Source organism: Azospirillum sp. TSH64, from assembly GCF_003116035.1.
Taxonomy (GTDB): Bacteria; Pseudomonadota; Alphaproteobacteria; order Azospirillales; family Azospirillaceae; genus Azospirillum.
Map to the genome: position 1 here is coordinate 4966238 of NZ_LGQW01000015.1, position 56739 is coordinate 5022976.

A 56739-nucleotide genomic window follows, 5' to 3' on the forward strand; every position below is an offset into this window, starting at 1 on the left:
TCGACGTAGGTCGCCGCCGGGCCGTCCGCCGCCGACAGCGCATCGGAATAGACCCGCCCGCCGATGCGCGCACCGGTCTCCCGCGTGATCTGCTCCAGCAGGCGCGGATCGGCGATGGTCTCGACGAAGACCGCCTTGATCTTCTCCGCCTTGATCTGGCGGATCAGCTTGGCGATGTCGCCGGCCGCCGCCTCGGATTCGGTCGACATGCCGACGGGGGCGAGGAAGGTGACGCCGTATGCCTTGCCGTAATAGCCGAAGGCGTCGTGCGAGGTGACGATCTTGCGGTCCTTGCGCGGGATCGGCTTCAGCGCGGCCTTGATCTCCGACTCCACCGCGTCGAGCTTCGCTTTGAACGCGGCGTGGTTGGCGCGCAGGGTGGCGGCCTTGTCGGGAGCGGCGGCGACAAGGCCCTTGAGGATGTTGTCGGCATAGATCCTGGCGTTGGCGACCGACTGCCAGGCGTGCGGGTCGTGGGCGCCGTGATCGTGGCCGTGATCGTGGCCGTGATCATGGGCCTGGCCCTCATGGCCGGCCTCGTCATGCTCCTCCTCGCCGGCGATGGGCTTGACGCCGGTGCTGGTGACGGTGACCGGACCCTTGTAGCCGGACGCCTTGACCAGCCTGTCGATCCAGCCCTCCATGCCCAGGCCGTTGACGACGACAAGCTTGGCGTTGCCAAGTGCACGCGCATCGGCGGGGGTCGGTTCATAGACATGGGCGTCGCCGTCGGGGCCGACCAGCGTCGTCACCGCGACCTCGTCGCCGCCGATCTGGCGGACCATGTCGCCGAGAATGGTGAAGGTGGCGACCACCTTCACCGGTTCGGCCAGAGCGGGAAGCGCGAAAAGCACCATCGCCATCGCCAGGGAAGCGGCGAATGAACGGTTCATCGGGAATACTCCTTGGAAGGAAGCACGGAAATCACGCCTCCAGATGCCGGCCGGGAAACCAGCGCGTCCGCAGGCTGCCGACCGGCCCCAGCGCCAGCGACAGCAGATAGCCCGCACCGGCGACCAGGACGATGGACGGCCCGGACGGCAGATTGAGGTGGAAGGACAGCAGAAGCCCGCCGATGCCGGACGCGAAGGCGAGCGCCATGGCGGTCAGCGCCAGCGTGGCGATGCCCTCGGCCCAGAAGCGCGCCGAGGCGGCCGGCAGCATCATCAGCCCCACCGCCATCAGCGTGCCCAGCGCCTGGAAGCCGCCAACGAGGTTGAGGACCACCAGCACCAGGAAGACGAGATGGCACAGCGCGCCCAGCCGCCCTCCCGTGCCGCCGACCGCGCGCAGGAATCCGGGATCGAAGCATTCCACGACGAGCGGGCGGTAGAGCAGGGCCAGCGTCAGCAGCGTGACGGTGGCGATGCCGGCGACCAGCAGCAGACCGGCATCGTCCACCGCCAGGATGGTGCCGAACAGCACATGCATCAGGTCGACGTTGCTGCCGCGCAGCGAGACGATCAGCACCCCGCCGGCCAGCGAGATCAGGTAGAAGGCGGCGAAGCTGGCATCCTCGCGCAAGGCTGTCACCCGCGACACCAACCCGGCGAGCAGCGCCACCGCCAGCCCGGCGAGAAAGCCGCCGATGCTCATCGTCCACAAGGACAGGCCGGCGGCGAGAAAGCCGATGGCGGCGCCGGGCAGCACGGCATGGGACATGGCGTCGCCCATCAGGCTCATCCGCCGCAGCACCAGCAGAACCCCCACCGGGCCGCATCCGAGCGACAGCGCCAGACAGGCGGCAAGCGCCCGCCGCATGAAGCCGAACTCCAGGAAGGGGGCGGCGGCGAAGTCATAGAGGGTCATGGCGCGGACCTCCGGCAAAGCGCGGCCTTGTCGTCCCAGCCTTCCGCCATCGCACGGGCGCGGAAGAGGTTGGCGGGAGCCAGTGCGTCGGCGGTTCGGCCCCAGGCGATCGGCTCGCGCGCCAGCAGAAGCGTGTCGGGGAAATGGCTGCGGACCTGCTCCAGGTCGTGCAGCACGGCGACCACGGTGCGCCGCTCGCCATGCCAGCGCCGCACGACCTCGAGCAGATCGGCGGTCGTCCTGGCGTCGATGGCGGTGAAGGGCTCGTCAAGCAGGATCAGGCGGGCGTCCTGCAGCAGCAGGCGGGCGAACAGCACGCGCTGGAACTGGCCGACCGACAGGGCGGCGATGGGGCGCCGCTCGAAGCCGGACAGGCCGACAGCGGCCAGCGCCTCCCCGGCCTGGCGCGTCAGGGCAGGCCCGATGGAGCGGAACAGACCGACCCGCCGCCAATGTCCGAGCAGGACGGTGTCGAGCACATCGATGGGAAAATCGCGTTCGATCTCGGCCTGCTGCGGCAGATAGGCGATGTCGGCGGCCGTCAGTCCGTGCAGCGTCACCCGGCCGTCGAGGGGGCGCAGCGCGCCGACGATCGCCTTGAGCAGGGTGCTCTTGCCGGCACCGTTCGGGCCGACCACGGCGGTGAGCGAACCCTCCCGGAAGCCGCCGGACAGGTGGTGGACCGCCGGATGCCGCCGGTATCCCAGAGTGAGGTCGGTCAGGCGGATGAGCGGATCTGCCAGTGCGTCAGCGAGGGTTGGTGCCATGTCAGATCATCCAATCCAATGGCCAATCCAGCGCCCAGGCGACCGTCAGCCACAGAAGGACGCACAGAAGAGCGGCTGCGGCGATCCGGCACGGCGCGGAGGCGGCCAACGGCGAGCGCGAGCGGTCAGTGATCATCATGGTCCAGGCAGAGCAGCAGACGGCGCGCACCGGACGGGTCGGCCGGCGGCGAGCGATGGACGAGGCCGCGCCCGCGGTTGCCGGGCCATGCCTCTCCCTTCAGCAGGGCGACATGGCCGGCACGGAGCATCCGGATGCGGCGCGGGTCGGCCAGCACGGCATCGTTGTCGCCACGGCCCAGCGCCGGGCGGGTGACCGCCCCATCGGGCAGCCACTGCGTGCCGGCACCCCGGTAGGTGCAGAGCAGGCGGAGGCCGACATGATCGACATGGAAAAACCGGCAGCCGTCACCGGACATGCTGTCCAGGCGAAGCCGGATCGCGTCGCATCCGAGGATGCCCGCATACACCGTCACCAGTTGGACGATGTCGTCGAACAGCGGCCCCGCATTCCAGCGTGACGGCAGGGCGGCGGCCAGATCGCCGGTCACCTCATCCGGTGTCGTCGCGAGTTGGAAGGACGGCCAGTCCCGTTCCGCGAGCTGGGCGCATTGTGCGGAGATCCCGGCCGGCAACCGGCGGCGCCAGACAGCGAGGTTCACGTCGGAGCGCCGGATGACCGATAAGGCATTGGCCGTACGGCACCGGGCGGGCTGGCCATGTCCCTTCCGACTGGCGGACGGCCGGGTGGCGATGGGGGCCAGGGAATTGGGAAGGCTTTGCATGCGGCCTCGGCGGAAAACGGCGACAGATCAGTAATGTTATATCATTACATATATTGCAAGCGCGCTCTTGCCCCGCTTGGCCCTTTAAAGCCTGACCGTGCGGAACGCCGGAGGTCGGAAGGCCATGCAGAAGACAGGTTCAGCCGGACCGGCGGACGGTCGGGCAGGGCACCGGGCGTCGCAGACGCCCAATCCAGGGCCGTCTCCCCCCTTCGGAAAGCCTGGGGTTTGAAAGTTATGATTTTGTAGAAAATATATATTTATTCCCAATGATCACTGGATTTTGTTTTGCAGCGGAGCGGTTGTGGCGACGGCTATCCAACTATCCAGCCGACTATGCAAAAGGCATCAATTGACAGCGATGTACTTTTTACCGGCTATATGAAAACCGTTGGCGCCAAGTAAAACACAACCGGCGCTAATAAGAACTGTTCTCAACGAAGCCTCTCCATGATCTTTGAAAGCGTCGAAAGTGCCCACAATTTTTGTAAGAGAACCCGCGTTTTGAACACCCTCCCATTGTCCGGACTCACCGTCCTCATCATTGAGGATGAGCCTTTGATTGCGCTGAGTCTGGAAGATGTCCTGACCGACAACGGTGCAGTCTGCGTTGGCCCCATCGGATCGATCGGCAGTGCGCTGAAAACGATTGCAACGCGGCGCGCCGACATCGCTCTGGTCGACATCAACCTGCGTGGCGAGCGGATCGATCCGGTGGCCGACCGCTTGTCTGCCATGGGGATCCCCTTCCTCTTCACCACCGGCTACGGCGAAGAAGCCCGTCCCAAGGCGCATCGTCATCGTCCGGTGATCGCCAAGCCCTACAGCGATGCCGAGGTCATCGACGCTCTGCTGCAACATCGTCCGCAGACGGGTGGGTGATCCTGATGAGCGCTATGCCCCATGTCCTGATCGCCGAGGACGAAAATCTGGTCGCCCTGGCCATGGCCTTCGTCCTGGAGTCCGAGGGATACCGGGTCACGGTCGCCTGCAACGGTGCGGAAGCGGTCGAGTCCGACGTCGACGATCCGGCCGACATCCTGATCACCGACATGCGCATGCCGGTGATGGATGGCGCGGCTCTGATCCGAGCCATCCGGGCGCGGCGTCCGGACCTGCCGATCATCGTGGTGAGTGGGTTCAGCGAGCATCTTCCACGGCCGGAACCGGGGCGGCTGGTGGTCATGCGCAAACCCTACGACGTGGCCACGATGGCGCCGACGATTGCCACGCTGTTATCCGGTGAAGCCGGATCCGCTGGCTGATGCCGGATCCGTGGCCGCACGCAGCGGACCGTCTGCCGCCGGCAGTTCACCCTTTCGGCGTAGGCATCGCATCCAACCGGCCGGTTTTCCGGATATTATGTATGCGTCAATTGACCGTTTTGGCCGCCGGGTCTGTTATGGGGGACCGGCGATACGCTGGGGAACCGGGCACAGAGCGGGCGATCCGAACCATGAGTCACACTTTATTTCGCTCGGCTCGCGGAAATATGGCAAGTCCAGCCGAAATGGCGGGACGGGAAGCGGCTCGGGCCGACCGGTCCTTTGCCGGCCTCACGGTCCTGATCGTCGAGGATGAGATCCTGATCGCGATGGACCTGGAGGACCTGCTCACCGACCATGGTGCGACCTGCCTCGATCCGGTCGGCTCAATCGGAAAGGCATTGACGACGATTGCGGGACACCATGTCGACATGGCGATTCTGGACGTCAACCTGCGCGGCGAGCTGATCGATCCGGTGGCGGACCGTCTGGCGGCGGCTGGCACGCCCTTCCTCTTCACCACCAGCTACGGTGTGGACGCGATTCCCCCGGCACACCGCCACCGTCCGATGATCGCCAAGCCCTATGGCGAGTCGGCGATCATTCGGGCCTTTGCCGAGCATTGCCCGACCTGACACGCCGCTTCGACGGTCATCGCCGACCGGACAGGTCTTCGTGCTTCATCCTAGAACCGGAAATCCAATGACGAACGGCACGCCTATCCTGCTGGTGGAGGGCGATCGCAGAGACCGCGACCTGTTTCTGGAGGCCTGCCGGGAGGCGGGGCTTGGCCAAGCCCCGGTGGTGGTCCGGGATGGGGAGGAAGCGCTCCGGCTGCTGTCTCCGCCGCTGGCGTCGGCCGCACCGCTGCATCCCGCCGTCGTCGTATTTGCCCTGCCGGCGTCTGGCGGGATAGAGGAACTGCACCGGTTCAAGGCGGCGGCCCCGGACACCCGGCCGATTCCGGTGGTGGTGTTCTCGGCTGCGCGGAACCGGGAGGATGTCGGTCCGTGCTACGCGGCCGGGGCCAATGCCTATGTCGCGAAGCCGGAGGCGTTTTCCGAACTGGTGCAAGCCGTGCGGGCGATCGACCGGTTCTGGTGCGAATTGAACCGGCTCCCGTCCCGTCAGAAGCTTGCCTCCGTCCCGGTGCGGCGCTCTGGCGTCAACGGAGCGGGCAACCGTCCGGCTGCCACCATGAGCGGTCCGTGACGGGATAGTGACGGGACCATGCCGGCGTGGTCGCCGGCCTCTGCACCCGGCGGGCTACCGTGCCGTCACGTCCTGCCGTGCGACGACGAAGGGTGACAGCATGTCGGCATTCAGATCGAAGCCGAAACCCGGCCCGTCCGGCACCGTGACGGTCCCGTCGTTGTTGACGGCGGGACGGCCGCAGAGATCCAGCAGGGGGTTGGGGCCGGCATCGAATTCGAGGAACGGATAGCCTCCGGCCGCGGCGCCGCTGCGCAGCGCGGGCAGGGTCGCGGTCAAATGCAGGGCCGCCTGGAAGTTGACGATGCCGCCCCAGACATGGGGAACGACCGGCCGGTCGTACAGCTCCGCCAAAGCCGCCACCCGTCCGACGCCGGTCAGCCCGCCGCAGACGGCGATGTCCGGTTGCAGCACATCCATGCAGCCGGCCTCCAGGAAGGGGCGGAAGGCACGGGCCTCAGTGAAGGTCTCCCCGCCGGCCAATGCTGGCGTCATCAGGCCGGACAGCATGCGGTATCCTTGCAGGTCGCCCGGAACCGTCGGCTCCTCCACCCAGAGCAGGCCGGCCTCCCGCATGTTCGATACGGCGGCCAAGGCCGCCCGCGGCGCGTAGGACTGGTTGAAATCCAGCATCAGCGTGCCGTCCGGCCCCATCATCTGCCGGACGGTATTGACGATGGCCGCATCGTCCGCCGGGGCGAAGCCGCTGCGCAGCTTGATCGCCTTGAAGCCCGCCCGGAGATAGCCCTCCACCTCGCGCTCGAACTCGCGGTAGGGATGGCCGCCGGGCTTGAAGAAGGGGCCGCTGGCATAGGCGGCGACCCGGTGGCGCAGGGCGCCGCCCAGCAGCGTGCTGACCGGAATGCCGCGCTGGCGCGCCGCAAGATCGTGCAGCGCCATGTCGATGGCGGCGACGGCCCCCATCGCCCCGCCGGCGGCCTCGCGCATCTCCTGCCAGAGCCGGCCGATCTGCTGGGGATCCTGCCCGAGCAGGCGGGGGGCAAGACGCGAGGCGATGGTGGTGCGGTCGGCGGCAGGGGTGTGCCAGGCCTCGCCCCAGCCGGATCGGCCGTCGCGGTCGACGATCTCGACGAACAGGGTCTCGCGTCGGTCGAAAGACACCAGCGCGTTGCCGATGACCTCGGGCAGCGGGGCGACCAGATGATGAAGGCGGACTGCGGCGATGCTCATGCCTTGCTTTCCTGTGCGTTGTCCTGGGCGGACCGCGATGCGGGCACGACGCCGCCGCGCATCAGGTCGCGCATCAGATGGCCGAGCAGCAGGATCGCGCAGGCCGTCAGCGCCATGGCGCCGGCGAGGACCAGCTGCGCACCGGCGAAGCCGCCGGTGGCGTCCCGCACCCAGCCGATGATGGTGGGGCCGAAGAAGCCGCCGGTGCTGCCGACCGAGTTGATCAGCGCGATGCCGGCCGCGGCGGCGGTGCCGGTCAGGAGGGTGGTCGGGAAGATCCAGATGTTGGGCGAAGCGCCGCCGATGCCGGCCGCCCCGATGGTCAACCCGGCCAGCCCGATCAGCGGATCGCTGCTGAGGGCTGCGAGGACGAAGCCGGCGGCGCTGACCAGGAACGGCCCGGCCGCATGCCAGACCCGCTCGCCGGTGCGGTCGGCATGGCGGCCGACCAGCAGCATGGCCAGCGCCATGAAGGCGGAGGGGATGGCGGCGACGAAGCCGGTCTGCACGGTGCTGAGGCCGAAGGCCTTGACGAACTGAGGCATCCAGATGGCGATGCCCGTGGTGCCCATGACGAGCCCGACCGCGATCAGGCACATCAGCAGGACGCGGGGATCGCGGACGGCGCGGCCGACGGTGAAGCGTTCCGTCCTCTCCTGGGCCGCGCGCTCGGCCTCCAGCCGGGCGGACAGCCAGCGGCGCTCGTCCTCGGCCAGGAAGCCGGCCTTCTCCGGCGAGGACGGCAGGAAGAGGGCGACGACCACACCCATGACCATGGCGGGCATGGCTTCCAGGATGAACATCCACTGCCAGCCGGCCAGACCGTTCCAGCCGTTCAGATGTTCGATGATCAGGCCGGAGACCGGTGCGCCGATGACCGACGACAGCGGCACGGCGATGTTGAAGGTTCCGAACATGCGGGCGCGGTATTCCCGCGGGAACCACAGGGTCATGTAGAAGATCATGCCCGGAAAGAAGCCGGCTTCGGCGGCGCCCAGCAGGATGCGCACCAGATAGAAGCTGCCGGGGCTCCAGACCAGCGCGGTCGCCGCCGAGAGCAGCCCCCAGGTGATCAGGATGCGGGCGATCCACAGCCGCGCGCCGTAGCGCACCAGCAGCAGGTTGCTGGGAACCTCGCACAGCACATAGCCGAGGAAGAAGATGCCGGCGCCGAAGCCGAAAGCGGACGCCGAGAAGCCCAGATCCTGGTTCATGGTCAACGCGGCGAAGCCGATGTTCACCCGGTCGAGAAAGGCCGCGAAATAGCAGACCATCAAAATCGGCAGGATTCGCCATCCCACCTTGGCGATGACGTCGGATCGCTCATTCATCCTGGTTTCCTCCGGATTGCGCGGACTTCGCCACGCTTTGCGCCACATTTTGCTTTGATGGCCAACAGTGTCCGTTCATTGACATTGATAATCAAATAGGATGTTCTTAACATCTGATATTGGGAAAACTGATATTAGAAACCGGCCATGCGGATCACCGTCGCACAGTTGGAGGCCTTTTTCTGGACAGCACAGTTGGGCTCTGCGCAGCGGGCGGCCGAGCACCTCAACCTCGCACAGCCCACCCTGTCGCTGCGCCTGAAGGATCTGCGGGATGCGCTCGGAAGCGACGTGTTTGAACGGACGGGCCGCGGCCTGCGGCTGACGCCGGAAGGGCGCCTGCTGCTGCCGCGGGTCTCCGCGATCATGACGGAGCTGCGGGCCATCGGCGGACAGGACGAATCCCGCACCGTCGCCGGCCGCGTCCGGGTTGGGCTGGCCGAGGGTTTCGCCGTCACCTGCCTCTCGCCGCTGCTGGCCGGGCTTCAGGAGGATCATCCGGCGCTGCAGCCGGACTGGGTGGTGTCCACCAGCACCACGCTGGAGAGCGCCCTGCTGCGCGATGCGCTGGACGTGGCGGTCCTGCTCAACCCGATCGGCGACGAGCAGCTCCACCTCCAGCCGCTCGGCGCCCAGCCGACGAGCTGGGTCGTTCCGAAATCCTGGGAGCAGGCCGGTCCGCTGACGCCGCGGGACCTGTGGGCGCAGCCTGTCTTCTCCAACCCTCCGCCGTCGGCCATGCACCGGCAGATCAGCGGCTGGTTCGCGACGGCGGGCCTTTTTCCCAGCCGTCTCAGCACCTGCACCAGCGTCGCGGTGATCGCCGAACTGGTGGCCGGCGGGGTCGGCGCCGGGCTGCTTCCCATCCCGATGGCGCAGCGGTTCCTGGCGCTGGGCCAAGTCGAGCTGGTGGCGTCCGATCCCCCGGTGGAGAACGGACGGCTTTTCATCTGCTATCGGACCGGCGTCAACGATCCCAAGGTGGCGGCGGTCGCGCGGTCCATCGCCCAGGTGATGCGGCGGATCGATTACGTCGACCTCTGACCGGCGACGGCTCCGCGCGACGATCTCGCCGCCAGACAAGCATGCCGTCCACCATCGACGCCCCGACCGCGGCGGCGGGCGCTGCTTGCGTGGCATTGGAAAGGCGTCCAACCGGCATGCACTGCCCTGAGTCCGTCGGGCTTATGCGACGCCGCATAACGCAAGAAGCCGATGCGCGTCGGCTGCCGACCGCGGGCTGACACTTCTATGCTGCGAGGGACTGACAGTTTCACATTGCGCTTACACGCGCGCGGAATCAAGATAAGGCACATAACCGTTATTATGGAAATTTAAATTGGCTTTATCTCAATGCGCATAACTCCCACGGAAGTCAACAAGCTCCGCCTGACCGCCGGCCGGCACGGCAAGCCAGCCCGATGAAAGGCCCGACTAACCGGCTTTACGAGTACGGCTCCGTGATCGCACCGCCGATCCGGCATTCGGGGAATGGCCGTCGGTCTTCGGCAACGCCAAGGAGCGCGGCATCTTCGGCCGCCAAACATCCGGGCAGCGCCAGAACATCCTTTCACGGACGTGTCCGCGGGGAGTCTTCGGAAGAACCCTTTGAGGGGCCCGCGCTAACCTCGGCCGGCACTCCTGCACGATCTGAAAGGATGCAAGATGCTGAGGATGGATCGTTTATCCACGACGCTGGTCCGGCTGACCATGGACAGGCCACCCGCCAACGCACTCTCCTTCGACCTGATCCAGGCGCTGGCGGACGATCTCGACCGCTTCGGGGCTGAGGCCGACGCACCGGCCGTGATCCTGACCGGGGCCGGCGAGCGCTTCTTCAGTGCCGGCGGCGACATTCGCGAAATCGTCGCCAGGGCGGACGCCGCAGTTCCAAGGATGCGTGCCTTCCACCGGCTGCTCGTCGCGCTCGAAGGCTACCGCTGTCCGCTGCTGTGCGCGGTCAACGGCTATGCGGTGGGCGGGGCGTTGGAGCTGGTTCTGTTCGCGGACCATGTCGTGGCGAGCGAGGGGGCCAAATTCGGCTTTCCCGAAATCAACCATGGGCTGCTTCCCGCCGCGAAGGGCATGCGGCAGGCGATGGACCGTCTCGGGCGCCGGACTGCCGAGCGTCTCCTCTATTCCGGGGATCTCGTTTCGGCGCAGGAGGCGAAGGCGATGGGCCTTGTCGATGAAATCGTCGGTTTCAGCGATTTGCAGGACCGGACCCGTGCCGTCGCCGAGACGCTTCGGCGCAAGGACATGCATCTGTTCTCGGCGATCAAACGGACCTTCGCCGATGCGCCGCGGATGACCGACGGGGAGCTGGAAGCGCGCACGCTCGGCGACATGCAGGATTACCTGAACCGCGGCGAGACGGCCGCGGCGCGTGACCGTTTCCTCCAGCGCAAAACGGGGCAGCAGCATGGCTGACGGCGATCATCTCCGGCTTGAGTTCATGACCTCGCCCGAGGTTGCTCTCGCCATTGCAGGCGGCACCCGGACCATCGTCATCCCCTGCGGGGCGGTGGAGCAGCATGGACCGCACCTGCCCCTCAGCGTCGATGCCGACCATGCGGAGCATCTCGGTATCCTGGTGGCGAAGGGCGTTGGGCGCGCACTGGTGGCGCCGACCATCAGGGTCGGCTGTTCGTCCCACCATCTGGCATTTCCCGGCACGATCTCGTTGCAGGACAGCACATTGGAAATGATCTGCCGGGATTACTGCACCAGCCTGGCGCGGCATGGGTTCGAGCGCATTCTCATCTTCTCCGCCCATGTCGGCAATTCCCCGCCCTTGGCCAGGATGCTGCCGCGCTTGCGGTCGGCCGTGCCCGCCTCCTGCCGCGTCTTTGCCTTCACCGATGCGAAGGCGTGGCTGGAGTGCTGGCGCGATGCGGTGAGCGAGGCGGGCGGCGAGCCGATCAGGGTCGGCGGCCATGCCGATATCGCCGAAACCTCGCTGATGCTCGACATCCACCCCGGACGGGTGCGCATGGAGCGCTATGAGGCCGGAAGGCTGGGGCTGCTTTCGCAAGGCGATCTGGAGCTGATGTGGCGCGACGGGCTTGCGGCCGTCAGCGCCAACGGCATTCTTGGCGACCCCTCCGGCTCCTCGACGGCCATCGGCAGCCATTGCATCGAGCGCATCGCCTCGCTTCTCGTCGATGCTTTTTCCCAGGACGATCCGGCCTGACGGCGCGCTACCCTGCGATCCGACCGATCATTCCTACACAAAATAATGTTCTGAGCGCGCAGTCAGTGCAACCGATCTTCGGCAGGTTCTGCCGCCGGCTTCATGACAAGCTTTCAATCACCGAAGAGGCATCACAAACAAACCCGAGAGGGCATCCAAATGGCAGTCAAGTTCGGCTTCTGGTCCGAGCAGGAAACTCTGGTCGGACAAAGCTATTCGCGCCGGCTTCATGAGCTTGTCGAAGAGGCGGTGTTTGCCGAAAAGATGGGTTTCGACATCGTCAGCCTGTCCGAACAGCATGTCGCCTTGGGCGGGATCTCCAGCTCGGCCCCCGAAGTCGTGTATGGCTACCTCGCGGCGGTCACGTCCCGCATCCGGTTGAGACCGGCGGTTTCGCTGATGCCCAAGAAGATCAACCATGCGCTGCGCACGGCGGAACGTGCCGCCGTCACCGACATCCTGTCCAACGGCCGCATGGAGCTGTATTGCGGCCGCGCCAACACCACCATCGCCATGCGCGCCTTCAATGTGGAGCCCGCGGAAACGCTCGAGCAGATGGAAGAAGGGATCGCGCTGATCCGGGAAGCCTTCAGCAAGGACATCTTCACCTTCGAGGGCAAGCATTACCAGGTTCCGCCGCGCATGCTGGTGCCGAAACCATTGCAGAAGCCCTACCCGCTCATGGGCATCGCGGCGACCAGCGAGCGCAGCCATGTCTGGGCGGCCCGCCAGGGGCTCGCCGTCCTCAGCCACACGCTCTACCAGGGCTGGGACGCCCAGGCGAAGATGGTCGAGGCCTACCGGTCGAACTGGCAGCGGGATCCGAACGGCCCGCTCGACCGTCCGCGTCTCGGCATGCCGGTGTTCCTCGGGATCGCCGAAACCGATCGGGCGGCGAAGGACATCTATGCCGAGCCGCTGATGCAGTACGCCCGCATCTCGACCGATGCCTATCCGCGGCTGGCGAAGATCGCCGACGACTACGCCTACATGGGGGAAGGGCTGGAGGCGCTCCAGCGCGCGGCCACCGACTGGGATTATCTCCTGAACGACTCCGCCAGCCTGGTCTGCGGCAGCCCGGATACGGTCATCCGCCAGTTGGAACGCTTCATCGAAACCGGGGCCGAGGAAATCCTGTTCCACATCGACTCTGTTTCGCACGCCGAGATCATGAAGGCCATCGAACTGGTCGGGCGCCACGTCATCCCGCATTTCAACGACCGCAACAATGTGGTGCGTCCGACCGACGAGATCCTCGACCAGATCCGCAGGATGCGGACGGTGAGCGCTTCGGCCTGATCCCCTCTCGACCGATCTGAAGAGAGCCTCCCATGACCGACAAGACCTATAGGGGCCTGCTCGTCGAGAAGCGCGCGAGCGGCGTGGCCATCGTCACCCTGAACCGGCCGGAAATCCTCAACGCCATCGACTGGCCGATGCATGCCGCGCTGGAAGAGCTGTTCGTGGACCTCGACAACGACCGGGCGGTCAAGGCTGTCGTCCTGACCGGTGCCGGCCGCGGTTTCTGCTCCGGCGGCGATCAGAATGCGCTCGACGACGATCTCGGGCCGATTTCGCCGACCCGTTCCGGGCGTCATCTCATCCGCAACATGCTCGAGCTGGAATGCCCGCTGATCGCCGCGGTCAACGGCGTCGCCGTCGGGCTGGGTGCCACGCTCGCCCTGTTCTGCGACGTCGTCTTCGCCGAGCCCGCGGCCCGCTTCGCCGACACCCATGTGACGGCCGGCGTCGTCGCCGGCGACGGCGGTGCTGTGATCTGGCCGCTGCTTCTGGGGCCGGTGCGGGCCAAGCATTACCTGATGACCGGGGACTTCATTTCGGCGGAGGAGGCGGCGGCGGCCGGCATGATCAACAGGGTCGTGCCGGAAGGAACCGTCGTCGAGCATGCGGTCCGCTACGCCGAGATGCTCGCATCCGGTCCCCGCGACGCCATCGTCTGGACCAAATACGCCGTCAACACGCTGATCAAGGAGCAGGTGCATTTGAATCTCGACACCGCCGGCGCGCTCGAGATGCTCACCTTCCACAGCCCGGAGCGCAAGGAGGCCGTCGCCGCCTTCCGCGAGAAGCGCAAGCGCTTTGCAGAAGGCGGCAATTGAGATGGGCGGGCCGCATTCCGTTTTCCCGCCCGTCCTGCCCTCAACCGCCTCATCCGCCATCGACCCTCCACCAACCGCGCATGAGGACGCGACGTTGCCGTCGCTGCTGCGCGACCGCCGGGACGGCAGGGGCGAGGCCGTGGCGTTCTTCCAGAAGCGTGCCGGCACATGGCACGCCACGACCTGGGGGGAGTTCGCCAGGGACGTTGCGGCACTTTCGCGTGCCCTCCTCGATCATGGTCTGGAGAAGGGGGACCATGTCGCCATCATGGGCGACATCTCGCAGGACTGGGTGGTCGCCTACATGGCGACGGTCTGCGCCGGCGGCGTGGCGGTCGGGATCTATTTCACCTCTTCGACCGAGGAGGTGGAATATTTCCTGGAGGATTCGGGAAGCAAATTCGCCTTCGTCGCCGGAGAGAAGGAACTCGCCGTCCTTCTCCGCAGCCGGCAGGCGGAGAGCTTGAAGAAGATCGTGGTCTTCGATCCGGCGGTTCAGTCGTCGAAAAACGTCGTCTCGCTGCCGCGCTTTTCCGCCTCATCGTCCTCCGATTGTGCGTCGCTGCTCGACGAGCAGGCCGGCAAGGCGCGGGCGGAAGACAATGCCAGCATCGTCTACACCTCCGGCACGACCGGCAATCCCAAGGGCGCGATCCTCACCCACCGGTCGCTGATCGAGGGGCTGATGACCACCCGAGGCTTTTGCCCGGCGCTTTTCCGCGAACCCCAGCGGGTGGTCGTCCATCTCCCCCTCTCCCATGTCGTCGGGCTCGGGCAGGGCATCGTTCTTCCTCTCATCAGCGAGGTCACGCCCTATTTCGGCGAGACCGGAGCGGATTTCGCGACGACGATCCGCGACGTGAGGCCGACCTATTGGATGGCGCCGCCGCGCTTCTATCAACGCTATGCCGCCGAACTGGTCAGCAGGATCAATGCGTCGGCCACGGTCGGCAGGAAATCCTATCGCTTCGCGATGTCCATCGCCCAGAAGGCGCTGGCGGACCGGCAGGCGGACGGCCCGGACGATCCGTTTCTCCAGGCGCTTTTCGCGACCTGCCGCGACCGGGTCTTCCTGCCGCTCCTGGCGGAGATCGGGCTCGATCAGCTGAGATACCCGTACACCGCCTCCGCGCCGATGCCGCCGGACGTCGTGAAGCTGTGGCAGACCTGGGGGTTGAACCTCAAGGAGGTCTATGGCCAGACCGAACTGGTCGGTGCGAACACCGGGCAGATGCGGGACTGGTCGAAGCCCGGCACCATCGGCGTTCCGATTGCCGATCCGCGCTGGAAGACCAGGATCGCCGGCGATGGCGAAATGCTGGTGACGGGGCCCGGCCTGTTCACGGGCTACCTGAACAAGCCCGACGACACGCTGGAGGCTCTGCGCGACGGATGGCTCCACACCGGCGATATCGTCGAGGTCCGGCCCGATGGCCAACTGGCGATCATCGACCGGAAAAAGGAGATCATCAACACCTCCGGCGGCAAGTCGATCAGTCCGGCACAGATCGAGAACGAGCTGCGGCGAAGCCCCTACATCTCGGAGGCCGCGGTCTGCGGCGACGGGCGGAAATACCTCGTGGCGCTGATCGAGGTCGACCGCATCGCGATGATGGACTGGGTGAAGGGGCGGAACGAAACGATCAATGATTACGCGGATTTCTGTTCGTCGGAAGCGGTGATCCACCTGATCGAGGGGGAGGTCGCCAGGGCGAACCAGAGGCTGGCGCCCGTCGAGCAGATAAAGTCGTTCCGCATCCTTCCCGAAGAGCTGTCGGCGGAAAACGGCGTCATGACGGCGACCCGGAAAAAGCGGCGCAAGGTGCTGAACGAGCGGTACGCGGCGCTGATCGATTCGCTCTACGACGACTCCGAGGATTCGCTGATCCGTCAGGCGCTGTCCAACCTGTGATGCGGTGATCGGAGGAAGATCATGACGATGCTGCCCTGCCCCCCACGCCATCCATTTCTGTCCTCGACGGCGGAGATCATCGAAGAGGCCCGCAACGGCCGACTGTTCATCCTCGTCGATGACGAGGATCGGGAGAACGAGGGCGATCTGGTGATCCCGGCGCAGATGGCGACGCCCGAGGCGATCAACTTCATGGCGTCGCATGGCAGGGGCCTGATCTGTCTGGCGCTCGGCAAGGAGCGGGTCGACCAGCTCGGCCTCAGATTGATGAGCGCGGAGAACGGCACCCGCCACCGGACGGCCTTCACCGTTTCCATCGAGGCGCGCGAGGGGGTGTCCACCGGCATCTCCGCGGCGGACCGCGCGCGGACGGTGGCGGTGGCCATCGACGCGGCCAGGGGGCCGGACCATATCGTCTCGCCGGGCCACATATTTCCCCTGGTTGCACGGCCCGGCGGCGTGCTGGTCCGTGCCGGACATACCGAGGCGGCGGTGGACGTGGCGCGCCTTGCCGGCCTCAACCCGTCGGGCGTGATCTGCGAGATCATGAAGGAAGACGGGACGATGGCCCGCCTCGACGATCTCGTTGCCTTCGCCCAGCGGCATGCGCTCAAGATCGGCACAATCCGCGACCTGATCGCCTTCCGCCGCCGCCACGATCATGAGGTCGAGCGTGTCGTCACGACGAAATTCGACAGCCGATGGGGCGGCGAGTGGAGCGCCATCACCTTCCGCATCAAGGCAATCGAGACGGAAGCGATTGCGCTGGTGAAGGGCGTGATCGACGACAGGCCGACCCTGGTGCGTATGCACGCGCTGGACATCCTGTCGGACGTGCTCGGCCAGACCGGCGACCGTGGCGACATCGTCGCCCGCTCCATGCAGGAGGTCGCCGCCGAAGGCAGGGGCGTGATCGTGCTGTTCAACCGCGATGTGCCGCTGTCGCAGCTTCTGCGGGTGAAGGCGGGGGAGCCCTTCGTCGACAAGGCGGAACTGCGCAACTATGGCGTCGGCGCCCAGGTCCTTGCGGATCTCGGCATTCACGACATGATCCTGCTGTCCAACTCGCAGCATGTCCCGGTGGCGCTCCGGGGTTATGGGCTGAACATCGTGGAGCACCGGATGCTGCCGACGCCCCCTGCCCCGTAGCGCAGCGTCCACACAATTGCCGGACGGCCGATCCCGCTGTACCGGCGGCATGTCCTTCAACTGCCTTGCGTGAGGTTCGCCATGTCAGGACAAGATTTTTCCGTTGCGGACTATGTGGAGACGGCAGTTTTCAAAAATGCATTGCGGGCCATTGTGGGATCGGTGTCGATCGTGGCGTCGGGCCGGGGTGCCGACAGACGCGGCCTGACCGTCACCGCCGCGGTTTCCCTGTGCATCGATCCGCCGATGGTTCTCGCCTGCATCAACCGCAGTGCCGAGGCCCACGACGTCATTCTCCGGACCGGCGCCTTTTCCTGGAATGTCCTGTCCGCCGATCAGATCCAGTTGGCGGAACGCTTCGCAGCGATGGACGGCAGCAAGGGCGCCTCCCGCTTCTCCCCCGCCGACTGGGGCGAGAGGGTTACCGGGGTTCCGGTCCTTCTGCAATCCGTTTGCAGCTTCGATTGCAGACTGAAGGACAGCGTGGAAATCGCCACCCATACCATCATGATCGGTGCTGTTGTCGGCCAGACCCACAATCAGAACAAGGCTCCGCTGATTTACTCTTCGGGCAGGTTCGGCCGAATCGAACATTTTGAATCCAGCAAATAGGACGGATTTTCGGCGTTTCCAACATCACATTCTTTATTTTGTCCGGTGACGAATCCTGTCTCCCGCAAGGGGAGAGGGATATTCGAAGGAGAGCCTTGCCGCTCCACCCTCGGATGCGATTGCCCTGCATCAGGGGCAATGCCGAGTTCTTTCAAGGAAAAATGGAAGACCGAACCCTGGCCCGTCCGAAGAGATCGGGGACGGACTTCCTTGTCTCAACTCCAATAAATCTTCGCAGGGAGCAAAGATGGGGGACATAACTCTGCCGGCACCCCGTGCCGCGTGGTGGATAAGCCTCGGCATCAGCCGGAACGCGGCGATCCTCGCCGCCTTGTCGATCTCCTGGCCGGCCCATGCCTGGGAATTCAAGGAAGGAGACTGGTCGGGGGGCATCCGGGCTGTGGTCACCGTTGGAACGGCCATCCGCGCCAGTCCCATCGACCCGTCGCTGGTTCCCGCCGGTGACGGCGCACGGCTCCGGCTTGACCATGCGGCGCCGGGCGGCGTCAATTCCGACGACGGGAACCTGAACTATCGCAGGGGAGACCCGGTTTCCACCGTCGCCAAGGGGCTGGTCGAGTTCGAGGCCAACAACGCCGACGGCTGGGGCGTCTTCACCCGCGTGAAGGGCTGGTACGACCACACGCTTGCCGAGGGGCATGTATCGCTGGGCAACCTGCCGAACGATTATGCCGGCGGTCCCTTGTCCGACCGCGGCTTTTCGCAGGGCGCCAAGTTCCGCGGCATCTCGCTTGCCGATGCCTACGTCAAGGGGCAGTTCTCCGCCGTCGGGCTCCCGGTCTCCGTCAAGGCGGGCCAGCAGACCGTCGACTGGGGACCGGCCTTCACAATTCCCGGCGGCCTCCGCGACATCAACCCGCGCGACTTCGCGGCCTTGTCCCGGCCGGGCTTGCAGCCGCAGGAAGGAGCGAAGCCGTTCCTGGCGCTGTCGGGCAAAATCGACCTCTCGTCAGCCGCAAGCCTCGAAATCTTCTATCAGCTGCTGTCGGCGACATCGACGCAGCCCGGTTGCGGAACATTCGCCGCCACCGCCGATTACGCCTCGCCGGGGTGCGACAGGGTCATGGTGTCCAATGCCCTGTCTTCCGCCGACGGGCTGGCGACCGGGCGGTTCCTGAAGCGTGGCAGCGACGGGACGGCGGGCGATGCCGGCCAGTTCGGTATCGGCGGCTCCTATCTGGTGCCGGACATCGGCACCAGGTTTTCGCTCCACTTCACCAACATCCACGCGCGGACCGGCTATGTCGAGGCCGACCGGACCGGCCGGAACGGCGCCATCTTCCTGCCGGGAGATCCGGACGGTTTGAATCCGGCCTATCGCTTCCAGTACCCCAAGAACATCCGAATGCTGTCCGGCAGCTTCGCCACCAGCGTTCCGTCGATGAAACTGCGGGTCGCGGGCGAACTCGACCATAAATTCAATCAGCCGCTCGCCTTCAACGCCCCCGATCTTTTGCAGGCGGCCGTGAGCGAAACCGGGGTGCTGGCGCGGGATTTCGCCCTGGTGCCCCTGGGCGGGCCGTTCGCCGGTTACGAGCGCTTTCACGTCACCCAGGGGCAGCTCGCCGCATCTGGCGACATCGGCAGCGTGATTGGCGGCACCCTGACCCTCGGCGGCGAGGTCGGCGCCAAATATGTCCACGATCTGCCGGACCCCAATTTCCGCCGCTATGGCCGCTCCGACATTTTCGGAACCGGCCCCAACAACGGCGTCTGCGCGGCCGGCGCCGATCCCAAGGCCTGCACCACCAAGGGCTTCGTGACGCCATTCTCGTGGGGCTATCGCCTTCAGGCGAGCCTGAGCTATCGGGACATTCTGCCGGGGGTGACCCTCAAGCCGTCCGTCGCCTTCGCCCACGATGTCAACGGGATGTCCTATGACGGCGCGTTCAATCAAGGGCGCCAGATCCTCCGGCTCGCCCTCGATGGCACGGTCAAGGACAGCTATCTCTTCAACCTGACCTACCAGACGACCCTCGCCGGCCCCTACGACCCGCGCGCCGACCGCGACGTGTTCCTCGTCAGCACGGGCGTCAAACTCTGATCGCATGCCGGCCGCATCATTTCCCCCATGCCTCCCGACACCGCGTTCCGACCGAAACCGACCCGGCCCCCCTGTGCCCGGTCTTGTTGGAGACTGCCGTATGACCGACGACGCAACGACCACGGTGTCGGTGCCGCAGCCGAAACCGCAGCCGATGGGCATGTCGATCCACTATCGGCGCTATGCCCTGACCATGCTGTTCCTCGTCTACATGCTGAACTTCGTCGACCGTCAGATCGTCAACATCCTGGCGGAACCGATAAAGCGCGAACTCGGTCTCATGGACTGGCAGCTGGGATCCCTGACCGGACTGTCCTTCGCCATCTTCTACGCGACGCTGGCGCTTCCGATCGCGCGCTGGGCGGAGCGTGCGAACCGGGTCAGGATCGTCGCGCTGTCGGCGATCACCTGGAGCCTGTTCACGGCGGTCTGCGGCGTGGCCCAGAATTTCACCCAGCTGTTCCTCGCCAGGGTCGGCGTCGGTGTCGGAGAGGCGGGCTGCACGCCGGCATCCCAGTCGCTGATCAGCGATTACACGACACGGGAGAAGCGGGCCTCGGCGCTGGCCTTCTTTTCCATGGGCATTCCGGCCGGTTCGCTGGTCGGCATGGTGGTCGGCGGCCTGATCGCGGACAGCCTCGGCTGGCGCGCCTCCTTCGCGCTGGTCGGGGTGCCCGGCATCGCCCTCGGGCTGCTGGCCTATTTCACGCTGCCCGAGCCGCGGACATCCTCCGTTGCGGCCAGCGGGGCGCAAAGCACGCCCACACTGAGGGAGGCGCTGACCGAACTCGGCGGGAAGCGGACCTATATCTGGCTCACGGTCGCGATGGTGGCCATGAGCTTCGGGATTTACAGCAATCTTGCCTTTCAAAGCTCCCACTTCCTGCGCAATCACGCCGAAGGATTGGGCATCCTGGCGGCAAGGCTGCACGATCTCACCGGGATTCAATTGGGCCCAACCGGCTTTCTCGGTACGGTGCTGGGGCTGATCGTCGGCATCTGCGGAGCCGCCGGCACCTGGCTGGGCGGCCGGGCGACGGATCGCGCGGTGGCGCGCGGCAGCCTGAACGCCTATGCGACCATTCCGGCCGCCGCGGCCCTGTGCCTGCCCTTCTCGCTTTTCGCGGCTTATCTCACCTCGAACACCGCGGCGGCACTTTGCCTGATGGGTTTGCCGATGCTGCTGCAATCCGTTTATTACGGCCCCATCTTCGCGGCGGTGCAGAGCCTGGTGCGTCCGCGCACCCGGGCGACGGCCACCGCCATCTTCCTGTTCTTCGCCAATCTGATCGGGCTTGGCCTTGGACCGCTGTCGGTCGGCCTGATCAGCGATTTTCTCGCGCGGTCGATGGGGTCCGGCGACGGCATCCGCTGGGCGCTGATCAGCACGTCGCTCGTCTATGTGCTGGCGGCGATGGCCTTCATGGCGGCGCGGAAGAGCATCAGGCAGGACATCGTCAGCTGACAGGGTAGGCAACGGTAGCCACCCGGGGGGCCGCGATGCCGGTCCCCGAACATGCCGACGGCCCTCGATCCTGCTTGCCGGGATCGAGGGCCGTCGGCATGAGAGCCGGCATGGGAAGGGCGACGCGGCGTCAGTTCGTCGTGCCTTCGGCCCGATCCTGCAAATACCGGCGCGGAGGTTGCCCCATGTGTTTCCTGAACATGGCGGTGAACGCGCTCGGGGAATCGTATCCCAGCTCCTGGGAGATCGCCTGCACGGTGGCGCCCATCGACATCCGTTGGACGGCGATCACGATGTGGAGTTGCTGTCGCCAGCGGCCGAACGACATTCCCGTCTGTTTCTGGATGAGCCGGGCCAGCGTGCGCTCGCTCATGGCGACTGTTGCCGCCCAGTCCCGGATGGTCCTGCGGTCGTCCGGCGCCTCCAGCAATTGGGCGGCGATGCGCTGGATCCTGGGATGGTTGGAAACCGGGAAGTGGAGCGGCTCCGCCTTCATCTGTGCAAGCTCGTCCAGGATGACCTGGACCAGACGGCTCGTCGGACCCTCCAAGGGATAGAGCGGCGGCAGATTGGCCAGGTGAAAGATCATCTCGCGCAGCATCGGGCTGATCGAAAATGTCGCGCAGGACTCCGGCAGGGGTGAAATCCCCGGATTGATGAAGACGCAGTATGACCGGCCCTTGTCCGACATGGAAATGCTGTGGGGAATCTCTCCCGGAATCCAGACCGCACCGTTGGATGGGACGATCCGAAGCCCGTCGAGCGTCCGGCACATGACCGAGCCTTCCGCCGCCACCACCAGTTGGCCTTTCCGGTGCCGGTGGATCGGCAGCTCGTCGTCATCCACATTGCGCCGGACAAGGAAGGAGACCAGCGGCCGGGCAAACTCGTCGGGATCCTCAGCGGTGAAGCTGATGCGCAGGCCGGTGGGATCCCACGCCATCGGGAGAGCATCGCCGGCCACCGGGGCTTCCGGCCACTTCGCATCAATCCGCGCACTCTTCGGCAATGTTGCGGCCTCCGTGCTGTCCGAAGCGGACCTCGGTCCGAGTTTGACAGTTTCGCGACATAAAATGGCAATCCCGTAGATTCTGCCATTGGTTGGGCTCGGATACACTCTGCCGCATGCACAGTCGAATGGCGGAAGGGAATGCGCGCTGCTCTCAAATAGGTTTGTTCCGCGGAATTTCCTGCCGTTCTTCGCTTCGGTTCCAGGACAGGCCGTCAAGACCACAACAGGGAGTCATCATGATGAACACGTTGACGCTCGACCGAACGGACATCAAGATCCTCAGCGAGCTGCAAAAGGACGCAAACCTGACGAACGTCGAGCTTGCCGGCAGAATCAATCTCTCCCCCTCGCCCTGCCTCACACGGGTGAAGAAGCTGGAGCAGACCGGCATCATCGACCGGCGCGTCACCCTTCTGAATCCCAAGGTGATGGGGTTGGAAATCAATGCCTATATCCAGGTCAAGCTCGACAAGCAGCCGCAATCGGCTCTAGAAAATTTCCGCGACGCCGTCGAGCGGATTCCCGAGGTGATGGAATGCAACTGGATGACCGGCGACTGCGATTTCCTTCTGCGCGTAATCGTCCGGGATGTCGAGGAGCTGGAACATCTGATCGCCAGCAAACTGTCGAAAATAGAGTTCGTTTCCACCATCAGGTCCAATCTGGTTCTGAAGCAGATCACCTATAAAACCGAGCTGCCGATCAGCACATCGCATGCCATAGTCATTCGATTCTGACATAATCCGCCTTGGAAGTGTTGCATCGAGGCGGTGGCTTATGCCGGTCGCCGGCAGGGCCGATGCGTCGGCATCCTGCCGGCCTCCTTCAGATCCGAGAGAGTTGCTGTGGCGAAGGCGAAACGAAAGACGCTGCCGAAGGATTTCGAGAGCCTGCTCAGGACGGGCGACGTCGAGGCGCTGAAGGCGGTTTTCGACGGCTGCGACGTGAATGCCCGCGGCGGCGTGTTCAAGCGGACCGCCCTCGCCTTCAACGAATGCCCCGACGCGCTCGCCCGCTGGCTCGTCGAGCACGGCGCGGATGTCTCCGCGCCCGACAGCTACGGCGACACCCCGCTTCATGCGCGCTCCGGCCACTGGCAAGGCCGGATCGGAATTCTGCTGGATCTCGGCGCCGACGTGCACAGCGGCGAGGCTACGCGCGGCACGCCGCTCCACAAGGCGGCCGCGGTCGGCAATCTGCGGGCGGTCGAACTGCTGCTGGCCCATGGCGCGCGTGTCGACGCGCTCGACGGGAGCGGCCTGACGCCGTTGGCCTACGCGTTGCGGCGCTGCGCCAACAGCGACATCAGGCGGGTGGAAGCCGCCGCCCAACTGCTGGTGGCCGCCGAGCGCCGGACGGCAACGGCCAAGCCGAAATCCCTGCTCGGCCGTCTCCTCGGCAAGGGCCATGACGAAGGAACCGTGGCGAAGCCGGAGATCGCGGCCCTGGTGGAGCGCATCGGCACGCAGTTCGAGTTCCATCGCGCCGGATACAATCCGGACGACGTGGAGGCGACCAGTGCCGCGCTGGACCGGCTCTATGCGCTGTTCGGCGTGACGCCCGTTCCGCGCCGCGTGATGCATGACGGCAGATCGCCTGTCGTCGCCACGGCGGCCCGCTGGGAAGACCGATACCGGGAACTTTGGGACCTGCTGGTGCCATCGGCCGGTCCTGCGGACACCGTGCAGGGCGAGGTCATCCGCATCGCCGGCAGGATCAACGACGAACTCGAACGCAACGGCGGCGTCAACTGGGATGCGGAGTATCGCAAGATGGCCGATGCCTTCCTACACCACATCCGCTCCGCCACCCCCCTGCCCGAATCCGCGCTGTCGGAGGCCAACCGGACGATCGCCGAGGCGAAGGCCGGGGTCGGCGACGACAGCGTCCGGCTTCGTGCGCTCGCCGTCGACTGGGTGGCGTTGAACCCGTCCTCCCTGCCGCTGCCAGCGCCGACCTACCGGCGCTGAGAGCGCGGCTCAGCCGTCGAGGTCGGTTCGGTCGCCCCGTGTCGTCGGGGACGACACGACGAGAAAATGCACGTCCGCGCCGCTGTCGTTCCGGGCCTGATGGCGGCTTCCCGGCGGAATCTCGATCCCGGACATCGCCGTGATCAGATGGCGGGTTCCTTCCAGCTCCATCGTCAGTTCGCCGGAGAGCACGTAGAAGAACTGGCGCGCCTTGCCATGGACATGCCTGCGCTCCGCCGTTCCGGCCGGCATCCGTTCCTGAATGACCATCATGTCCGGGGAGGGGGAAAGCACCCATCCGTCGCAGCGGTCCCCCCAGTTGTAATGCTCCGCGTTCTCAACACTGCGCTTCACGGTCGCCTCCGGCCAACATCGGTTTTCCCCACTCTTCGGCTCAGGCATGAGCGTCGGGCAGACCAAAACGGCAGCCGCCGCGACGCCCCGTCCAGGGACTTGGATCACAACACCTCCATGCTGGGAAGTCCATTTGCGGAACAGGACCGCGAGGTTCCGCCGCCGAGGGGGGCCGCCGCTTGAATCCCTTCACGTCACGTGTCACATTTGGGACGACACGTGACGGAGGACGCCATGCCCACGGCCGGATCCCACATGGGACGGGGGGAGACAGGACCGTATCAGCGGGTCACCGATCTGCTGGGCGGTCCGCGGGTGTTCAAGCGCCCGGTGGTGACGCAGCTGGATGCCCACAACGCCATCAAGACCGGCCTGCCGGGCGGCGCGCTCTACCATCTCGTGACCCACCTGCGCGTCCTCAAGCCGGCGAGCATCGAGTCCGCCGTGGGGATGAGCGTGCGCACCTACCAGCGCCGCAAGGGCGCGCCGGACAAGCCGCTCAGCCCCGAGCAGGGTGGCCGGACCTGGAAGCTGGCCGAGATCCTGGCCCAGGCCTCCGAGGTCTTCGGCTCGCAGGAGGAGGCCGAGCAATGGCTGGAACGTCCGGCCATCGGGCTGGACGACAACCGTCCGCTGGACCTGCTGGACACCCCCGCCGGGGTCGAGATGGTCGAGGATTACCTGGGGCGGATGGCTTCCGGGGTCTACACGTGACACCCTTGCCGGCGGCGCTGGGCGGCACCGAGCTGGTCGCGTGGCGTCTCGACCCGGAGCCCTTCCGCACGAGCTGGGACAGCGGCGAAGGGGCCTACCGCTTCGGCGGGCGCTGGAACAGCAAGGGGGTCCGCGCCGTCTACTGCTCTCTCGACCCGGCAACCGCTATCCTGGAGGTCGCGGTGCACAAGGGCTTCAAGGCGTTGGACACGGTGCCGCATGTGCTGACGGCGCTGACCGTCACGGAGCCCGCCGCCGTCCATGTGGTCACCCCGGCCGATGTGCCCAACCCGAACTGGCTCCGTCCCGGCATCCCCAGCGTCGGCCAGCAGCAGTTCGGCGATGCCCTGCTGACTGGGCACAAGTTCGTCCTGATCCCGAGTGCTGTGTCCCCGCACAGCTGGAACCTTCTGTTCGCCGCATCTCCGGCGGCGGGAGCGTACGGGATGCGCTCGCAGGAACGGTTTGCCCTGGACACGCGGCTGCACCCGCCGCCGCCCTGATCACCTGCCGCTCACTCCTCCTCCAGCAACGCGCGGACGGGCGCCGGCCGGACGGGGGCTTGCGCACGCAGACGCCCGACCTCTCCGGCATGCGCAAGCCCGCCGGAGGCGGCGATCAGGTCGGCCGCGGCCAGCTGGCAATAGCGGCCCTGGCAGCGCCCCATCCCGGCACGGCCCAGCGACTTCACCCGGTTGGCCTCCGCCCCGCCATAGGCCGCCGTCCCGCGCACCGAACCGGCGGTAATCCCCTCGCAGCGGCACAGCACGGTGTCGTCGGGAATTGCCCGCACCCGATCCGCCGGCCAGGGGAAGGCACGGGCGATGCCGCGGGCGAAGCGCTCCAGCCGGTCGAGGCGCTTCAGGTCGGCCGCAATGTCCGGCTTCGGATCGGACAGCTCCAGATCGGACAGGCAAGCCGCAGCAGCGAGACGGCCGGCGACCTCCGCCCCGTCGGCCCCCAGCAGGCGCAGGCCGTCGCCGGCCAGATAGACGCCCTCCCCTGCCCGGCCCATGCGGTCGGTGCTGGGCAGCCACTGTGCCCAGGTCGGATCGTAGGCGAACCGGCAGCCGGCAAGATCGGCAAGCTGGGTTTCCGCCTTCAGATGCCAGCCGAGACCGACGGCGTCGCAGGCCGTCCGCCGGGATTGTCCGCCGGCATCCGTCCAGCGGACCGCAGTCACACCGCTGTCCATCACCCCGCTGTCCGTTACCCCGCTATCCGTCGCCTCGATCCCCTCCAGAACGACGCCGGCATGGTAGAGCCGCCCAAGCCGCGCCCGCATCGTCAGCCCTTGCAGGGCGAAGGACGGGCGGACGGCGAGGTCGGGGACGGCGGCGATCTGGCCGCGCAGGCCGGCGGTGTCGAGGACCGCGGCGACCTCCGCCCCCGCCTTCAGCAATTGGGTCGCCAGCAGCGTCAGCAGCGGCCCCGACCCGGCCAGCACGATCCGCCGCCCCATCGCCACGCCCTGGGCCTTCAGCGCGATCTGCATCGCGCCCAGACTGTAGACGCCGGGAGCCTGCCAGCCCGGCACCGGAGCCAGACGGTCGGTCGCCCCGGTCGCCAGGATCAGCCGGTCGTAGCCGATCCGGCGGCTTCCGCCGTCACCGACCGCGTGCAGGACCCCGTTGGCGAGTGCGACGACCGAATGGCGCGGCAGATGGACGATGCGGCCCGCCGCCGCCAGCCCGTCGAAGGCGGCGTGCAGCGCCACGGCCTTGCCGGCCTGCGAGCCATAGAGCAGCCCGGGCGGGCGGGTGAAGCCGTCGGGCGGACGGCGGTAGATCTGCCCGCCGGCCTTTGCCCCCTCATCGATCACCGTCGGGCGCAGCCCAGCCGCCGCCAGCGTTTCCGCCGCCCTGATCCCGGCCGGCCCGGCCCCGACGATCACGACACGCGGCTGGTTCGGTTCCGTCATAGCCAACCCGGTCATGGCCAATCCTCCCGCGTCCGGGTCAGCAGCCGCATGCCCTCGGCCAGCGGCGTGGAGCAGGCGCGGATGCGGGCACCCTGCTCCTGCCAGATCCAGCAATCCTGGCAGGCCCCCATCAGGCAGAAGCCGGCCCGCCGCTCCGGCCCGAACTCCGCCTGCCGCAGCGCCGGGGCGTTGGTGAGGATCGCCGTCAGCACCGTATCGCCGGCGAGCGCCACACGCTCCACCCCATCCAGCAGGAAACGGACCGGGGCGCGTCCCGTCTCGGCCAGCCTGACCAGCCTGCCCCCCGCCGTCCCGCTCATTCCACCGCCTCGCGGACCAGTGCCTTCGATGGCGGCATTTCGGGGAAGCGGGCGTAGACCTCGGCCAGCGCGGCTTCAACCCCGCCGGCACCATCGCGGCCGGCCATGCGGCTGAAGATTTCCGTCTTGGCGAAGAAGCGCCAGTGGATCGGCAGGCCGGCGAGGGTGCGCGTCAGGAACTCGTAGGCGTCCGGCGTCCATTGCCGCTCGTAGCCGTCGCGCTCCGGTCCGAAATGGAAATGCCCGGTGGGTGCCGGCCGGTCCGCACGAAGCCGGTCGGTGGCCTCCGCGTCGAGCACACCGTCGCGGATGACGACACCATATTCCCGCTCCGCCGCCTCCACCGAGACATAGCCGCGCGCGACATCCTGGGCCACCCGCCAGGATTCGCGCGTGAACGGGTCGCCCCGGCCGCCGCCGCCGGCCGAACGGATGTCCAGCACGTCGCCCGGCTGCAGCACCGCCGTGTCGATGTTGCCCAGCCGCTTTTCGCCCGGCCTGCCGGGATTGACCACCATGTCCGACAGCCCGGCCGCCCGGCCGCCCAGCACGCCCCAGGGGCGGAAGAATCCGCGGTCGCGGTTGCGCGCGGTGATCCGGGTATCGGGGGAGAAGACCCGGAAGGCCATGTGGGTGGCGAGACCGCCGCGCCAGCGTCCGGCCCCGCCGCTGTCGGTCGCCAGCCCGTAGCGGACGAACTCCACCGGGGTTTCCATCTCGGTGATCTCGATGGGCGTGTTCTTCAGATAGGCGGCGTCGGCGCCCGACCCGTTGGTGCCGTCGCGGTGCGGCATGCCGCCGCCGCCGCCGACCACCGGGTTCACCGCGGCGATGATGCGGTTGCCGGTCCGCTCGTCGGTGGTCATCACGTTGACGATGCAGTTGTTGCCGGCCGGCGCCGCCGGAAGCCGCTCCGGCACCGCCTGGGAAAAGGCACCGAAGATGACGGAGCGCAACCGCGCACAGGTCAGCGACCGCATCCCCACCGCCGCCGGGAAGGTCGGGTTCAGGACCGTCCCTTCCGGGGTGATGCAGGTGAAGGGCCGGGTCAGACCGGTGTTCAGCAGGATTTTCGGATCGAGGGTGAAGAGGACGTAATAGACGCCGACCAGCAGGATGGTGTGGCGGGGATCGCCGCCCGACGGCACGTTGAGCGAGGATGCCAGCTGCGGGTCCGAGCCGGTGAAGTCCAGCACCGCCTCGTCACCCCGGATCGTCAGGGTCAGCTTCAGGCGGCAGGGGTTGGCGTTGACCGAATCCTCGTCGGCATAGTCGGCGAACTCCCACCGCCCGTCGGGCATCGCCCGCAGGATGTCGCGCGCCTGCGCCTCGGCATGGTCGAGCAGGGCGTCGACACCGTCGAGGAAGGCGGTCTTGCCGAACTTCTCGACCATGGCGAGGATCTTGCGCTCGCCGGTGTTGAGCGCGCCGACCAGCGCCTTGATGTCGCCGATGTTCAGGTCGGGCTTGCGGACGTTGGTGGTCATGATCCGCAGGATCTGCTCGTCGAACACCCCGTCGCGGACCAGCTTCATCGGCGGAAAGCGGATGCCCTCCTGGTGGATTTCGGTCAGCGCCCGCGACAGCGAGGCCGGGACGGCGCCGCCCATGTCGGTGTTGTGGATGTGCCCGCCGGTCCAGGCGATGATCTCCCCGTCGTAGAAAACCGGCTTCCACAGATGGGTGTCGGGGGCGTGGGTCGCGACGAAGCCGGAATAGGGGTCGTTGGTGAAGGCGACGTCGCCGGGCCGGTAGTCATCGATCATGGCGATGGCGCGGCCATAGGTCAGGCCGGGATACCAGGTCGCCCCCAGCTCCATCGGCACGCCGAAGGTCTCGCCCCGGCGGTTCAGCAGCATGACGGTGAAATCCTCCGTCTCCTTGACGAAGGCGGAGTGGGCGGTGCGCTGGAGCGTGTGGGCCATGTTCTCGGCCGCCGACCGCGCGTGGTTCGCCAGCACCTGAAGCTTCATCTTGTCGAACACGGCGGTCACTCCGCAAAGGTCAGGTGGAGGTTGAGATGCGCATCGACGCGGGCCGCGGTCCCGGCCGGGATGGCGAAGGTGGTATCCTCCTGCGCGACGATGGCCGGTCCCTCGAACCGGGCGCCGGCCTGCAAGTCCGCGCGCCTGTACAGCCCGACCGGAGTCACGGCGCCGCCGGTGAAGACCGGCACGCTGCGCTCCGCCGAGGCAGGATGCGGTTCCTCCGGCGCGGTCGGGAACTGCAGGGCCGGGCCGTTGCCGATGGCGGACAGGCGCAGGTTGACGATCTCGATCCGCCCATCGGGGTCGTGGAAATCGTAAAGCCGGGCATGCGCCGCGTGGAAGGCGTCGGCGATTGCGCCCGGATTGCTGCCGTCCAGCCATTCGGGAGTCAGCGCCGTCTCGATCTCGTAGCTCTGGCCGGCATAGCGCATGTCGGCGACGATCCTCAGCTCGGCGGCACCCGAATGGCCTTGCGCCGCCAGCCAGTCGCGCCCTTCCCCGCCCATCGCGGCGAAGGCCTCGCGCAGCGCCGGCATCAGGCCGGGGGAAAGGTCGGCGAACAGGGTGCGGACGAAATCGCCGCGCAGGTCGGCGACCAGACCGCCCAGCGCCGACACCACGCCCGGCCAGCGCGGAGCGACGACGCGCGGCATCCCCAGCTCGCGCGCCAGGAACACGCCCAGCATCGGACCGCCGCCGCCGAAGGGCATCAGCGCGAAATCCCGCACATCGACGCCGGCCCGTGCCGCCATCTTCTCGACCTCCGCGAACATCTCCGACACCGCGACGTCGAGGATCGCCTGGGCGGTCGCCTCCACCGAGCGGAACAGCTCGTCGGCCAGCCGCTTGACGGCGGCACGGGCGAGGCCGGCATCCATCCGCAGCTGCCCGTAGGCCATCTGGCTGTGGCCGAGCCAGCCGCACACCACCATCGCGTCGGTCACCGTCGCCCACTCGCCGCCACGGCCATAGCAGGCCGGACCCGGCGTCGAACCGGCGGAGTCCGGCCCGACGCGCAGCACGCCCTGCCCGTCGACGCTGGCGATCGACCCGCCGCCGATGCCGATGGAGCTGACCGACACCGACGGGATGTGCAGCGGGAACTCGCCGATCATCTCGCCGACGCCGAACTGGGCCTGACCGTCGACGATCAGGGCGAAATCGGCCGAGGTGCCGCCGATGTCGAGCGTCAGGATGCGCGGCTCCCCCGCCTGCCGGGCCAGCCACGCCGCCCCGTTCACCCCGGAGGCGGCACCGGACAGCAGCATGTGGACGCAGGCCCGCTTGCCCTCCGCCGCGTTCATCACGCCGCCGTTGGACTTGGTCAGCAGCGGGCGGGCGGGCACCCCGCGCCCGACCAGCCGCCCTTCCAGCGCCGAGAGGTAGCCGGAAATCCGGGGATGGACATAGGCGTTCAGGATCGCGGTCGTCGTCCGCTCATACTCGCGGATCACCGGCCAGACCTCGGCGGAGGTGAAGACGAACAGCTCCGGAGCCAGCCGGGCGACTTCCTGCTTCACCGCGGTTTCGTGGGCATCGTCGCGCCAGGAATGCAGGAAGGAGACGACCACGCCCATCGCTCCCTTGGCCTTGACGGCGGCGACGGCATCGGCGACGGCCGCCATGTCGGGGGCCTGCCGTTCCGTCCCGTCTGAGCGCAGCCGGGCGGGAATGCCGAAGACCATGTCGCGGGCGACCAACTGGTCGGGGCGAGAACAGAACAGCGAATAGGTGTCCGGCATGCGCAGCCGGGCGAGTTCGATCACATCCTCGAACCCCGCATTGGTCAGCAGCGCCAGCGGCGCGCCCTTGCGCTGGATCACCGTGTTCATGCCCACCGTCGTGCCATGCACGAAGCGGGTGACGGCGCGCGGGTCCAGCCCTTCGCGCTCGGCCAGCAGGGTCAGGCCCGTCATCAGCTCCGCGCCGGGATCGTCCGGCGTTGTCAGCACCTTCAGCGAGGCCACCCGCCCCGACCGGGTCTCCAGCGCGCAGAAATCGATGAATGTCCCGCCGATGTCGACGCCGACCTTCCAGTCGGCCTCACCCATGCCACCGTCCATCTCCGCTCCTCCCGGCAAGTCAGTCTGTGTCCGATCCGGGGGAAAAGCTGACATGGCGGGCCTGGGGCGATCCAAGACCCATTGAATGCACACACATAAGGCGGGCTTATGCATTGCGCTCCACAAGCCGGCACTCCCATAGCCCGGCCTTATGGGATCATGCCGAACCGGTCTTTGACCCGCCCGCCCATGCCCGGCAGCCTGACCGGTGGGGCGGAGCCATGTCCGCCCGCATGCGGGAGAGGTCGATGAGGGTTATCGTGCTGGGCGGCGGATTGATCGGATCGGCCGCCGCCTTTTTCCTGGCCCGGCGCGGCCTGTCCGTCACGCTGCTGGAGCGCAACCGCGTCGGCACCGGCGCCACGGTGGCGTCCTTCGGCAACATCCGCCGCACCGGGCGCTATCTGCCGCAACTGCCGCTCGCCCACCGCTCGCGCGCGCTGTGGGGGGAGGCGGAGCGGCTGCTGGGGCGGGATGTCGAGTTCCGCGCCACCGGCCATCTGCGGCTGGTGTTCGACGAGGACGGGTTGGCCGACATGCGCCGCTACATCGCCGACGCGCGGCCCTGGGGGCTGGAGTTGGATGAACTGTCGCCGCCGGAGATCCGCCGCCGCTTTCCCGGCCTGGGGCCGGGCGCCATCGCCGCCTCCTTCTCGCCGCAGGACGGCAGCGGCAACCCGCGCCTGATCGCCCCCGCCTTCGCCGACGCCGCCCGCCGTCTGGGCGCGGAGATCGTCGAGGAATGCGGGCCGGTGGACGTCTCGGCAACCGCGTCGGGTTTCGAAGCGACGACGCATCGGGGCCGCTTCACCGCGGAGTGCCTGTTGAACGCCGCCGGGGCCTGGGGCGCGACCATCGCCGCCCGCTTCGGCGAAAGCGTGCCGATGGCGGCCTATGGGCCGCAGATGGGCGTGACCGAACCCCTGCCGCACCGGATCCTGCCGGTGGTCGGCATGTGGTCGCGCTCCGGCGGGGACGGTTATCTTCGTCAGGTGGAGCGCGGCAACATCGTCTTCGGCGGTGGGGCCGAGCGGGTGCCGGTGGCGCTCGATCCCGGCCATGCCAGGGCCGATCCGGCACGGCTGCCCGGACAGTTGCGGGCCCTGGTCCGGCTGCTGCCGGCGCTGGCAGACGTCACGGTGATCCGCACCTGGTCGGGCTGCGAGGGCTACGTCGCCGACAAGCTGCCGGTCATGGGGGCATCGGCGACGACGCCCGGACTGTTCCACGCCTTCGGTTTCAGCGGCCACGGCTTCCAGCTCGGCCCCGGCGTCGGCGACGTGATGGCGGAGATCATCGCCACCGGGCACAGCGAAACGCCGCTGCACGACTTCCGCATCGGCCGTTTCCAATCCGCTGCCGTTCAGGTGGCACAAGCCTGACGGGGCCGCACCCGCCCGCTTCTCAGCGGGCGGGGTCCAGAGCGGCGGACCGGGCATGGAACCGGCCAGCCAGGGGGATCACCAGGGCCGAGGCGGCGATGACGAAGGCGCCGGCAAGGCTGACCGGCGACGGCAGCACGCCGAAGATCGCCGCATCGAGGATCAGCGCCCACAGCATGGCGGTGTAGTCGAAGGGCGCCTGGGTCGACACCGACGCGCGGGCCATCGCTTCCGTCATGGTGATGTGCGCCAGCCCGCCGGAGATGCCCGCCCCGATCAGGCAGGCCAGGGACAGCCCGCTGGGGGTGACCCAGCCGAACGGCCAGCTCGCCAGACCGCCGAGCGCGCACAGGAGGGCGAAGTAGAAGGCGATGGTCCCCGGCGCCTCGGTCGCGGTCAGCGTCTTGATCTGGACCCGGCCCGCCGCGGTGGCGAATGCCATCGCCAGCCCGGCCGCAACCCCGATGAGGGTGCCGTGGTCCGGCGTCGGCCCTTCGAAGGCCGGCACCAGCATCAGCACCACGCCGGCGAAGCCGACCAGCGCCGCGCCGATGGCCACGGCACCCGGCCGTTCGCGCAGGAACAGCATGGCGGCCGGCACTGCGAGCAGCGGAGCCAGGAAGCCCAGCGCGGTCGCCAGCGCCAGCGGCAGATAGGCCAGCGAGACGAAGGAGAGCACCATCGCCATGCCGCCATAGAAATTGCGCTTCAGGTGCCCGACCGGCTGCCGCGTCCGAAGGGCCGACGGAAACTGCCGGCGCCACATCAGATAGGCGATGATCGGTGGGATCGCGAAGGCGCTGCGGAAGAAAACGATCTGCCCGACCGGCGCCTCGGCCGACGCCAGCCGGACGAACAGCGACATCACGACGAACAGCCCGGCCGACACCAGTCGGAGCATGATCCCGGCGCCGTTGCCGGACGAGGATGAAACGGGAAAAGGGTCGGGGACCGGTTCCGGCACGGAGTCGGAGTGAGAGCCGGCGGAGGGGTCCGGCGTCTGTCCCGGCATGATCGGCGCATCCTTGTTCATGAAGCGGGTGGCGGCTCAACCCAGGGCCTGGGTGGCGAGCGCATAGGTGACGGGACGGTCCGGCGCCCGCGTCGACGGATCGGTCAGCGGCGCGCCCAGCGACATGGTCAGCACCGTGTCGTGAATCCGCAAACCCGACCGGGCGACGAACAGCGGGAAGGGCCCTTCGTCCAGATGGGTGTCCAGGCGCAGGAAACGGCCGTCATGTTCGTCCACATGGGGCTGGACCACGGCAATCGCATCCTCGTCCGTCCCGGCGACCGCCGGACCGACGACATGCCCGCGGCCGAAGGGGCGGCAGAGGGCGAAAGCCACCAGAACCCCGTCACGGTCCAGGCCATAGCCGACCGACTGTTCGAACAGCCGCGCCATCAGCCCGGCCCGCGAGAGTCCGAAGGCACGTTCGTCCAGCGCCGTCACCGCCGCGAGATCCGCCGCCTCCAGCCGCCGCACCGCCTGCGCGGGCGCAACGTGCTCGCTCCGGCGCGCCTCGCCCTGGCACTGGAACACGGTCCGGTGGCCGATGAAGCCGAGCGAACGGTAGAGCGCCAGCGCCGCACGGGTGGCGTTGAGCCGGTAGGTCCGTCCCGCCGACGCCGACAGCACCCGCTTCATCAACCAGTCGCCGACACCCAGCGCTTGCAGCCGGGGCGAGGTCATGACCATGCCGATGGTCGCGAAATCGTCGCCGTGGGGGAACCACATCGCCGATGCCAGAACGCGGTCGATCTCGTCCAGCGCGACGAAGCCATGCCCGACCTCGCGCACGAACTGCCAGTCCTCCGCGCGATGCGGCCAGCCGACCGAGATCGACAGCGCATGCAGGCGCTCAAGGTCGATGTCGGCGATGTCGGCCACCCGCATGTCGAAGGCGTCGACGGTCAGGGAGCCCGGTAACGCACCGTCCCCCACCCCATCCCCAACTCCGTCTTCCATGCCGCTCTCGCTCAACGCTTTCTCCTCCCCGGATTTTCCATAACGTGAGGCAGTGCTCCTTTGGGTCAACCGGCACGCCTGTACCATCCAGCGCTCCCCGAGATTACCGGAGCAGCCGCCGCACAATTCACCGCAAAGCACCGGGTCGGCACAACAATCAACCAAATCGCCCATGCATTCGGCACGGAATCGAGCGGCAGCCGGATAAGATCGTGGCTACCGCAGCCGTCAAGCCGGCGCCCCTCTCCTCGACACAGCAGCGAACCCGCAACGACTCCCCGCGCCCCAAGGCGCGCAGCATGGGACAAGGTGAGGCCGTCATGACCGTGACCGACATCCTGAAGGATCTGATCGCCTTTCCCTCCGTCGTCGGAACCCCCAACGGCGCCATCGTCGACGGCATCCGCGGCATTCTGGAGGCCGCAGGCGTCCGCGTCCGGGTTCTGCCGGGACCGGAGGGCGACCGCTTCAACCTGTTCGCCACCATCGGCCCGGCGATGGTTCCGGGCTATGTCCTGTCCGGCCACATGGACGTGGTGCCCGCCACCGAACCCGAATGGACCGGCGACCCGTTCCGGCTGCGCACCGACGGCAACCGGCTTTACGGGCGCGGCACCTCGGACATGAAGGGCTTCATCGCGGCGGCGCTGGCGGCATTGCCGGCCCTGACCGCCGCCCCGCTCGCCCGGCCGATCCATCTGGCCTTCACCTACGACGAGGAGGCCGGCTGCCAGGGCGCGCCGCATCTTCTGCCGCATCTGCCCGATTTGTGCGCACCGCCGCTGGGCGTCATCGTTGGGGAGCCGAGCGGCCTGCGCGCCGTCCGCGCTCACAAGGGCAAGGCGTCGGCGCGGCTGACCGTCCGCGGGCGGTCCGGCCATTCCTCCCGCCCCGACCAGGGGCTGAACGCCATCCATGCCATGGCCGACGCGCTGACCGCCGCCGTCGCCCAGGCCGGCCGCCTGAGCGAAGGCCCGCTGGATTCGGTCTTCGAGCCGCCCTATTCCTCGCTTCAGGCCGGCACCCTCCAGGGCGGGCTGGCGGTGAACGTCATCCCCGACAGCTGCACCGCCGAGTTCGAGGCCCGCGCCATCGCCGGGGTCGATCCCGTCGCCCTGCTGGAGCCGGTGCGCGAGGCGGCGCTGCGGCTGGAGGAGCGCGGCTTCGCCGTCGACTGGACGCAGACCAGCGCATATCCCGCCCTGTTCCTGGCCGCCCGCTCGCCGCTGGCCCGTCTGCTGGAGGAGCTGACCGGCCGGGAACCGCAGGCCGCCGTCAGCTATGGCACGGAGGCCGGCCTGTACCAGACCGCCGGGATCGACGCGATCATCTGCGGCCCCGGCGACATCGCGCGGGCCCACCGTCCCAACGAGCACATCCTCGTCGAGGAGCTGCACGCCTGCCAGTCGATGATCGAGGCGCTGGGCCAGCGCTGCCGTCTCTGACCGCCGCCTTCACGCGCATCGCCAAAAGGGTTCCAATGACCTTCCTGTTCAATTCCGATGCCGTGCGCGGCGCGATCTTCGCGGACGCCTTCGCCCGCGCGCTGCCGGATCTCCCCTTTTCGATGGACCCGGCCAGCGTCGATCCGGATGCGGTGCGCTACCTGATCACCTGGACCATCCCGGCGAACCTCGCCCGCTACCGCAATCTGGAGATCGTCTTCTCCATCGGCGCCGGGGTCGACCAGTTCACCATGACCGCCCTGCCCGACCATGTGAAGGTCGTCCGCATGGTGGATGACGGCATCGTCCGCATGATGCAGGAATACGCCACGCTGGCCGTGCTGACCCTGCATCGCCAGATGCCGGCCTACCGCGCGCAGCAGAGGGACTGCCTCTGGCGCCCCCTGCCCCAGCCGCAGGCGGCACAGCGCCGGATCGGCGTGCTCGGGCTGGGCGTGCTGGCGCAGGCGGTGCTGGAGCGGCTGAAGCCCTTCGGCTTCCCGCTGTCGGGATGGAGCCGCTCGCCGCGCGAACTCGACGGTGTGACCTGCCATCATGGCGCGGACGGGCTCGACAGGATGCTCGGCGAAACCGACATCATGATCGTCCTGCTGCCGCTGACGCCCGACACCCGCGGCTTCCTCGACAAACGACTGCTGGCGAAGCTGCCCCGCGGTGCCGCGCTGATCCACACAGGGCGCGGTCCGCAGCTGGACCATGCCGCCCTGCTGGACGCGCTCGACACCGGCCACCTGTCCGCCGCGATGGTCGATGTGACCGAGCCCGAGCCGCTGCCGGCCGACCATCCCTTCTGGACCCACCCGAGCATCGTGCTCACCCCGCACATCGCCAGCATCACCCAGCCGGAAAGCGCCGCCCAGGCAGTCATCGCCAATCTGCGCCGGCATTTCGCCGGGCAGGACCCGGTCGGTCTGGTCGACCGGCGGCGCGGCTACTGACACGGCTGCCCGACACCCCTCCCGCGGCACGGCCGCTCATCGATCAAGGAACTCCCCATGTCGCTGCTGAAGACCATCGACACCGCCCCGACCTTCGCCCCGCGTGAATCGACCCCGATGCCGGACCGGCTGATCGCCGGATCGCCCGCCTTCAAGACCTGGGCGCAGGACGCCGCCAAGGACGACACGGTCAAGACCGGCGTCTGGGAAGCCACGCCGGGCGAAACCCGGTCGATCAAGGGCGAGACCTTCGAGTTCTGCCACATCCTGTCCGGCGTGGTCGAAATCACCCCGGACGCCGGCGAACCGGTGGTCTACCGGGCGGGCGACAGCTTCGTCATGAAGCCGGGCTTCACCGGCGTGTGGAAGACCATCGAGACGGTCCGCAAGATCTACGTCACCATCGCCTGAGGGGCCGTCATGAGCCTGTCCTTCGATCCGGACCGCCTGCCGCTGCCGAACGGTCATTTCATCGGTGACCGCCTGATCCCGGCGGAGGACGGGCAGCCCCGGCTGCCGATGCACCGCCCATCGGACGGCCGGGCCTATGCCGACTGCCCGGTCGCCTCGGCCGACCTCGTCGACCAGGCGGTCGCGACCGCGCAGGCGGCGCTGAAATCCAGCAACTGGGGCGGCCTGCGCCCGCGGGAACGCACCGCCGTGCTCCAGCGCTGGGCCGCCCTGATCGAGGAGGAGGCGGAAACGCTGGCGAAGGTGGAGGCGCTGTCCTCCACCCGCCCGGTCGGCCAGCTGGTGGCCGGCGACGTGGCGGTCACCGCCGAGCAGATCCGCTTCTTCGCCGAATTCGCCGACAAGGAGGGCGGCGACCTCGTCCCCACCGACGACGGCAGCCTCGGCATGGTGATGACGGAGCCCTACGGCGTCGTCGGCGCCATCACGCCCTGGAACTTCCCGCTGTCGATGGCAGGGTGGAAGCTCGCCCCGGCGCTGGCCGCCGGCAACGCGGTGGTGCTGAAGCCGTCGGAGATGACGCCCTTCTCCACCGTCCTGCTGGCGCAGCTGGCGGTGAAGGCGGGGGTTCCCGCCGGGCTGATCAACATCGTCCAGGGCGACGGCCCGACCACCGGCGCCGCCATCACCCGCCATCCCGGCATCGCCAAGGTCAGCTTCACCGGATCGACGGCGGCAGGCTCGGCGATCATGGCCGACATCGCCCGCAGCGGCGTCAAGCCGATGACGCTGGAACTGGGCGGCAAGAGCCCGCAGATCGTCTTCGCCGACGCCGACCTCGACAAGGCGGCGGCGGCCATCGCCACCAGCGTCCTGTCCAACGCCGGACAGGCCTGCGTCGCCGGGTCCCGCCTGCTGGTCGAAGCCGGCGCGGCCGGACCGCTGGTCGAGCGGATCCTGGGCCATATGCGCGCCGTCCGCCCCAGCCCGACCTGGGACGCCGAGACGCGCTATTCTCCCATCATCTCCGAACGGCAGCGTGCCCGCATCCATTCCATCGTGTCGGCGTCGCTGACCGGGTCGGTGGAGTGCCTGACCGGCGGCGGCCCGATGGACGCCGAGGGGTATTTCTACGCGCCGACCCTGCTGGCCGGGGTCGACCAGACCTCCCCCGCCGTGGTGGAGGAGATCTTCGGACCGGTCTTGACGGTGCAGAGCTTCGACAGCGAGGAGGAGGCGATGGCTTTGGCCGACCATCCGATCTACGGGCTCGCCGCCGGCCTCTACACCCGCGACCTGTCGCGGGCCCTCCGGCTGACCCGGCGGCTCCAGGCCGGAACGGTGTGGGTCAACCGCTATGGCCGCTCCCGCGACCACATCCTGCCGACCGGCGGCTACAAGCGCTCCGGCATCGGCAAGGATCTGGGGCGCGAGGCCTATCTCTCCAACCGCCGCAGCAAAAGCGTGCTGATCGGCCTGTAATCCAATCAAAAAGACAGGGGACGTTCGATGAAGACCCACAACATTGCGATCATCAAGGGCGACGGCATCGGGCATCCCGTGGTCGACGCGGCCTGGGAGGTGTTGCAGGCCGTGGCGACGCAGTCGGGCTTCGCGCTGACCGGCACCGAACTGCCCTGGTCCTGCGCCCATTACAAGGAAACCGGCGTGATGATGCCGGCCGACGGCATCGACAGCTTGCGCAAGTACGACGCCATCCTGCTGGGGGCCGTCGGCTGGCCGGCGGAGGTGCCGGACGCGGTGTCGCTGCACGGGCTGCTGCTGCCGATCCGCAAGGCATTCGACCAGTATGCCAATGTCCGCCCGCACCGGCTGCTGCCGGGGGTGGAGGGTCCACTGCGCCGCGGCGGCTTCGACATCCTGTGCATCCGCGAGAACACCGAAGGCGAATATGCCGGCGCCGGCGGGCGCATCCATCAGGGGACGCCGCAGGAGGTTGCGGTGGAGACCGGTGTCTTCACCCGCATGGGGGTGGAGCGCATCCTGCGCTTCGCCTTCGCCCAGGCCCGCGCCCGACGCGGCAAGCTGGCCTCCGTCACCAAGTCGAACGCGCAGAAATACTCGATGGTGTTCTGGGACGAGATCACCCGCCAGCTCGCCGCCGAACATCCGGACGTCGAGGTGACGAGCTATCACGTCGACGCCATGGCGGCGCGCATGGTGACGGCGCCGGAAAGCCTGGACGTGGTCGTCGCCTCCAACCTGTTCGGTGACATCCTCACCGATCTGGGGGCGGCGATCCAGGGCGGGCTGGGCTTTGCCGCCTCGGCCAACCTGAACCCCGACCGCAAGGCGCCGTCGATGTTCGAGCCGGTGCACGGCTCGGCCCCCGACATCGCCCATCTCGGCATCGCCAACCCCATCGCCGCCATCTGGTCGGGTGCCATGATGCTGGAGCATCTGGGGGAAAAGGCCGCCGCCGACCGCGTCATGGCGGCACTGGGCGACACCACCGGCCGCGGCATCGGCACCGTTCCCGGCAAGGACAGGACGGACGCGATCACCGCCGCCGTGCTGTCGGCCCTGTCGTAACGCCGGTCCCCTCGCCACCCACACGCAGCGGAAAACACAAGACCATGATCCATCACCTGACGGACTCCTCCCTGTTCCGCGAACGGGGGCTGATCGGCGGCTGCTGGTGCGACGGGGCTGCCGGCCGGACCATCGGCGTCCAGAACCCGGCGACCGGCGGCACCCTCGGCAGCGTTCCCGACATGGACGGAACCGACGCCCGCGACGCCATCGCCGCCGCGGCCGAAGCCTACCCGGCCTGGAAGCGGCGCACCCATGCCGACCGTGCCGCGCTGCTGGAGCGCTGGCACGCGCTGATGATCGAGAATCTGGAGGATCTGGCCCGCATCCTGACGCTGGAGCAGGGCAAGCCGCTGGACGAGGCGCGCGGCGAAATCCGCTATGGCGCCTCCTTCGTCAAATGGTTCGCCGAGGAGGCGCGGCGGATCGGCGGGACCACCATCCCCTCCCCCACCCCCGACCGCCGCATCGTCGTGCTGAAGGAGCCCGTCGGGGTCTGCGGCATCATCACGCCGTGGAACTTCCCCAACGCCATGATCACCCGCAAGGTCGCCCCGGCTCTGGCCGCCGGCTGCACCGTGGTCATCAAGCCATCGGACTTCACGCCCTATTCGGCGCTGGCGCTGGGCGTGCTTGCCGAGCGCGCCGGCATCCCGGCCGGCGTTATCAACATCCTGACCGGCCGGCCGGAAGCCATCGGCGAGGAGCTTCTGGCGAACGAGACCGTCCGCAAGATCTCCTTCACCGGCTCCACCCGCGTCGGCTCGCTGCTGATGCGCGGGGCCGCCGACGGCATCAAGCGGCTGAGCCTGGAGCTGGGCGGCAACGCGCCCTTCATCGTGTTCGACGACGCCGATCTGGACCAGGCGGTGGAGGGTGTCATCCTCTCCAAGTTCCGCAACGGCGGGCAGACATGCGTCTGCGCCAACCGCATCCTGGTGCAGTCGGGCGTCTACGAGGCGTTCCGCGACCGGCTGGTCGCCCGCGTCAACGCCATGCGGGTGGGATCGGGGCTGGAGCCGGGCGTCGCCATCGGCCCGATGATCAACGAAGCCGCCGTCGCCAAGATCGAGCGCCACGTCGCCGATGCGGTGTCCAAGGGGGCCAGCATCGCCTCTTCCGCCGTCGCGGCGAAGGGTGCGCAATATGTCGCCCCGGTGGTGCTGACCGGCGCCACCACCGACATGCTGCTGGCGCATGAGGAGACCTTCGGCCCGGTGGCCCCGCTGTTCCGCTTCGAGACGGAGGAGGAGGCCATCGCGCTGGCCAACGCGACGCCGTTCGGGCTGGCCGCCTATTTCTACACGCAGAACCTCGCGCGGTCCTGGCGGGTCGGAGAGGCGCTGGAGGCCGGCATGATCGGGCTGAACACCGGCGCGATTTCCACCGAAGTCGCCCCCTTCGGCGGCGTCAAGCAGTCCGGCCTGGGCCGCGAAGGCGCGCAGGTCGGCATTGAAGAATATCTGGAAATGAAGACCTTCCACATCGGCGGGCTGGGGTGAGGGAGTCCCCTCTCCCCCCCGGGGAGAGGGTTAGGGTGAGGGGGACACGCGGCGAGGATTCTCAGGGAAGTCCGGCATGTGCATCCCCCTCACCCCGACCCTCTCCCCGGGGGGGGAGAGGGAGATTCGAAACGCAACGTCGTCACTCAACCCCTCACTGGATGCGGTCGAGCGCCTTGTAATACAGCCCGACCAGCGGCAGGAACCAGGGCTTGCCGAAATGGCCGGGGACGGCGGGCCAGGACAGGCCCTTCAGCGGGTTCCGGTCCTCGCGTCCCAGGATCGCGTCGGCCATGGTCATGCCGAGATGGGTCGACAGCTGCGCCCCATGGCCGGAATAGCCCATGGCGTACCACAGCCCGTCCTGGTAGCCGGCGCGCGGGTAGCGGTCGCTGGTCATGTCCACCAGACCGCCCCAGCAATAGTCGATGTCGATGCTGGCGATCTGCGGGAAGATGCGCGCGAGGCTCGCGCGCAGGATCGCCCCGCTCTTGGCGTCGGACTGCTGGTCGGATGTCGCCGAGAAGCGGGCGCGACCACCGAAGATCAGCCGCCGGTCGGGCGACAGGCGGAAGTAGTTGCCGATGTTCATCGACGTGACATAGGTGCGGTTGCCCGGCACCACCGATGCGATCTCGCCGTCGCTGAGCGGGCGGGTGGCGATGATGAAGCTGCCGACCGAGATGATGCGGCGGCGGAAATGGCTGAAATTCGGCGTGGTGTAGGCACCGGTGGCGACCAGCACCTCCTTGGCGGTGACCGTGCCGCGCGGCGTGGTCAGCGTGTGGCGGTCGCCCGTACGGGCGATGGCGCCGACCGGCGCGTTTTCGACCAGCACCGCGCCGTGCCGTTTGGCGGCGTCGGCCAGCCCGACCACGAAGCGGCCCATATGCATCATGGCGCTCTTGCGCGACAGCATCGCACCGAAGAAGGGCGAGCCGACCTCTCCCTTCAGCTCTTCGGCGGTCAGCAGGGCCGTGTCGGGATCGACCTCGCGATGCACCACCTCGAAGTTGCGGGCGATGGCGTCGAAATGCGCCGGCTTGGAGGCCAGCTTCAGCTTGCCGGCGCGGCGGAAGCTGCAGTCGATCCCCTCTTCGGCGATCAACGCCTCCAGCGTGTCGATGGATTGGTCGAAGGCGCGGTAGAGGGCGACGGCGCGCTCCGTCCCCAGCGCGGTCTTGGCGGCGATGAAGCTGTGCGCCAAGCCGTTGTTGAGGTGGCCGCCGTTGCGCCCCGAAGCGCCGCCGCCGACGCGGTCCGCCTCCAGCACGATCACCCGCGCCCCGGCCTTGGCGAGCTGGCGGGCGGCACCCAGGCCGGTGAACCCCCCTCCGACGATGGCGACGTCGTAATGGCCCTCGACGGTTCCTTCGGCCCCGCCTGTGAAGGCCGGAGCGGTGTCGTGCCAGTAGGAGACGAATTTCATGACCTGGGTCCTTGTCGTTGCAGCCCGAACCTTGAAAGTTCCGCCCCTTACAGACCGACCACGCCGGGCAGCCCGGAGATGTCGGAAATCTCGACATAGCCGTAATAGGGGTTGGCCGGCTCGTGGCCGCGGTTGACCCACACCTTGTTGCGGATCCCCAGATCGTGCGCCGACATCAGGTCGTAGCGGAAGGAGGAGGAGCAGTGCAGGATGTCTTCCGGCCCGCAGCCGAGCATGTCGAACATGTATTCGAACGCCTGGAAGCGCGGCTTGTAGGCCTGCGCCTGTTCGGCGGTGTAGACGGCGTGGAAGGGCGCGCCCAGCTTCGCCACGTTCGACGGAATCTGGTCGTTCATCGCGTTCGACAGGATGACCAGCGGGATTTCCTTGGCGACCTTGGCCAGGCCGGCCGGCACGTCGGCATGCGGACCCCAGGTGGGAACCCGCTCGTAGACCATGCGCGCATCCTCGTCGCGGAAGACGACGTTGTTGCGCTTGCAGCTGCGCTCCAGCGAATTGTGCACGACCTCGGCATAGGGCTTCCAGGCGCCCATGATCTCGTCAAGACGGTAGGCGGCGAAGTTTTTGATGAACTCCGTCATCCGCGTCTCGTCGAGGATCGACCCGTACAGGTCGCGCGCCGCTTCGGCCATCTGAAAGTTGATCAGCGTGCCGTGGCAATCGAAGGTGACGTATTTCGGCCGGAACTGGCTCATGGCTGCATCCTTGGGATGGAACGACGTGGGAGGGGGCGAATTGGAGTGAGCCGAATTGGCGATAAGACGCCGCCGGCCCTGCCCCATGATCCTACCGTCGCCGTGAAGCCGGGCCTGACCGAATTGCCCGGCGCGAAAGCACAAAGTTTCGTTTCCGTCTCGGCCCTCAGCATTTGGTTGGGGGCGGAACGGCGCCGGGGCGCCCGGAACGGGGGATGGATGCCCCGTCCGCCGGTTCGTCCGCCATCCTCGCGGCATAAGATGCGGCGGGCTGCCGGAGCAAAGGTGAAAGATGTCGCGGCGGGTATCGCCTTCAGACAAACGTCCGGGGCCGCTGCGCACACTCTTGGAGGCAGAGGGTGAAAGGACTGCCCATGAACAAGAATACGGTTCCCAAGAGAGCGGTCGACTGCACGGCCTTCGAGCCCAAGCATCTGGGCGATGCGCTCGCCCTGTCGCGGCAGGCGCAATGGCCGCACCGGCTGGAAGACTGGTCGCTGCTCCTGTCGCTGAGCCGGGGGCTGGTCGCCGTGGATGCCGGGTCGGGCCGATTGGTCGGCACCGTCCTGATGACGCCCTATGGCGAGGATGCCGCCACCATCAACATGGTCATCGTCGACGAGGGCTGGCGCGGGCAGGGCCTCGGCCGCCGCCTGATGGACGAGGCGATGGCGCTGGCGGACGGCCGCCCCCTGCGCCTCGTCGCCACCAGCGAGGGGCTGCCGCTCTATGAAAAGCTGGGCTTCCGCGAGGTCGGCACCGTCCTCCAGCACCAGGGCGAAGCCGGTCCGGTTCCGCCGGTGACGGCGGAGGACGTCGCCCCGGCCGGCACCGACGAGCTTGCGGCCATCGCCGCGCTCGACCGACAGGCCTTCGGCGCCGACCGCCGCCCGCTGCTGGAGCGCATCGCCGGGGTCGGGTCCTTCACGCTGCTGCGCCGGAACGGCGCCCCCGCCGGTTTCGCCGGTTTGCGCGATTTCGGCCGCGGGCAAGTCGTGGGCCCGGTGGTCGCCCCCGACGCGGACGGCGCCAAGGCCCTGATCGGCCCGATCCTCGCGGCGCATCCGGGCAAATTCCTGCGGGTGGACACCACCGCCGACACCGGCCTCGCCCCATGGCTGGCCGATTGCGGTCTGCGTCATGTCGGCGGCGGCATCGCCATGCGCCGCCCGGCGCCAGCGACAGCCGCCGCGTCACCCGCCCCCGTATCGACTTTCGCGCTCGCCAGCCAGGCACTCGGCTGATCCGGAGAGGACCATGCTCAGCAATTCCCTGATCGAACTCGACCGTGCCCATCTGGTCCATCCCGTCGCCTCGTACCGCGGCCATGAGAAGGCCGGCGTCCGGGTGATCGCCTCCGGCGCCGGGGCGACGATCACCGACGCAGCCGGCCGCCGGCTGGTCGACGGTTTCGCCGGCCTGTGGTGCGTCAACGCCGGCTACGGTCAGCAGAGCCTCATCGACGCCGCCACCCGCCAGATGCAGGAACTGCCCTATGCCACCGGCTATTTCGGGCTGGGCAGCGAACCGGCGATCCGTCTGGCCGCAGCACTCGCCGAACGGGCGCCCGGCGACCTGAACCATGTCTATTTCACGCTCGGCGGGTCGGACGCGGTGGACAGCACCATCCGCTTCATCCGCTATTACTGGCAGGCCAAGGGCCAGCCGCAGCGCGACCAGTTCATCTCCATCGAGCAGGGCTATCACGGTTCCTCCACCGTCGGGTCGGGCCTGACCGCGCTTCCCGCCTTCCATGCCGGCTTCGGCGTGCCGTTCGACTGGCAGCACAAGATTCCGTCGCACTACGCCTACCGCAACCCGGTGGGCGACGATGCCGATGCGATCATCGCCGCCTCGCTCGCCGCCCTCGACGCGAAGATCGCCGAGATCGGCGGACCGGAGCGGGTCGCCGCCTTCTATGCCGAGCCGATCCAGGGATCGGGTGGCGTGCTGGTGCCGCCCGACGGCTGGATGAAGGCGATGTGCGACCGCTGCCGCAGCCTGGGCATCCTGTTCGTCGCCGACGAGGTCATCACCGGCTTCGGCCGCACCGGCCCGCTGTTCGCCTGTAGCGACGACGGCGTGGTCCCCGACATGATGACGACGGCGAAGGGCCTGACCTCGGGCTATGTGCCGATGGGCGCCGTCTTCCTGTCGGACGCGGTGTACGATACCATCGCGGACGCCGCCGGCAGCAGCGCGGTCGGCCATGGCTACACCTACTCCGCCCACCCCGTCAGTGCCGCGGTGGGGCTGGCGGCCTTGCGCCTGTACGAGGACAGCCTGCTCGCCAACGGCGCCAGGGCCGGGGCACGGCTGATGGCCGGGCTGCACGCACTGCGCGACCATCCGCTGGTCGGCGATGTGCGCGGGCGCGGCATGCTGGCCGCCATCGAACTGGTGGTGGACAAGGAGCGCAAGACCCCCCTGCCCGCCGCCGCCGAGCCCTCGCGCCGGATTTTCGACCGCGCCTGGAACAACGGTCTGGTGATCCGCGCCTTCGCCAACGGCGTGCTGGGCTATGCCCCGCCGCTCTGCTGCACCGACGAGGACATCGACGCGATCCTGGAGCGGACGGCGCAGACGCTCGACCAGACCCTGGAGGATCCGGACGTCCGCCGGGCGATGCGCTAGACGAAAAAGGGGGTGTCCGCTGAAAAAACCGCGGATCCCTCCGTATCCAGCATTTTCTGCTGTCCAGCACTGAAGATTCGGAGACCCCCACCCAACCCTTGGACCACACTGGAGGGGAAGAAGACCGACTCTCCAGGCCAGCTCAAGAGGGACCGGCTCCGAAAAGACATCCCGGCGGACGTTGCCGCCGGACCTGAAACGCCCCGCCGGACCGGAACGGTTCCCCTGCGGTCCTTGATGAGGAGATGGTGCGTTGACCAAGAGTCTGCCGAGCTTCAAATATCTGACCTTCGACGTCGTCGGCACCCTGATCGACTTCGAATCCGGCATCAAGGACTGCCTCGCCGCAATCGCGGCGGAGGCCGGCACCGAGGTGGACGGCGAGGCGGCGCTGACCCTCTACCGCGAGGCGCGCTACGCCCCGGACGCCGACCTGTTCCCCGACGATCTGGCGCGCGTCTATTCGGTGATCGCGCCCAAGCTGGGGCTGCCCGCCGGCACGCAGTACGGCGAACGCCTGCGGGAGTCCGCGGCGGTCTGGGCCGGCTTCCCCGACAGCCGGGAGGCCCTGGCGCGTCTGGCCAAGCGCTACAAGCTGATCGCGATGACCAACGCGCGGCGCTGGGCCTTCACCCATTTCTCCCGCGAGCTGGGCGATCCGTTCTTTGCCGGCTTCACCGCCGACGACACCGGCGTCGAAAAGCCCGACCCCGCCTTCTTCCAGCAGGTGTTCGACTTCGTCGAGCGCGACGGCGGCAGCAAGGACGACATCCTGCACGTCGCCCAGAGCCAGTATCACGACATCGGGGTGTCCCGCCGCCTCGGCATGACCAACTGCTGGATCCAGCGGCGGCACGCCCAGAAGGGCTATGGCGGCACCATCGAACCCGCCGAGTTCACCGAACCGGATTTCCATTTCCGCTCGATGGCGGAACTGGCTGACGCCGTCGACGCAGCGGCCGCAGAGCCGAAGACGGCTTCCGCGTAACCGGACCAAACCGGAGCGCGCAAAAAAGAAACGAACGAACAATCCTGAACAGAGTGAGGCAGACATGATCAAGACGCCTGAAACCCGGACTCTCCAAAACTGGACCGGTGCCGACGACAGCATGGTCGAAAGCGCCATCCGGCGCGGGGCCAGCCGCCGCGACCTGTTGAAGATGCTGCTGGCCGGCGGGGTGTCGCTGGCGGCTGCCGACCTCGTCCTGGGCCGCGCCGGCATGGCGCTGGCCGCGACACCGGTGAAGGGCGGCGCGCTGAAGGCCGCCGGCTGGTCGGCCTCGACCGCCGACACGCTGGATCCGGCCAAGGCATCGCTGTCCACCGATTATGTCCGCTGCTGCGCCTTCTACAACCGCCTGACCACGCTGGACCAGAACGGCATCCCGCAGATGGAGCTGGCCGAGAGCGTGGAATCGGGCGATGCCAAGACTTGGACGATCAAGCTGCGCAAGGGCGTCACCTTCCACGACGGCAAGTCGCTGACCGCCGACGACGTGGTGTATTCGCTGAAGCGCCACCTCGATCCCGCCGTCGGTTCCAAGGTCGCGAAGATCGCCGCGCAGATGACGGGGTTCAAGGCCGTCGACAAGACCACCGTCGAGATCGAGCTGGCCAGCCCCAACGCCGATCTGCCGACCATCTTGGCCACCCACCATTTCATGATCGTGGCCGACGGCACCACCGACTTCTCCAAGGGCAACGGCACCGGCGCCTTCACCTGCAAGAGCTTCGAGCCGGGCGTGCGCTCCATCGGCCTGCGCAACCAGAATTACTGGAAGGGCGGCCCGAACGTCGACTCCTTCGAGTTCTTCGCGATCAGCGACGACAATGCCCGCGTCAACGCGCTGCTGTCCGGCGACATCCATCTCGCCGCGTCGATCAACCCGCGCTCGACCCGCCTGGTGGACGGGCAGAAGGGCTTCGTCCTGTCGAAGACGACATCCGGCAACTATACCGACCTGAATATCCGCCTGGATATGGAGCCGGGCAGCCGCAAGGACTTCGTCGATGGGATGAAGTACATCGTCAACCGCGAGCAGATCGTCAAATCGGCCCTGCGCGGCTTCGGCGAGGTGGGCAACGACCAGCCGGTCTCGCCCGTCAACCCGTACCACAACGCCGCGCTGAAGCCGAAGGCGTTCGACCCGGAAAAGGCGAAGGCGCTGTTCAAGAAGGCGGGCGTGCTGGGCCAGTCGATCCCGGTGATCACATCGGATGCCGCCTCGTCGGGCATCGACATGGCGATGGTGATCCAGGCCTCCGCCGCCGAGATCGGCATGAAGCTCGACGTCCAGCGCGTGCCGTCCGACGGCTATTGGAGCAACTACTGGCTGAAGGCGCCGATCCATTTCGGCAACATCAACCCGCGGCCGACGCCGGACATCCTGTTCTCCCTGCTCTACGCCTCCGAAGCGCCGTGGAACGAGAGCAAGTACAAGTCGGAGAAGTTCGACAGGATGATGATCGAGGCGCGCGGCATGCTCGACCAGGCCAAGCGCAAGGAGATCTACAACGAGATGCAGGTGATGATCGCCGAAGAGGCCGGCACCATCATCCCCGCCTACATCTCCAACGTCGACGCCATCAGCGACAAGCTGAAGGGCCTCGCCCCCAGCCCGCTGGGCGGCATGATGGGCTACGCTTTCGCCGAGTATGTCTGGCTGGCCGCCTGATACAGTGGACGGGCGGAACGGGGCGGCCGAAGGGCCGGCCCTTCCGGCCCGTCGCGGCCCATCCGGGCAACCCCTGCGGGGGCGCCTCACCTTGCGGAGGCCAAGCATGACATCACGCGTTCCGTCCCTCATCCTTGGTCGGCTGCTCATCGCACTGGTCACGCTGACGATCGTGTCCTTCGCCGTGTTCTTCGCCACCACCCTGCTGCCCGGCGACACGGCGACCATCCTGCTGGGGCAGGCGGCGACGCCGGAAGCCGTCGCCGGCCTGCGCACGGCCATGCATCTCGATGAACCGGCCCTGCTGCGCTTCGTCTACTGGATCGGCGGCCTGTTCCAGGGCGATCTCGGCACCTCCTACGCCAACCATATGCCGGTGGCCACGCTGATCTCCGGCCGGCTCGCCAACACCCTCAAGCTGGCCGGGCTGACCACCCTGGTGTCGGTTCCGCTGGCGTTGACGCTGGGCATCACCGCCGCCATGTGGCGGCGCACGCTCTATGACCGCATCGTCACCATCGCCACCATCGGCGTCATCTCGGTGCCGGAATTCGTGCTGGCGACCCTGGCCGTTCTGGTGTTCGCCGTCTACCTGAAATGGCTGCCGGCCCTGTCCTTCACCTACAATGTCGACAGCTTTTCCGGCCTGCTGCGGGCCTACGCCATGCCGGTCATCACCCTGACCTTCGGGGTGTCGGCGCAGATGATCCGCATGACCAGAGCCGCGGTGATCGAGACGCTGAACACGCCCTATGTCGAAATGGCGCTGCTGAAAGGGGCCTCGCGTCCGCGGATGGTCCTGCGCCACGCCCTGCCCAACGCGCTGGGGCCCATTTCCAACGCGGTCGCCCTGTCGCTCTCCTACCTGCTGGGCGGCGTCATCATCGTCGAGACGATCTTCAACTATCCGGGCGTCGCCAAGCTGATGGTCGATGCGGTGTCCACCCGCGACCTGCCGCTGATCCAGTCCTGCGCGATGATCTTCTGCTTCGGGTATCTGATCCTGATCACCACCGCCGACATCGTCGCCATCCTGTCGAACCCGAGGCTCCGATGAAGACAAATTCTTCCACCGGCTCGCTGGCGGCATGGTCGGGCTACCGGATCAACCTGGTCGGCCTGACCGCCTTCTCCGTCGTCCTGTTCTGGGCGCTGGTCGCCCTGTTCGCCCCCTACATCACGCCCCATTCGGTGGGCGAGATGATCGACCTCGATTATTTCGGCCCGATGCGGCCCGGCCTGTGGCTGGGGTCGGACTATCTCGGCCGCGACATGCTGTCCCGCATCATCTACGGCGCCCGCTACACTGTCGGCATCTCGCTGGCCGCGGTGTCCATCGCCTGCTTCACCGGCGTGGTGCTGGGCATGACCTCGGCCGTGCTGCGAGGGCCGGTGGACATGGTGGTCAGCCGCATCCTCGACGCCATGAACTCCATCCCCAGCAAGCTGTTCGGCCTGATGGTGGTCGCGGCGGTGGGCTCGTCCATCCCCGTTCTGATCCTGACCCTGTCGGTCATCTATGTTCCCGGCGCCTACCGCTTCAGCCGGGCGCTGGCGATCAACATCGACACGATGGACTTCATCATGGTCGCCCGCATCCGGGGCGAAAGGCTGCCCTATCTGATCGCATCGGAGATCCTGCCCAACATCATCGGCCCGGTGCTGGCCGACCTCGGCCTGCGCTTCGTCTTCATCGTCCTGCTGCTGTCGGGCCTGTCCTTCCTGGGGCTGGGCGTCCAGCCGCCCTATGCCGACTGGGGGGCGCTGGTGCGCGAGAACATCGGCGGCCTGCCCTTCGCGGCACCGGCGGTGATCGTGCCGTCGCTGGCCATCGCCACCCTGACCATCAGCGTCAATCTGCTGATCGACAATCTTCCGCAGAAGATCCGGGACCGGAGTGCTTCCTGATGACGAACCTTGTCGAAATCCGCGGCCTGACGGTCGAGGCCACCACCGATTCCGGCCGCTGGATCCAGATCCTGAAGGGCATCGACCTGGACATCGCCGCCGGCGAGACCGTCGCCTTCATCGGCGAAAGCGGCTCCGGCAAGACCACCGCCGCCATGACGCTGCTCGGCTACGCCCGTCCGGGCTGCCGGATTTCCGGCGGAACGGTGACGGTCGACGGCCATGACATGGTGACGCTGCCGGAAAAGGACCGCGCTGCCCTGCGCGGCACCACCGTGGCCTATGTGCCGCAGAGTGCCGCCGCCGCCTTCAACCCGGCCTCGACCATCATGGAGCAGGTCATCGAGGTGACGCGGATCCATCGCCTGATGCCGCCGGACGAGGCCCGCCGCCGGGCGGTCGCCCTGTTCCGCGCCCTGTCGCTCCCCAATCCCGACAGCATCGGCGACCGTTACCCGCATCAGGTGTCGGGCGGCCAGCTGCAACGGCTGGCGGCGGCGATGGCGCTGATCGGCGATCCCAAGGTGGTGATCTTCGACGAGCCGACCACGGCGCTGGACGTCACCACCCAGGTCGAGGTTCTGCGCGCCTTCAAGGCGGTGACCGCCCAGCACCGGATCGCCTGCGTCTATGTCTCCCACGATCTGGCCGTGGTCGCCCAGATCGCCGACCGCATCATGGTGCTGCGCAACGGCGCGGTGCAGGAAACCGGCAGCGTCCACGACATCCTGACGCGCCCGACACACCCCTACACCCAGGAATTGCTGCACGCCTTCCACCCCGACACCGGCGGGCGCGAGGTGCGGCCCGTCGCCGACAGCGGCGCCCCGCTGCTGGAAATCAACACGCTGAGCGCCGGCTACGGCCCGCCGCAGTCGAACGGGCAGCCGCTGGTCCTCGCCGTCAAGGGGGTGAGCCTGCAGGTGAAGCGGGGCACCAACCTCGGCATCATCGGCGAGTCCGGCTGCGGAAAATCGACGCTGGCGCGCGCCATCGCCGGGATCCTGCCGGCCTGCAAGGGCGACATCCAGTTCAATGGCAAGGAGCTGTGGCACAGCGCCCGCCAGCGCAGCCACGACCAGCTGCGCGACCTGCAGATCGTCTTCCAGCACGCCGACACCGCGCTCAACCCGGCCAAGTCCATCGAGGACATCCTCGGCCGTCCGCTGACCTTCTATCACGGCCTGCGCGGCAAGGCCCGCGATGCGCGGGTCGATGCGCTGCTGGACATGGTCCGCCTGCCCCGCGCCCTGCGCCACCGCCGCCCGGCAGAACTGTCGGGCGGCCAGAAACAGCGGGTGAACTTCGCCCGTGCGCTCGCCGCCGAGCCGAAGCTGATCCTGTGCGACGAGATCACCTCGGCCCTCGACACCGTCGTTGCGGCGGCGGTCATCGACCTGCTGAAGGAACTGCAACGCGAGCTTGGCCTGTCCTATGTGTTCATCAGCCACGACCTGTCGGTGATCGAGGCGATCTGCGACGAGATCGTCGTGATGTATCGCGGGCAGACGGTGGAGACTATCATCCCCGCCGACCGACAGCCGCCGCAGCACCCCTATTCCAAACTGCTGTTCTCGTCGGTTCCGAAGCTGGATCCGACCTGGCTCGACACGCTGAACATCGACGCCGACCGGATGCGGGTGGCCTGACCCACCGGTTGGCGATGATTGGCCGAGCCAACAAGCTGGGCTATTTGTGGGTAGGCGGTCACATACCGCCATATGTTCATGACTCGTTAATTGCGGCGGCCCACCCTGCGGCATGATGTCGAGGAGGGCATCCAAATGACCTGTTCACAGCAGAGTGTCGCGGTCGGCGGCTTCACGGCGACCATCACCGACCTCGGGGATCGCCGGGAAATCACCGTCGCCCGTGCGGGGCTCGGTCCCTGGGTCTACCAGGAGACCACCCTGGCGAGCCTTTCGGCCTGCGTGGAGCGGTTCACCGGGCAGTCGGTCCCGCGTCACCGCGCCGATCAGCCCTGCTAGGCTGGGACCGGCGCACTGACGGAGCCCAATCGGAGTTCGGCGTTCAGAGTTCGGCCGCGACAGCCTTCACCGCCTTGGCCGTCGCCGCCACCACGATGTCGGCCTCCTCCCGCGTCAGGCAGAGCGGCGGTGCGAAGCCGAGGATGTCCCCCTGGGGCATGGCGCGGGCGATGACACCCCGCTCCAGAAGGGCTGCGGACAGGCGCGGCCCGACCTTCGCCTCGGCGGGGAAGAAGCGGCGGTCGTCCCGGTCGGCGACGAACTCCACTGCCGCCAGCATGCCCTCGCCGCGCACCTCGCCGACCATCGGATGCCCGCCCAGCGCGTCGGTCAGCGCCGCGCGGAAATAGCCCCCGGTCTCGCGCGCGTTGGTCACCAGGTCGAGCCTGTCGACCAGCTCCAGATTCGCCACCCCGGCCGCGGCGCAGAGCGGATGCGCCGAATAGGTCCAGCCATGGCCGATGGGGCCGAGCTGGTCGGAGCCCTGCTCCAGCACCTTCCACACCCGCTCGCCGACGATCACCCCCGACAGCGGCGCATAGGCGGAGGTCAGCCCCTTGGCGATGGTGATGAGGTCGGGCTTGATGCCGTAATGGTCGGACCCGAACATGCTGCCGAGCCGGCCGAACCCGGTCACCACCTCGTCGGCGATCAACAGGATGTCGTGCTTGTCGAGGACGGCCTGGATCTTCTCCCAATAGCCGGCGGGCGGCGGGACGATGCCGCCGGTGCCCAGCACCGGTTCGCCGATGAAGGCGGCGATGGTCTCCGGCCCCTCCGCCTGGATCAGCGCCTCCAGCCGGTCGGCGCAATGCTGGGAGAACTGCTCCTCGCTCATGCTGCGGTCGGCCCGGCGGAAATAATAGGGGGCTTCGGTGTGCAGCACCGGCGGACGCGGCAGGTCGAAGGCCTTGTGGAACAGCTCCAGCCCGGTCAGGCTGCCGGTCATCACCCCCGACCCGTGATAGCCGCGCCAGCGCGAGATGATCTTCTTCTTCTCGGGCCGGCCGAGGATGTTGTTGTAATACCAGACCAGCTTGATGTTGGTCTCGTTCGCGTCCGATCCCGACAGGCCGAAATAGACGCGCGACATCCCGGCGGGCGCCCGGTCGACGATCATCTTGGCCAGCGCGATCGACGGTTCGCTGCCATGCCCGACATAGGCGTGATAATAGGCGAGCTTGCCGGCCTGCTCGGCGATGGCGTCGGCGATCTCGCGACGGCCATAGCCGACATTGACGCAATAGAGGCCGGCGAAGGCGTCCAGGCTGCGCTTGCCGTCACGGTCGGTGATGTAGACGCCCTCGCCGCCGGTGACGACGCGGGTCGGCGTGTCGCCGCGGGCATGCGCCGCCATGTGGGTCGACGGGTGGAAGAAATGGTCGCGGTCCCAGGCGGTCAGCTCGTTGGTCAGGTCGGTCATGGCGTTTCTTTCCAGATCGGGAGTTTCTGCTCAGGCGGCGTCGAGGCAGACGTATTTCAGCTCGGTGAAGGCCTCCATCCCATGGCGCGAGCCTTCGCGGCCGAGGCCGGATTGCTTGACCCCGCCGAAGGGAACCGGCGCGCCGGTGATCTTCACCCGGTTGACCGCCACCATGCCGTAGTGCAGCGCCCGCGACAGGCGGAGGATCCGGCCGGCGTCACGGGTCACCAGATAGGCGACGAGGCCGTAGTCGGTGTCGTTGGCGCGAGCCACCGCCTCCGCCTCGTCATCGAAGGGCAGGATCGCGGCGACCGGGCCGAAGGTCTCCTCGCGCAGGATCAGCGAGTCCGTTGCGACGTCGGCCAGCACGGTCGGACGGTAGAACAGCGGGCCGGCGGGATGGACCTCGCCGCCGGTCAGGCAGCGGGCACCGCGGTCCAGCGCGTCGCGGACATGACGGGCGCATTTGTCGACCGCCCGCCCGTTCATCAGCGGGCCGATCTGCACCTCCGGTTCCAGCCCCGGCCCGACGCGCAGCGCGGCACTGCGGGCGGTGAAGGCGGCGCAGAAGCTGTCGTAGAGCGGGCGCTGCACATAGATGCGGTTGGCGGCGAGACAGTCCTGGCCGGAGGTGGCGAACTTCGCGTCGATGGCGATGTCCACCGCCCGTTGCAGATCGGCGTCGGCGAAGACCAGCAGGGGCGCATGGCCGCCCAACTCCATCACCAGCCGCTTCATGGTGGGCGCGCAGCGCGCGGCGATGCGGCTGCCGATTTCGGTGGAACCGGTGAAGCTCATGGCGCGGACGCGGGCGTCGTCGCACAGCGCTCCGACCAGCGGCTCCGGATCGCCGGTCAGGACGTTGAAGACGCCGGCGGGGATGCCCGCCCGCTCCGCCAGTTCCGCCAGCGCCAGCGCCGACAGCGGCGTCTCGGACGACGCATGCGCCACCACGGTGCAGCCGGCGGCCAGCGCCGCCGCCGCCTTGCGCGTCAGCATCGCCGACGGGAAGTTCCAAGGCGTCGCCATGCCGACCACGCCCAGAGCCTCCCGCCGTAGCAGCATTTCGGCACCGGGCAGGTGGCTGGCGATGCTCTCGACGCCCAGCCGCTTGGCTTCCTCCGCGTACCATTCGACGAAGGAGGCGGCATAGTCGATTTCTCCACGCGATTCGGCGAGCGGCTTGCCCTGCTCCAGCGTCATCAGCAGGGCCAGATCCTCGCGGGCGGCGGTGATGCGGTCGAACCAGTCGCGCAGCCGGGCGGCGCGGTCCTGCGGCAGCCGGGCGCTCCAGGCCGGAAAGGCGGCGGCGGCGGCGGTGACGGCGGCGGTCGCCTGGGCGGCGTCCAGCGCCGCGACCTGGGCGAGGGTCCGCCCGCTGGCCGGGTCGGTCACCGCGAAGGTGGCGCCGTCGGGCGCCGCGGTCCAGCGTCCGCCGACATAGGCGAGTTCGCGCAGCAGCCGGCGGTCGCTCAGGCGGCTGACGGCGTCGTGACGGTCCGGGCGGGACAGCTGCGCGGTCATGGACACCTCCGGAAAGGATTTGGGCATTGGAACGCCGATGTCCGGAGTCTAGGGGTGCCGCGATGGAGAGAGTGTCCGAACCTGCCCCTTGGGGCGGAGACTGTCTCTTTCCCAAGGCGGGCAGGAAGAGAAAGTCTCTATCAGCTTGCGACGGACCCGCCCGGCTCCTCCATCAGCGCTTCCAGCGGCATCGCCGCATCGTCCTTCACCGTCCGCGTGACGATGTAGGTGAAATAGCGGTCGATCCCGGCGTCGCCGTCCAGCAGCCGGTCGATGAGCCGCTGATAGGCATCGACGTCGCGCGCCACCACCCGCAGGACATAATCGACCCCGCCGCCGACCGACCAGCAGGAGACGATGCCGGGCTCGGCCCTGACCGCCCGCTCGAAGCGGTCGAAATCGGCCTGCCGGTGGCTGCCCAGCGTCACCTCGACCAGCGCCATCGCGAAGGGCGTCACCTGCCGCAGCGCCAGCCGCGCGTGATAGCCGGTGACGATGCCGGCCTCCTCCAGCCGGCGCAGCCGTACCCAGCACGGCGTCGGCGACAGCCCCACCCTGTCGGCCAGGGCCAGCTTGGTGATGCGGCCGTCCCGCTGGATTTCCGAAAGGATGCGCAGGTCGATGGAATCGAGCTTCAGGTCGGGCATGGGGCGGCGTGCCTCTGGAAAATGACAACCCGACGATGTCCGCGCTTTCCGCCATTGTCAAATGTGGTGATTTCCAGCAGAAATGTTGCATGACAAAGTGGCACCCCGATGCATCGGCTTTGAGCAGGCCCGTCTATCTCTCGCTGGCCGATCAGGTGCAGCGGGCGATCGCGCAAGGCCAATTGGCGGTCGGCGACCAGCTGCCCACCCACCGGCAGCTTGCCGATGAATTGGGCATTTCCGTCCAGACCGTCAGCCGCGCCTACGAGGAGCTGATCCGGCGCGGCCTGATCAGCGGGGAGACCGGGCGCGGCACCTTCATCCGCGCCGTCCAGACC

Annotated in this window: 53 protein-coding genes (1 of these 53 running past the window's edge); 34 read left to right on the forward strand and 19 right to left on the reverse strand. The window is 67.7% G+C overall.

All coding sequences use genetic code 11. From position 1 onward, the window contains the following. From TSH64_RS23835 to TSH64_RS23850, 4 genes are all read right to left on the reverse strand, one after another. On the reverse strand, nt 1–893 hold an 893-nt coding region (locus TSH64_RS23835; RefSeq protein WP_109452980.1), incomplete at its 3' end, for a zinc ABC transporter substrate-binding protein. Between the two features lie 31 nt (nt 894–924). Continuing rightward, on the reverse strand, nt 925–1809 hold the full coding sequence (locus TSH64_RS23840; protein WP_109452982.1) for a metal ABC transporter permease: 885 nt from the start codon (nt 1807–1809) through the stop codon (nt 925–927). After that, on the reverse strand, nt 1806–2576 hold the full coding sequence (locus TSH64_RS23845; RefSeq protein WP_109448801.1) for an ABC transporter ATP-binding protein: 771 nt from the start codon (nt 2574–2576) through the stop codon (nt 1806–1808). Before TSH64_RS23845 ends, TSH64_RS23840 begins: the two co-directional genes overlap by 4 nt. A gap of 125 nt (nt 2577–2701) precedes the next feature. Next, the gene (locus tag TSH64_RS23850) at nt 2702–3379 is read right to left on the reverse strand and encodes a DUF1826 domain-containing protein (RefSeq protein WP_109448803.1); all 678 of its coding nucleotides are present in this window, start codon (nt 3377–3379) and stop codon (nt 2702–2704) included. Between the two features lie 450 nt (nt 3380–3829). On the opposite strand from TSH64_RS23850, the gene TSH64_RS23855 reads away from it, so the two are divergent. The 4 genes from TSH64_RS23855 to TSH64_RS23870 all read left to right on the forward strand — a co-directional run bounded on the left by TSH64_RS23855 (nt 3830) and on the right by TSH64_RS23870 (nt 5856). Continuing rightward, nucleotides 3830–4261, forward strand: coding sequence for a response regulator (locus TSH64_RS23855; protein WP_109448805.1), 432 nt, complete (start codon nt 3830–3832; stop codon nt 4259–4261). A 5-nt stretch (nt 4262–4266) separates the two neighbouring features. Next, nucleotides 4267–4644, forward strand: coding sequence for a response regulator (locus TSH64_RS23860; protein ID WP_109452984.1), 378 nt, complete (start codon nt 4267–4269; stop codon nt 4642–4644). Nucleotides 4645–4871: 227 nt separating this feature from the next. Continuing rightward, on the forward strand, nt 4872–5279 hold the full coding sequence (locus tag TSH64_RS23865; RefSeq protein WP_247873111.1) for a response regulator: 408 nt from the start codon (nt 4872–4874) through the stop codon (nt 5277–5279). A 67-nt stretch (nt 5280–5346) separates the two neighbouring features. Then, entirely contained in the window at nt 5347–5856 is a 510-nt protein-coding gene (locus tag TSH64_RS23870) for a response regulator (protein ID WP_158285409.1), read from the forward strand. 54 nt (nt 5857–5910) lie between these two features. Here the strand turns inward: TSH64_RS23870 and TSH64_RS23875 are convergent, their stop codons facing one another. Both TSH64_RS23875 and TSH64_RS23880 read right to left on the reverse strand, forming a co-directional pair. Continuing rightward, nucleotides 5911–7047: a mandelate racemase/muconate lactonizing enzyme family protein gene (locus TSH64_RS23875; protein ID WP_109448811.1), complete on the reverse strand. Its 1137-nt coding sequence runs from the start codon at nt 7045–7047 to the stop codon at nt 5911–5913. Then, on the reverse strand, nt 7044–8378 hold the full coding sequence (locus tag TSH64_RS23880) for an MFS transporter (RefSeq protein ID WP_109448813.1): 1335 nt from the start codon (nt 8376–8378) through the stop codon (nt 7044–7046). The genes TSH64_RS23875 and TSH64_RS23880 overlap by 4 nt, the downstream gene beginning before the upstream one ends. Before the next feature lie 147 nt (nt 8379–8525). On the opposite strand from TSH64_RS23880, the gene TSH64_RS23885 reads away from it, so the two are divergent. From TSH64_RS23885 to TSH64_RS23930, 10 genes are all read left to right on the forward strand, one after another. After that, nucleotides 8526–9422, forward strand: a complete 897-nt coding sequence (locus tag TSH64_RS23885) for a LysR family transcriptional regulator (RefSeq protein ID WP_109448815.1) — start codon at nt 8526–8528, stop codon at nt 9420–9422. A 621-nt stretch (nt 9423–10043) separates the two neighbouring features. Next, nucleotides 10044–10808 (forward strand): enoyl-CoA hydratase/isomerase family protein, encoded by a 765-nt coding sequence (locus TSH64_RS23890; protein ID WP_109448817.1) that lies wholly within the window; start codon nt 10044–10046, stop codon nt 10806–10808. After that, nucleotides 10801–11571, forward strand: coding sequence for a creatininase family protein (locus tag TSH64_RS23895; protein WP_109448819.1), 771 nt, complete (start codon nt 10801–10803; stop codon nt 11569–11571). The genes TSH64_RS23890 and TSH64_RS23895 overlap by 8 nt, the downstream gene beginning before the upstream one ends. A gap of 159 nt (nt 11572–11730) precedes the next feature. After that, entirely contained in the window at nt 11731–12870 is a 1140-nt protein-coding gene (locus tag TSH64_RS23900; protein ID WP_109448821.1) for an LLM class flavin-dependent oxidoreductase, read from the forward strand. 32 nt (nt 12871–12902) lie between these two features. After that, the gene (locus TSH64_RS23905; protein ID WP_109448823.1) at nt 12903–13691 is read left to right on the forward strand and encodes an enoyl-CoA hydratase-related protein; all 789 of its coding nucleotides are present in this window, start codon (nt 12903–12905) and stop codon (nt 13689–13691) included. Nucleotides 13692–13785: 94 nt separating this feature from the next. Then, entirely contained in the window at nt 13786–15603 is a 1818-nt protein-coding gene (locus tag TSH64_RS23910; RefSeq protein ID WP_247873112.1) for an AMP-binding protein, read from the forward strand. 21 nt (nt 15604–15624) lie between these two features. Continuing rightward, nucleotides 15625–16752 (forward strand): 3,4-dihydroxy-2-butanone-4-phosphate synthase, encoded by a 1128-nt coding sequence (gene ribB / locus TSH64_RS23915; RefSeq protein ID WP_109448827.1) that lies wholly within the window; start codon nt 15625–15627, stop codon nt 16750–16752. A gap of 81 nt (nt 16753–16833) precedes the next feature. Beyond that, nucleotides 16834–17364: a flavin reductase family protein gene (locus tag TSH64_RS23920; protein ID WP_109448829.1), complete on the forward strand. Its 531-nt coding sequence runs from the start codon at nt 16834–16836 to the stop codon at nt 17362–17364. 247 nt (nt 17365–17611) lie between these two features. Continuing rightward, entirely contained in the window at nt 17612–19429 is a 1818-nt protein-coding gene (locus tag TSH64_RS23925) for a DUF1302 family protein (RefSeq protein ID WP_109448831.1), read from the forward strand. Nucleotides 19430–19529: 100 nt separating this feature from the next. Beyond that, on the forward strand, nt 19530–20894 hold the full coding sequence (locus TSH64_RS23930) for an MFS transporter (RefSeq protein WP_109448833.1): 1365 nt from the start codon (nt 19530–19532) through the stop codon (nt 20892–20894). 130 nt (nt 20895–21024) lie between these two features. Here the strand turns inward: TSH64_RS23930 and TSH64_RS23935 are convergent, their stop codons facing one another. Continuing rightward, nucleotides 21025–21903, reverse strand: coding sequence for a helix-turn-helix transcriptional regulator (locus tag TSH64_RS23935; RefSeq protein ID WP_247873113.1), 879 nt, complete (start codon nt 21901–21903; stop codon nt 21025–21027). A gap of 239 nt (nt 21904–22142) precedes the next feature. Between TSH64_RS23935 and TSH64_RS23940 the strand changes: the two genes are divergently transcribed. Beyond that, nucleotides 22143–22643 carry an Lrp/AsnC family transcriptional regulator gene (locus tag TSH64_RS23940; protein ID WP_247873114.1) on the forward strand — a complete coding sequence of 167 codons (501 nt, stop codon included), beginning with the start codon at nt 22143–22145 and terminating at the stop codon, nt 22641–22643. 108 nt (nt 22644–22751) lie between these two features. Next, nucleotides 22752–23876, forward strand: a complete 1125-nt coding sequence (locus tag TSH64_RS23945; protein ID WP_199237648.1) for an ankyrin repeat domain-containing protein — start codon at nt 22752–22754, stop codon at nt 23874–23876. Between the two features lie 9 nt (nt 23877–23885). On the opposite strand, the gene TSH64_RS23950 is transcribed toward TSH64_RS23945, so the two are convergent. Continuing rightward, a complete protein-coding gene (locus TSH64_RS23950; protein ID WP_199237649.1) occupies nt 23886–24230 on the reverse strand; it encodes a cupin domain-containing protein in 345 nt (114 codons plus the stop codon). A 234-nt stretch (nt 24231–24464) separates the two neighbouring features. Here TSH64_RS23950 and TSH64_RS23955 point away from each other — a divergent pair, with 234 nt between their 5' ends. Together TSH64_RS23955 and TSH64_RS23960 are read left to right on the forward strand one after the other, a co-directional pair. After that, the gene (locus TSH64_RS23955) at nt 24465–24944 is read left to right on the forward strand and encodes an antitoxin Xre/MbcA/ParS toxin-binding domain-containing protein (RefSeq protein WP_109448839.1); all 480 of its coding nucleotides are present in this window, start codon (nt 24465–24467) and stop codon (nt 24942–24944) included. Next, nucleotides 24941–25447 carry an RES domain-containing protein gene (locus TSH64_RS23960; RefSeq protein WP_109448841.1) on the forward strand — a complete coding sequence of 169 codons (507 nt, stop codon included), beginning with the start codon at nt 24941–24943 and terminating at the stop codon, nt 25445–25447. The genes TSH64_RS23955 and TSH64_RS23960 overlap by 4 nt, the downstream gene beginning before the upstream one ends. A gap of 11 nt (nt 25448–25458) precedes the next feature. Here TSH64_RS23960 and TSH64_RS23965 read toward each other — a convergent pair whose 3' ends face one another. From TSH64_RS23965 to TSH64_RS23980, 4 genes are read right to left on the reverse strand one after another with little or no spacing between them, the layout of a single operon-like run. Beyond that, complete coding sequence (locus TSH64_RS23965; RefSeq protein ID WP_247873115.1) at nt 25459–26880, reverse strand: FAD/NAD(P)-binding oxidoreductase; 1422 nt, start codon at nt 26878–26880, stop codon at nt 25459–25461. Continuing rightward, complete coding sequence (locus tag TSH64_RS23970; RefSeq protein ID WP_109448845.1) at nt 26877–27185, reverse strand: (2Fe-2S)-binding protein; 309 nt, start codon at nt 27183–27185, stop codon at nt 26877–26879. Before TSH64_RS23970 ends, TSH64_RS23965 begins: the two co-directional genes overlap by 4 nt. After that, nucleotides 27182–29170 carry a hydantoinase B/oxoprolinase family protein gene (locus tag TSH64_RS23975; protein ID WP_109452990.1) on the reverse strand — a complete coding sequence of 663 codons (1989 nt, stop codon included), beginning with the start codon at nt 29168–29170 and terminating at the stop codon, nt 27182–27184. The genes TSH64_RS23970 and TSH64_RS23975 overlap by 4 nt, the downstream gene beginning before the upstream one ends. Nucleotides 29171–29175: 5 nt before the next feature. After that, nucleotides 29176–31236 (reverse strand): hydantoinase/oxoprolinase family protein, encoded by a 2061-nt coding sequence (locus tag TSH64_RS23980; RefSeq protein ID WP_247873116.1) that lies wholly within the window; start codon nt 31234–31236, stop codon nt 29176–29178. Nucleotides 31237–31484: 248 nt separating this feature from the next. On the opposite strand from TSH64_RS23980, the gene TSH64_RS23985 reads away from it, so the two are divergent. Further along, nucleotides 31485–32618: an FAD-binding oxidoreductase gene (locus tag TSH64_RS23985; protein ID WP_109448847.1), complete on the forward strand. Its 1134-nt coding sequence runs from the start codon at nt 31485–31487 to the stop codon at nt 32616–32618. 22 nt (nt 32619–32640) lie between these two features. On the opposite strand, the gene TSH64_RS23990 is transcribed toward TSH64_RS23985, so the two are convergent. Then, nucleotides 32641–33519: a DMT family transporter gene (locus tag TSH64_RS23990; RefSeq protein ID WP_247873117.1), complete on the reverse strand. Its 879-nt coding sequence runs from the start codon at nt 33517–33519 to the stop codon at nt 32641–32643. A gap of 147 nt (nt 33520–33666) precedes the next feature. Beyond that, nucleotides 33667–34587: a GNAT family N-acetyltransferase gene (locus TSH64_RS23995; RefSeq protein WP_109448849.1), complete on the reverse strand. Its 921-nt coding sequence runs from the start codon at nt 34585–34587 to the stop codon at nt 33667–33669. A 320-nt stretch (nt 34588–34907) separates the two neighbouring features. Here TSH64_RS23995 and argE point away from each other — a divergent pair, with 320 nt between their 5' ends. The 6 genes from argE to TSH64_RS24025 are packed head-to-tail and all read left to right on the forward strand — an operon-like array spanning nt 34908 to nt 41457. Beyond that, nucleotides 34908–36032, forward strand: coding sequence for an acetylornithine deacetylase (argE, locus tag TSH64_RS24000; protein WP_109448851.1), 1125 nt, complete (start codon nt 34908–34910; stop codon nt 36030–36032). A 35-nt stretch (nt 36033–36067) separates the two neighbouring features. Beyond that, nucleotides 36068–36991, forward strand: coding sequence for a glyoxylate/hydroxypyruvate reductase A (locus TSH64_RS24005; protein WP_109448853.1), 924 nt, complete (start codon nt 36068–36070; stop codon nt 36989–36991). Between the two features lie 57 nt (nt 36992–37048). Continuing rightward, nucleotides 37049–37402 carry a cupin domain-containing protein gene (locus TSH64_RS24010; protein WP_109049165.1) on the forward strand — a complete coding sequence of 118 codons (354 nt, stop codon included), beginning with the start codon at nt 37049–37051 and terminating at the stop codon, nt 37400–37402. A 9-nt stretch (nt 37403–37411) separates the two neighbouring features. Continuing rightward, nucleotides 37412–38884, forward strand: coding sequence for an aldehyde dehydrogenase family protein (locus TSH64_RS24015; RefSeq protein ID WP_109448855.1), 1473 nt, complete (start codon nt 37412–37414; stop codon nt 38882–38884). Nucleotides 38885–38911: 27 nt separating this feature from the next. Beyond that, the gene (locus tag TSH64_RS24020; protein WP_109448857.1) at nt 38912–39955 is read left to right on the forward strand and encodes a tartrate dehydrogenase; all 1044 of its coding nucleotides are present in this window, start codon (nt 38912–38914) and stop codon (nt 39953–39955) included. Between the two features lie 44 nt (nt 39956–39999). After that, nucleotides 40000–41457, forward strand: a complete 1458-nt coding sequence (locus TSH64_RS24025) for an NAD-dependent succinate-semialdehyde dehydrogenase (RefSeq protein ID WP_109448859.1) — start codon at nt 40000–40002, stop codon at nt 41455–41457. 154 nt (nt 41458–41611) lie between these two features. Here TSH64_RS24025 and TSH64_RS24030 read toward each other — a convergent pair whose 3' ends face one another. After that, nucleotides 41612–42886 (reverse strand): FAD-binding oxidoreductase, encoded by a 1275-nt coding sequence (locus TSH64_RS24030; protein WP_109448861.1) that lies wholly within the window; start codon nt 42884–42886, stop codon nt 41612–41614. Nucleotides 42887–42933: 47 nt separating this feature from the next. Next, nucleotides 42934–43602, reverse strand: coding sequence for a haloacid dehalogenase type II (locus TSH64_RS24035; RefSeq protein WP_109448863.1), 669 nt, complete (start codon nt 43600–43602; stop codon nt 42934–42936). Between the two features lie 374 nt (nt 43603–43976). Here TSH64_RS24035 and TSH64_RS24040 point away from each other — a divergent pair, with 374 nt between their 5' ends. The 8 genes from TSH64_RS24040 to TSH64_RS24075 all read left to right on the forward strand — a co-directional run bounded on the left by TSH64_RS24040 (nt 43977) and on the right by TSH64_RS24075 (nt 52807). Then, nucleotides 43977–44846 (forward strand): GNAT family N-acetyltransferase, encoded by an 870-nt coding sequence (locus TSH64_RS24040; protein WP_109448865.1) that lies wholly within the window; start codon nt 43977–43979, stop codon nt 44844–44846. Nucleotides 44847–44859: 13 nt separating this feature from the next. Beyond that, a complete protein-coding gene (locus TSH64_RS24045; RefSeq protein ID WP_109448867.1) occupies nt 44860–46236 on the forward strand; it encodes an aspartate aminotransferase family protein in 1377 nt (458 codons plus the stop codon). Between the two features lie 253 nt (nt 46237–46489). Further along, nucleotides 46490–47224 carry an HAD-IA family hydrolase gene (locus TSH64_RS24050; protein ID WP_109448869.1) on the forward strand — a complete coding sequence of 245 codons (735 nt, stop codon included), beginning with the start codon at nt 46490–46492 and terminating at the stop codon, nt 47222–47224. A 64-nt stretch (nt 47225–47288) separates the two neighbouring features. Then, complete coding sequence (locus TSH64_RS24055) at nt 47289–48911, forward strand: ABC transporter substrate-binding protein (RefSeq protein WP_109448871.1); 1623 nt, start codon at nt 47289–47291, stop codon at nt 48909–48911. 106 nt (nt 48912–49017) lie between these two features. After that, the gene (locus tag TSH64_RS24060) at nt 49018–49968 is read left to right on the forward strand and encodes an ABC transporter permease (RefSeq protein ID WP_109448873.1); all 951 of its coding nucleotides are present in this window, start codon (nt 49018–49020) and stop codon (nt 49966–49968) included. Beyond that, nucleotides 49965–50819 (forward strand): ABC transporter permease, encoded by an 855-nt coding sequence (locus tag TSH64_RS24065; protein WP_109448875.1) that lies wholly within the window; start codon nt 49965–49967, stop codon nt 50817–50819. Before TSH64_RS24060 ends, TSH64_RS24065 begins: the two co-directional genes overlap by 4 nt. Then, nucleotides 50819–52468, forward strand: coding sequence for an ABC transporter ATP-binding protein (locus tag TSH64_RS24070; RefSeq protein ID WP_109448877.1), 1650 nt, complete (start codon nt 50819–50821; stop codon nt 52466–52468). The genes TSH64_RS24065 and TSH64_RS24070 overlap by 1 nt, the downstream gene beginning before the upstream one ends. Before the next feature lie 135 nt (nt 52469–52603). Then, nucleotides 52604–52807: a hypothetical protein gene (locus TSH64_RS24075; RefSeq protein ID WP_109448879.1), complete on the forward strand. Its 204-nt coding sequence runs from the start codon at nt 52604–52606 to the stop codon at nt 52805–52807. Between the two features lie 43 nt (nt 52808–52850). Here the strand turns inward: TSH64_RS24075 and TSH64_RS24080 are convergent, their stop codons facing one another. The 3 genes from TSH64_RS24080 to TSH64_RS24090 all read right to left on the reverse strand — a co-directional run bounded on the left by TSH64_RS24080 (nt 52851) and on the right by TSH64_RS24090 (nt 56401). Further along, nucleotides 52851–54230, reverse strand: a complete 1380-nt coding sequence (locus TSH64_RS24080; protein WP_109448881.1) for an aspartate aminotransferase family protein — start codon at nt 54228–54230, stop codon at nt 52851–52853. 30 nt (nt 54231–54260) lie between these two features. Continuing rightward, nucleotides 54261–55754 (reverse strand): NAD-dependent succinate-semialdehyde dehydrogenase, encoded by a 1494-nt coding sequence (locus tag TSH64_RS24085; protein ID WP_109452995.1) that lies wholly within the window; start codon nt 55752–55754, stop codon nt 54261–54263. Between the two features lie 140 nt (nt 55755–55894). Then, the gene (locus tag TSH64_RS24090; RefSeq protein ID WP_109448883.1) at nt 55895–56401 is read right to left on the reverse strand and encodes an Lrp/AsnC family transcriptional regulator; all 507 of its coding nucleotides are present in this window, start codon (nt 56399–56401) and stop codon (nt 55895–55897) included. A gap of 89 nt (nt 56402–56490) precedes the next feature. Between TSH64_RS24090 and TSH64_RS24095 the strand changes: the two genes are divergently transcribed. Beyond that, on the forward strand, nt 56491–56739 hold the 5' portion of the coding sequence (locus TSH64_RS24095) for a PLP-dependent aminotransferase family protein (RefSeq protein ID WP_109448885.1). Its footprint extends 1137 nt past the window's final position; only the first 249 of its 1386 coding nucleotides appear in the window; it begins with the start codon at nt 56491–56493; its stop codon lies beyond the right edge, outside the window.

Bases quoted from the DNA above. Each gene is read 5' to 3' on its own strand.
- TSH64_RS23840 (WP_109452982.1), bottom strand. From the start codon at position 1,809: ATGACCCTCTATGACTTCGCCGCCGCCCCCTTCCTGGAGTTCGGCTTC.
- TSH64_RS23845 (WP_109448801.1), bottom strand. From the start codon at position 2,576: ATGGCACCAACCCTCGCTGACGCACTGGCAGATCCGCTCATCCGCCTG.
- TSH64_RS23850 (WP_109448803.1), bottom strand. From the start codon at position 3,379: ATGCAAAGCCTTCCCAATTCCCTGGCCCCCATCGCCACCCGGCCGTCC.
- TSH64_RS23855 (WP_109448805.1), top strand. From the start codon at position 3,830: ATGATCTTTGAAAGCGTCGAAAGTGCCCACAATTTTTGTAAGAGAACC.
- TSH64_RS23860 (WP_109452984.1), top strand. From the start codon at position 4,267: ATGAGCGCTATGCCCCATGTCCTGATCGCCGAGGACGAAAATCTGGTC.
- TSH64_RS23865 (WP_247873111.1), top strand. From the start codon at position 4,872: ATGGCAAGTCCAGCCGAAATGGCGGGACGGGAAGCGGCTCGGGCCGAC.
- TSH64_RS23870 (WP_158285409.1), top strand. From the start codon at position 5,347: ATGACGAACGGCACGCCTATCCTGCTGGTGGAGGGCGATCGCAGAGAC.
- TSH64_RS23875 (WP_109448811.1), bottom strand. From the start codon at position 7,047: ATGAGCATCGCCGCAGTCCGCCTTCATCATCTGGTCGCCCCGCTGCCC.
- TSH64_RS23880 (WP_109448813.1), bottom strand. From the start codon at position 8,378: ATGAATGAGCGATCCGACGTCATCGCCAAGGTGGGATGGCGAATCCTG.
- TSH64_RS23885 (WP_109448815.1), top strand. From the start codon at position 8,526: ATGCGGATCACCGTCGCACAGTTGGAGGCCTTTTTCTGGACAGCACAG.
- TSH64_RS23890 (WP_109448817.1), top strand. From the start codon at position 10,044: ATGCTGAGGATGGATCGTTTATCCACGACGCTGGTCCGGCTGACCATG.
- TSH64_RS23895 (WP_109448819.1), top strand. From the start codon at position 10,801: ATGGCTGACGGCGATCATCTCCGGCTTGAGTTCATGACCTCGCCCGAG.
- TSH64_RS23900 (WP_109448821.1), top strand. From the start codon at position 11,731: ATGGCAGTCAAGTTCGGCTTCTGGTCCGAGCAGGAAACTCTGGTCGGA.
- TSH64_RS23905 (WP_109448823.1), top strand. From the start codon at position 12,903: ATGACCGACAAGACCTATAGGGGCCTGCTCGTCGAGAAGCGCGCGAGC.
- ribB (WP_109448827.1), top strand. From the start codon at position 15,625: ATGACGATGCTGCCCTGCCCCCCACGCCATCCATTTCTGTCCTCGACG.
- TSH64_RS23920 (WP_109448829.1), top strand. From the start codon at position 16,834: ATGTCAGGACAAGATTTTTCCGTTGCGGACTATGTGGAGACGGCAGTT.
- TSH64_RS23925 (WP_109448831.1), top strand. From the start codon at position 17,612: ATGGGGGACATAACTCTGCCGGCACCCCGTGCCGCGTGGTGGATAAGC.
- TSH64_RS23930 (WP_109448833.1), top strand. From the start codon at position 19,530: ATGACCGACGACGCAACGACCACGGTGTCGGTGCCGCAGCCGAAACCG.
- TSH64_RS23940 (WP_247873114.1), top strand. From the start codon at position 22,143: ATGATGAACACGTTGACGCTCGACCGAACGGACATCAAGATCCTCAGC.
- TSH64_RS23955 (WP_109448839.1), top strand. From the start codon at position 24,465: ATGCCCACGGCCGGATCCCACATGGGACGGGGGGAGACAGGACCGTAT.
- TSH64_RS23965 (WP_247873115.1), bottom strand. From the start codon at position 26,880: ATGACCGGGTTGGCTATGACGGAACCGAACCAGCCGCGTGTCGTGATC.
- TSH64_RS23970 (WP_109448845.1), bottom strand. From the start codon at position 27,185: ATGAGCGGGACGGCGGGGGGCAGGCTGGTCAGGCTGGCCGAGACGGGA.
- TSH64_RS23980 (WP_247873116.1), bottom strand. From the start codon at position 31,236: ATGGACGGTGGCATGGGTGAGGCCGACTGGAAGGTCGGCGTCGACATC.
- TSH64_RS23985 (WP_109448847.1), top strand. From the start codon at position 31,485: ATGAGGGTTATCGTGCTGGGCGGCGGATTGATCGGATCGGCCGCCGCC.
- TSH64_RS23990 (WP_247873117.1), bottom strand. From the start codon at position 33,519: ATGCTCCGACTGGTGTCGGCCGGGCTGTTCGTCGTGATGTCGCTGTTC.
- TSH64_RS23995 (WP_109448849.1), bottom strand. From the start codon at position 34,587: ATGGAAGACGGAGTTGGGGATGGGGTGGGGGACGGTGCGTTACCGGGC.
- argE (WP_109448851.1), top strand. From the start codon at position 34,908: ATGACCGTGACCGACATCCTGAAGGATCTGATCGCCTTTCCCTCCGTC.
- TSH64_RS24005 (WP_109448853.1), top strand. From the start codon at position 36,068: ATGACCTTCCTGTTCAATTCCGATGCCGTGCGCGGCGCGATCTTCGCG.
- TSH64_RS24010 (WP_109049165.1), top strand. From the start codon at position 37,049: ATGTCGCTGCTGAAGACCATCGACACCGCCCCGACCTTCGCCCCGCGT.
- TSH64_RS24015 (WP_109448855.1), top strand. From the start codon at position 37,412: ATGAGCCTGTCCTTCGATCCGGACCGCCTGCCGCTGCCGAACGGTCAT.
- TSH64_RS24020 (WP_109448857.1), top strand. From the start codon at position 38,912: ATGAAGACCCACAACATTGCGATCATCAAGGGCGACGGCATCGGGCAT.
- TSH64_RS24025 (WP_109448859.1), top strand. From the start codon at position 40,000: ATGATCCATCACCTGACGGACTCCTCCCTGTTCCGCGAACGGGGGCTG.
- TSH64_RS24030 (WP_109448861.1), bottom strand. From the start codon at position 42,886: ATGAAATTCGTCTCCTACTGGCACGACACCGCTCCGGCCTTCACAGGC.
- TSH64_RS24035 (WP_109448863.1), bottom strand. From the start codon at position 43,602: ATGAGCCAGTTCCGGCCGAAATACGTCACCTTCGATTGCCACGGCACG.
- TSH64_RS24040 (WP_109448865.1), top strand. From the start codon at position 43,977: ATGAACAAGAATACGGTTCCCAAGAGAGCGGTCGACTGCACGGCCTTC.
- TSH64_RS24045 (WP_109448867.1), top strand. From the start codon at position 44,860: ATGCTCAGCAATTCCCTGATCGAACTCGACCGTGCCCATCTGGTCCAT.
- TSH64_RS24055 (WP_109448871.1), top strand. From the start codon at position 47,289: ATGATCAAGACGCCTGAAACCCGGACTCTCCAAAACTGGACCGGTGCC.
- TSH64_RS24060 (WP_109448873.1), top strand. From the start codon at position 49,018: ATGACATCACGCGTTCCGTCCCTCATCCTTGGTCGGCTGCTCATCGCA.
- TSH64_RS24065 (WP_109448875.1), top strand. From the start codon at position 49,965: ATGAAGACAAATTCTTCCACCGGCTCGCTGGCGGCATGGTCGGGCTAC.
- TSH64_RS24070 (WP_109448877.1), top strand. From the start codon at position 50,819: ATGACGAACCTTGTCGAAATCCGCGGCCTGACGGTCGAGGCCACCACC.
- TSH64_RS24075 (WP_109448879.1), top strand. From the start codon at position 52,604: ATGACCTGTTCACAGCAGAGTGTCGCGGTCGGCGGCTTCACGGCGACC.
- TSH64_RS24080 (WP_109448881.1), bottom strand. From the start codon at position 54,230: ATGACCGACCTGACCAACGAGCTGACCGCCTGGGACCGCGACCATTTC.
- TSH64_RS24085 (WP_109452995.1), bottom strand. From the start codon at position 55,754: ATGACCGCGCAGCTGTCCCGCCCGGACCGTCACGACGCCGTCAGCCGC.
- TSH64_RS24090 (WP_109448883.1), bottom strand. From the start codon at position 56,401: ATGCCCGACCTGAAGCTCGATTCCATCGACCTGCGCATCCTTTCGGAA.